This is a genomic window from Asanoa sp. NPDC049573, assembly GCF_040676615.1.
Classification (GTDB): Bacteria; Actinomycetota; Actinomycetes; order Mycobacteriales; family Micromonosporaceae; genus Asanoa.
On the sequence record NZ_JBFAPI010000009.1, the window covers coordinates 57,672 to 115,342 of the forward strand.

Annotated in this window: 39 protein-coding genes, 1 tRNA gene and 5 pseudogenes (1 of these 45 only partly in view); 30 read left to right on the forward strand and 15 right to left on the reverse strand. The window is 68.4% G+C overall.

Annotated features, from left to right (window positions below; genetic code table 11):
- Positions 1 to 185: 185 nt before the first annotated feature.
- The 3 genes from AB0J74_RS21045 (at position 186) to AB0J74_RS21055 (ending at position 1,768) form a co-directional block, all read left to right on the forward strand.
- Positions 186 to 779, forward strand: a complete 594-nt coding sequence (locus tag AB0J74_RS21045) for a dihydrofolate reductase family protein (RefSeq protein WP_363450330.1) — start codon at positions 186 to 188, stop codon at positions 777 to 779.
- Positions 780 to 1,461: 682 nt separating this feature from the next.
- Positions 1,462 to 1,617, forward strand: a complete 156-nt coding sequence (locus AB0J74_RS21050) for a hypothetical protein (protein WP_363450332.1) — start codon at positions 1,462 to 1,464, stop codon at positions 1,615 to 1,617.
- Positions 1,562 to 1,768 (forward strand): hypothetical protein, encoded by a 207-nt coding sequence (locus AB0J74_RS21055; RefSeq protein ID WP_363450334.1) that lies wholly within the window; start codon positions 1,562 to 1,564, stop codon positions 1,766 to 1,768. Before AB0J74_RS21050 ends, AB0J74_RS21055 begins: the two co-directional genes overlap by 56 nt.
- A 143-nt stretch (positions 1,769 to 1,911) precedes the next feature.
- On the opposite strand, the gene AB0J74_RS21060 is transcribed toward AB0J74_RS21055, so the two are convergent.
- The 4 genes from AB0J74_RS21060 to AB0J74_RS21075 all read right to left on the reverse strand — a co-directional run bounded on the left by AB0J74_RS21060 (position 1,912) and on the right by AB0J74_RS21075 (position 6,468).
- Positions 1,912 to 2,676: a glucose 1-dehydrogenase gene (locus AB0J74_RS21060; RefSeq protein WP_363450336.1), complete on the reverse strand. Its 765-nt coding sequence runs from the start codon at positions 2,674 to 2,676 to the stop codon at positions 1,912 to 1,914.
- A gap of 833 nt (positions 2,677 to 3,509) precedes the next feature.
- A complete protein-coding gene (locus AB0J74_RS21065) occupies positions 3,510 to 4,343 on the reverse strand; it encodes an ATP-binding cassette domain-containing protein (protein ID WP_363450338.1) in 834 nt (277 codons plus the stop codon).
- Positions 4,340 to 5,362 carry an ABC transporter permease gene (locus tag AB0J74_RS21070; protein ID WP_363450340.1) on the reverse strand — a complete coding sequence of 341 codons (1,023 nt, stop codon included), beginning with the start codon at positions 5,360 to 5,362 and terminating at the stop codon, positions 4,340 to 4,342. Before AB0J74_RS21070 ends, AB0J74_RS21065 begins: the two co-directional genes overlap by 4 nt.
- A gap of 2 nt (positions 5,363 to 5,364) precedes the next feature.
- Entirely contained in the window at positions 5,365 to 6,468 is a 1,104-nt protein-coding gene (locus tag AB0J74_RS21075) for a substrate-binding domain-containing protein (protein WP_363450342.1), read from the reverse strand.
- A 1,208-nt stretch (positions 6,469 to 7,676) separates the two neighbouring features.
- Here AB0J74_RS21075 and AB0J74_RS21080 point away from each other — a divergent pair.
- The 4 genes from AB0J74_RS21080 (at position 7,677) to AB0J74_RS21095 (ending at position 10,883) form a co-directional block, all read left to right on the forward strand.
- Positions 7,677 to 8,072, forward strand: coding sequence for a PadR family transcriptional regulator (locus AB0J74_RS21080; protein ID WP_363450344.1), 396 nt, complete (start codon positions 7,677 to 7,679; stop codon positions 8,070 to 8,072).
- Entirely contained in the window at positions 8,069 to 8,944 is an 876-nt protein-coding gene (locus tag AB0J74_RS21085; RefSeq protein ID WP_363450346.1) for a permease prefix domain 1-containing protein, read from the forward strand. Before AB0J74_RS21080 ends, AB0J74_RS21085 begins: the two co-directional genes overlap by 4 nt.
- 161 nt (positions 8,945 to 9,105) lie before the next feature.
- A complete protein-coding gene (locus tag AB0J74_RS21090; protein ID WP_363450348.1) occupies positions 9,106 to 10,110 on the forward strand; it encodes an ATP-binding cassette domain-containing protein in 1,005 nt (334 codons plus the stop codon).
- A complete protein-coding gene (locus AB0J74_RS21095) occupies positions 10,107 to 10,883 on the forward strand; it encodes an ABC transporter permease (protein ID WP_363450350.1) in 777 nt (258 codons plus the stop codon). The genes AB0J74_RS21090 and AB0J74_RS21095 overlap by 4 nt, the downstream gene beginning before the upstream one ends.
- Before the next feature lie 770 nt (positions 10,884 to 11,653).
- Here AB0J74_RS21095 and AB0J74_RS21100 read toward each other — a convergent pair.
- Both AB0J74_RS21100 and soxR read right to left on the reverse strand, forming a co-directional pair.
- Positions 11,654 to 12,907 carry an AAA family ATPase gene (locus AB0J74_RS21100; RefSeq protein WP_363450687.1) on the reverse strand — a complete coding sequence of 418 codons (1,254 nt, stop codon included), beginning with the start codon at positions 12,905 to 12,907 and terminating at the stop codon, positions 11,654 to 11,656.
- 57 nt (positions 12,908 to 12,964) lie between these two features.
- Positions 12,965 to 13,309, reverse strand: a pseudogene (soxR, locus tag AB0J74_RS21105) (redox-sensitive transcriptional activator SoxR); the annotation flags it as partial.
- Positions 13,310 to 13,394: 85 nt separating this feature from the next.
- On the opposite strand from soxR, the gene AB0J74_RS21110 reads away from it, so the two are divergent.
- On the forward strand, positions 13,395 to 14,282 hold the full coding sequence (locus AB0J74_RS21110) for an NmrA/HSCARG family protein (RefSeq protein ID WP_363450352.1): 888 nt from the start codon (positions 13,395 to 13,397) through the stop codon (positions 14,280 to 14,282).
- A 1,953-nt stretch (positions 14,283 to 16,235) separates the two neighbouring features.
- Here the strand turns inward: AB0J74_RS21110 and AB0J74_RS21115 are convergent.
- Positions 16,236 to 16,928, reverse strand: a complete 693-nt coding sequence (locus tag AB0J74_RS21115) for a serine hydrolase (RefSeq protein WP_363450689.1) — start codon at positions 16,926 to 16,928, stop codon at positions 16,236 to 16,238.
- Positions 16,929 to 17,902: 974 nt separating this feature from the next.
- Positions 17,903 to 18,862: a hypothetical protein gene (locus tag AB0J74_RS21120; RefSeq protein ID WP_363450354.1), complete on the reverse strand. Its 960-nt coding sequence runs from the start codon at positions 18,860 to 18,862 to the stop codon at positions 17,903 to 17,905.
- A gap of 327 nt (positions 18,863 to 19,189) precedes the next feature.
- Between AB0J74_RS21120 and AB0J74_RS21125 the strand changes: the two are divergent.
- Both AB0J74_RS21125 and AB0J74_RS21130 read left to right on the forward strand, forming a co-directional pair.
- Positions 19,190 to 19,381 (forward strand): annotated as a pseudogene (locus AB0J74_RS21125) (IS5/IS1182 family transposase); the annotation flags it as partial.
- Positions 19,377 to 19,557 (forward strand): annotated as a pseudogene (locus AB0J74_RS21130) (IS21 family transposase); the annotation flags it as partial. The pseudogenes AB0J74_RS21125 and AB0J74_RS21130, both read left to right, overlap by 5 nt.
- 272 nt (positions 19,558 to 19,829) lie before the next feature.
- Here AB0J74_RS21130 and AB0J74_RS21135 read toward each other — a convergent pair.
- On the reverse strand, positions 19,830 to 20,579 hold the full coding sequence (locus tag AB0J74_RS21135; RefSeq protein WP_363450356.1) for a helix-turn-helix transcriptional regulator: 750 nt from the start codon (positions 20,577 to 20,579) through the stop codon (positions 19,830 to 19,832).
- A 63-nt stretch (positions 20,580 to 20,642) separates the two neighbouring features.
- Here AB0J74_RS21135 and AB0J74_RS21140 point away from each other — a divergent pair.
- From AB0J74_RS21140 to AB0J74_RS21150, 3 genes and pseudogenes are all read left to right on the forward strand, one after another.
- Positions 20,643 to 21,845: pseudogene (locus AB0J74_RS21140) on the forward strand (MFS transporter); the annotation flags it as partial.
- Between the two features lie 159 nt (positions 21,846 to 22,004).
- Positions 22,005 to 22,328: pseudogene (locus tag AB0J74_RS21145) on the forward strand (leucine zipper domain-containing protein); the annotation flags it as partial.
- Positions 22,285 to 22,737 carry a hypothetical protein gene (locus tag AB0J74_RS21150; RefSeq protein ID WP_363450710.1) on the forward strand — a complete coding sequence of 151 codons (453 nt, stop codon included), beginning with the start codon at positions 22,285 to 22,287 and terminating at the stop codon, positions 22,735 to 22,737. The pseudogene AB0J74_RS21145 and the gene AB0J74_RS21150, both read left to right, overlap by 44 nt.
- A gap of 879 nt (positions 22,738 to 23,616) precedes the next feature.
- Here AB0J74_RS21150 and AB0J74_RS21155 read toward each other — a convergent pair.
- On the reverse strand, positions 23,617 to 25,212 hold the full coding sequence (locus AB0J74_RS21155) for a hypothetical protein (RefSeq protein WP_363450358.1): 1,596 nt from the start codon (positions 25,210 to 25,212) through the stop codon (positions 23,617 to 23,619).
- 121 nt (positions 25,213 to 25,333) lie between these two features.
- The gene (locus AB0J74_RS21160) at positions 25,334 to 25,870 is read right to left on the reverse strand and encodes a DUF4352 domain-containing protein (protein ID WP_363450360.1); all 537 of its coding nucleotides are present in this window, start codon (positions 25,868 to 25,870) and stop codon (positions 25,334 to 25,336) included.
- A 99-nt stretch (positions 25,871 to 25,969) separates the two neighbouring features.
- On the opposite strand from AB0J74_RS21160, the gene AB0J74_RS21165 reads away from it, so the two are divergent.
- The 10 genes from AB0J74_RS21165 (at position 25,970) to AB0J74_RS21210 (ending at position 47,283) form a co-directional block, all read left to right on the forward strand.
- Positions 25,970 to 27,919 (forward strand): N-6 DNA methylase, encoded by a 1,950-nt coding sequence (locus tag AB0J74_RS21165; RefSeq protein WP_363450362.1) that lies wholly within the window; start codon positions 25,970 to 25,972, stop codon positions 27,917 to 27,919.
- A 1-nt stretch (position 27,920) separates the two neighbouring features.
- On the forward strand, positions 27,921 to 28,694 hold the full coding sequence (locus AB0J74_RS21170) for a hypothetical protein (protein ID WP_363450365.1): 774 nt from the start codon (positions 27,921 to 27,923) through the stop codon (positions 28,692 to 28,694).
- A gap of 135 nt (positions 28,695 to 28,829) precedes the next feature.
- Positions 28,830 to 32,063, forward strand: a complete 3,234-nt coding sequence (gene drmD, locus AB0J74_RS21175; protein WP_363450367.1) for a DISARM system SNF2-like helicase DrmD — start codon at positions 28,830 to 28,832, stop codon at positions 32,061 to 32,063.
- Positions 32,060 to 36,040, forward strand: a complete 3,981-nt coding sequence (locus AB0J74_RS21180) for a type IIL restriction-modification enzyme MmeI (protein ID WP_363450369.1) — start codon at positions 32,060 to 32,062, stop codon at positions 36,038 to 36,040. The genes drmD and AB0J74_RS21180 overlap by 4 nt, the downstream gene beginning before the upstream one ends.
- The gene (drmA, locus tag AB0J74_RS21185; RefSeq protein ID WP_363450371.1) at positions 36,040 to 39,855 is read left to right on the forward strand and encodes a DISARM system helicase DrmA; all 3,816 of its coding nucleotides are present in this window, start codon (positions 36,040 to 36,042) and stop codon (positions 39,853 to 39,855) included. The genes AB0J74_RS21180 and drmA overlap by 1 nt, the downstream gene beginning before the upstream one ends.
- Positions 39,855 to 41,750: a DUF1998 domain-containing protein gene (locus AB0J74_RS21190; protein WP_363450373.1), complete on the forward strand. Its 1,896-nt coding sequence runs from the start codon at positions 39,855 to 39,857 to the stop codon at positions 41,748 to 41,750. The genes drmA and AB0J74_RS21190 overlap by 1 nt, the downstream gene beginning before the upstream one ends.
- Positions 41,747 to 42,529 (forward strand): DISARM system phospholipase D-like protein DrmC, encoded by a 783-nt coding sequence (gene drmC / locus AB0J74_RS21195; protein WP_363450375.1) that lies wholly within the window; start codon positions 41,747 to 41,749, stop codon positions 42,527 to 42,529. Before AB0J74_RS21190 ends, drmC begins: the two co-directional genes overlap by 4 nt.
- Positions 42,530 to 42,689: 160 nt before the next feature.
- Positions 42,690 to 44,495, forward strand: a complete 1,806-nt coding sequence (locus tag AB0J74_RS21200) for an N-6 DNA methylase (RefSeq protein ID WP_363450691.1) — start codon at positions 42,690 to 42,692, stop codon at positions 44,493 to 44,495.
- 27 nt (positions 44,496 to 44,522) lie between these two features.
- Positions 44,523 to 46,097 carry a protein kinase gene (locus tag AB0J74_RS21205; protein ID WP_363450377.1) on the forward strand — a complete coding sequence of 525 codons (1,575 nt, stop codon included), beginning with the start codon at positions 44,523 to 44,525 and terminating at the stop codon, positions 46,095 to 46,097.
- Between the two features lie 190 nt (positions 46,098 to 46,287).
- Positions 46,288 to 47,283 (forward strand): hypothetical protein, encoded by a 996-nt coding sequence (locus AB0J74_RS21210; RefSeq protein ID WP_363450379.1) that lies wholly within the window; start codon positions 46,288 to 46,290, stop codon positions 47,281 to 47,283.
- Positions 47,284 to 47,796: 513 nt separating this feature from the next.
- Here the strand turns inward: AB0J74_RS21210 and AB0J74_RS21215 are convergent.
- Positions 47,797 to 47,868, reverse strand: a tRNA-Arg gene (locus AB0J74_RS21215).
- A 327-nt stretch (positions 47,869 to 48,195) separates the two neighbouring features.
- Between AB0J74_RS21215 and AB0J74_RS21220 the strand changes: the two genes are divergently transcribed.
- Positions 48,196 to 48,780 carry a hypothetical protein gene (locus AB0J74_RS21220; RefSeq protein WP_363450381.1) on the forward strand — a complete coding sequence of 195 codons (585 nt, stop codon included), beginning with the start codon at positions 48,196 to 48,198 and terminating at the stop codon, positions 48,778 to 48,780.
- Here the strand turns inward: AB0J74_RS21220 and AB0J74_RS21225 are convergent.
- The 3 genes from AB0J74_RS21225 to AB0J74_RS21235 form a co-directional block, all read right to left on the reverse strand.
- Positions 48,777 to 49,103, reverse strand: coding sequence for a hypothetical protein (locus tag AB0J74_RS21225; RefSeq protein ID WP_363450383.1), 327 nt, complete (start codon positions 49,101 to 49,103; stop codon positions 48,777 to 48,779). The two genes, AB0J74_RS21220 and AB0J74_RS21225, sit on opposite strands and share 4 nt — an antisense overlap.
- A gap of 393 nt (positions 49,104 to 49,496) precedes the next feature.
- On the reverse strand, positions 49,497 to 50,159 hold the full coding sequence (locus AB0J74_RS21230) for a DUF305 domain-containing protein (protein WP_363450385.1): 663 nt from the start codon (positions 50,157 to 50,159) through the stop codon (positions 49,497 to 49,499).
- Between the two features lie 3 nt (positions 50,160 to 50,162).
- The gene (locus AB0J74_RS21235) at positions 50,163 to 50,963 is read right to left on the reverse strand and encodes a DUF3105 domain-containing protein (protein WP_363450387.1); all 801 of its coding nucleotides are present in this window, start codon (positions 50,961 to 50,963) and stop codon (positions 50,163 to 50,165) included.
- A 96-nt stretch (positions 50,964 to 51,059) separates the two neighbouring features.
- On the opposite strand from AB0J74_RS21235, the gene argS reads away from it, so the two are divergent.
- From argS to AB0J74_RS21265, 6 genes are all read left to right on the forward strand, one after another.
- Positions 51,060 to 52,724 carry an arginine--tRNA ligase gene (gene argS / locus AB0J74_RS21240; protein WP_363450389.1) on the forward strand — a complete coding sequence of 555 codons (1,665 nt, stop codon included), beginning with the start codon at positions 51,060 to 51,062 and terminating at the stop codon, positions 52,722 to 52,724.
- An 8-nt stretch (positions 52,725 to 52,732) separates the two neighbouring features.
- Positions 52,733 to 54,115 (forward strand): diaminopimelate decarboxylase, encoded by a 1,383-nt coding sequence (lysA, locus tag AB0J74_RS21245; RefSeq protein ID WP_363450391.1) that lies wholly within the window; start codon positions 52,733 to 52,735, stop codon positions 54,113 to 54,115.
- Positions 54,112 to 55,416, forward strand: a complete 1,305-nt coding sequence (locus AB0J74_RS21250; RefSeq protein ID WP_363450393.1) for a homoserine dehydrogenase — start codon at positions 54,112 to 54,114, stop codon at positions 55,414 to 55,416. Before lysA ends, AB0J74_RS21250 begins: the two co-directional genes overlap by 4 nt.
- Before the next feature lie 306 nt (positions 55,417 to 55,722).
- Positions 55,723 to 55,998, forward strand: a complete 276-nt coding sequence (locus tag AB0J74_RS21255) for a hypothetical protein (RefSeq protein ID WP_363450395.1) — start codon at positions 55,723 to 55,725, stop codon at positions 55,996 to 55,998.
- A gap of 99 nt (positions 55,999 to 56,097) precedes the next feature.
- Positions 56,098 to 57,147 (forward strand): threonine synthase, encoded by a 1,050-nt coding sequence (thrC, locus tag AB0J74_RS21260; RefSeq protein ID WP_363450397.1) that lies wholly within the window; start codon positions 56,098 to 56,100, stop codon positions 57,145 to 57,147.
- Between the two features lie 58 nt (positions 57,148 to 57,205).
- A protein-coding gene (locus tag AB0J74_RS21265) for an efflux RND transporter permease subunit (protein WP_363450399.1) crosses the window boundary here: on the forward strand, positions 57,206 to 57,671 show its 5' end (the start). The gene runs 2,801 nt beyond the window's last position; the window shows 466 of its 3,267 coding nt (coding positions 1–466); its start codon is at positions 57,206 to 57,208; its stop codon lies beyond the right edge, outside the window.

The window sequence follows — 57,671 nt, forward strand, 5'->3', positions numbered from 1 at the left end:
ATCAGCGACTCCGACTCGCCGACCCTCACAGACCCAGGGTCGTCCAGCGCGGTAAGGCGCCAACATCACGCGGTCGATGTCGTTGTGGATGGCACTGCGGCGACCGAGCTGCGGCGACCGAACCTCGTTGATCCCCTGTCGCTTCTATACAAGACCGGCCGCTGACGTCGCCGTAGCATGGGCTTTTGCGGTCGCTGCCCGATCAGGAGGCTGAAGTGTCCAGATCCGTGCTTGACATGTCGATGTCGCTGGACGGGTACATCGCCGACCCCGACGACTTCCTCGGCGGCGAGGACGGCGAGCGGCTGCATAAGTGGGCCAGCCAGGCGTCCGAGACGACCAAGGCCTTCGAGGAGGAGTGGAAGGCCGCCGGGGCCGTCGTGTCGGGACGTCGCACCGCCGAGTTGATGGACCACTGGGGTGGCTCCCACGGCGGCCTGCCTATCTTCGTGCCCAGCCATCGCCCGCCCGGTCCCGCCGCCCGATGGGGCTATCCCCTGGTGACGTACGTGAACGACGGGATCGAGAGCGCAATGAGGCAGGCCAAGGCCGCGGCGGGTGATCGGGATGTCCAGGTCCGCGGCGCCTATACAGGCCAGCGGGCCATCGAGGCCGGGGTGCTCGATGAGGTGCAGCTCCACGTGGTCCCAGTCCTGCTCGGTCGCGGCCGGCGGCTGTTCGACGTGCTGTCCGCGGAGACCGAGCTGGAGACTATCCGGGTAATCGATACCCCGGAAGCCACCCACCTCCGCTACCGGATCAGCACCACCGCCGGATAGCGCCTATCAGCCGCGCACGTCCCTGCAATCAGGTCACCTCAAGAAGCAGGTCAGCCGCGACGCGGATCGCCTCGCGAATGCTGCCGTCGTACCCACGCACGTACCGGGGACAGATCTGTCCCTGGTCGCGGCAAGGTAGCGAAGCGGGCCGAAGACGCAAGCGATCCGTCTGTCTTGAAGAGCGTTAAGAGGCACCCGCGGGCCGTGATCACCTTTGCGAAGGTGCGGCGCCCACCGTCTTCAAACCCGTACCCACCACTGCCGTCACTCCCCCACATAGACGTCGCCGACCAGGGACAACCGCCCAGACGAGGCGCAGTGGTGGGCTGTATCCCGCCATCGAGATCGACCTGCTCCTCCATCGCATCTTCCCAGCTCAAAGCATGTGTCTCGATGCGCGTAGGAGCGCGTCTCGGCCCGTCCAGGCGGGGCTCGAACCTGCGCACGCTTTGCCTGCAACACGACCGGGGCTCGCCAACAGTCACGACCGGTAGCCTCGGCCGTTGCGAGTTGGCTGCCTCAGGACTTCGTCCATCCCATCCTCGTGCCCGTGCCCAACACCGCCTTTCACCTGCGGCCGATCCGGGAGGCTGACACCGCGCTCGATTACCCCGCCGTGATGGGCTCCTAGGAGCGCCTGTGGGAGATCTGCGGGCCCGCCTGGGCATGGCCCAAGGAGACGATGACCTATGACGAGGACCGCATCGACCTTCTCCGGCACGAGAACGAGATAGCCGCCCATCGGTCGTTCAACTACGCCCTGTTGGACGAGGAGAAGACGGGTGTCTACATCGACCCGGCCGAGCGCATCGGCTCTGACGGCGAAGTCTGCTGGTGAGGTTGACGAGCTGGTCGGCGGCGAGCTCGAGCGCGCGCTCGACGCGCTGGTGCCGCAATGGATCGCCGCCGACTGGCCATTCGAGCAACCTCGCTACCTGGACCGCGCCATCAGCTGGCAGCAATGGTTCGCGCGGCCGCGCGCGTCGTGACAAGCCCGCGGCGGCAACCAGAGCCGTTAGACACGCTCGCGTGCAGCCCGAGCGCGCTCGGCGCCGACGAGGTCCACATAGCACCAAGCCGCCGTGACAGGTAAGCGGTACCGGAATCGAGTTAACAGCGTCACAGTTCCGGTTCAGACTGCGGTGTAGCCACCGTCGGCCACAAGAATCGAGCCGGTAATAAAGGATGCGGCGTCGCTGGCGAGGAAGACGACGCTGGGGGCGATCTCCTCGGGGAGCGCGAAGCGTTGCTGCGGGCAATCCTCGACCCAGTAGCGCTGGAACTCCGGCCGGTCAACGGGAGCCATCTCGGTTTTGACGTATCCCGGTGCGACCGCGTTGACGCGGATGCCGTAGGGCGCCCATTCGACGGCGAGTGACTTGGTGAGGTGGTGGACGGCAGCTTTCGACGCATTGTATGCGGGCTGCCATTGTGGGCGGTTGACGATGATGCCCGACATGCTACCGATGTTGATGATCGAGCCTGAGCGGCGATCGCGCATGCTGGCGCCTACGGCGAGGGAGGTCTTCCAGAGCGCGCGTACGTTAAGGTCGAATACCTCGGCCCACTGCTGGTCGGTCACGTCGAAGGCGTCGGCGTGGTAGCAGATGCCGGCGTTGTTGACGAGGATGTCGATGCGACCGTCGAAGGCGCTCATCGCCTGGTCTGTCATGGCGGAGATTTGGCTGTCGTCGGTGATCTCGGCGGTGATGGGAACAAGGTCGAAGCCGGCTTTCTTCGCTTCGGCCGCGGCGGAGAGGTTCGCTTCTTCCCGCCTGCCGGAGATGGCCACCCGCGCGCCGGCCTGTGCCAGTCCGAGGGCGAACGCCTTGCCGAGTCCTTGGTTGCCGCCGGTGACGAGGGCGGTCTTGCCGTCGAGACTGAACAGGGATGTCATGCGTGGAGAACCTTCCGCCGGAATTAGTCGAGCCGGGCCCGTCCGCGGTCGCCGCGCTGTGCCTATCAGCCCACCAGGCTGGGAAGCAAGGCACGACCTTACGGGAAGTGTTCCTACCCATACGCGGGTCGCCCCGAAGCGACCGCTACGACTCGCCTGGTGAACGACCGCAGAGGGCCAGCGACGAGCGTTGGGCTCGTTCAAGGCGTAGTCAACTCGGTGGATGCGTGTGTCCGCTCGAACGACATGGGCGCGATTGCCCGCCAGCGGGCTGGGGTGATGAGGGAGCGCATGGCGCGCGTCCATCGTGGCCACGGCCCCGCGCCGAGGGCGCCAAACTCCGCCGACAACCGCAGGCAACAAGCCAGGCCGCACCCGACGCGTGATTGAGCTTGCCTGTTTCCCGGACAAGCGGGTGTTAGCGGCGACTTCGTGTAGGCGGTCCTTGGCGACCCGGAACCGGTCGGGCTCCTGCAATCATGCCCCGCCAGCGGCCGCCCAAGTCGGACCAATAACGTGAGCCGACCCCAGATCAATTACCTGAGCGCCCACACTCGCCGGGAAAATTCCGCTAGCACGGTCGCGAAGGCCTCCGCCGCGTCGTCAACGATGCGGCCGTCGCGCGTCGCCGCCGTCAACTGAGCATCTGAGCCCGCCTGAGGCGCGGCCGGCTTGACTGGTAGGTCGGCATCACCTCGCTGATCGACGTCCACGTTGGCGAGTTCGAACGAAAGGGCGGCCGTCGGTTTCGCTCCTCACCGCGCCGGGGCTGCGTAAGCCCGTCGTCTTAGCCCTTGATCGGCAGGGAGCGGCCGCCCGCACGATGCTCTCAGTCACGCGGAGGGCGCCAACCGCTTGGCGCCCGTCATGATCGCCACGCCTTCACCCATGTCGTGTGACTGCGGAGTGATCACTCCCGCCAGAGCACCCAGCCGCTGGATGTGGATGCGGTCTGCGACTTCCCACACGTGCGGCATGTTGTGGCTGATGAGGATGATCGACAGGCCGCCGTCACGCAACTGCTTGATCATATCGAGGACCATGCCTGACTCCTTGACCCCAAGGGCTGCCGTCGGCTCGTCGAGGACGACGACCTTGCTTCCGAACGCCGCGGCGCGGGCTACCGCGACGGCTTGGCGCTGGCCGCCGGACAAGGTCTCGACGGCCTGACCCATGTTCTGGATGGTCTGAATGCCGAGGCGCTGTATCGCCTGGCCAGCGCGGCGTTCCATGCCCTTCTTGTCGAGCATGCGGAAGACCGAGCCGAGCGGACCCTTGCGACGCTCCTCGCGGGCGAGGTACAGATTGCTCGCGATGTCCAGGGCCGGGACGACGGCGAGTTGCTGGTACACCGTTTCGATACCCGCCATTCGGGCGTCTTGGGGCTTCCTGAAGTGGACCTGTCGCCCATTCATCAGGATCTCGCCGGAGTCGGGGATGTACGCCCCGGTGAGGCACTTGATGAGGGTGGACTTGCCGGCGCCGTTGTCACCGATGACGGCGAGGATCTCACCGGGGTAAAGGTCGAGGTCCACCCCGTCCAGGCCAACGACCCGACCGAAGGTGATGACGAGCTTGCGCGCTGACAGGATGGGCTGCTGGCTGTATATGCCCTCCTTGCCCACGGGAATGCCACCATGGGCGACCTCGAGATCTCGTGTGGTCATGACTTGACCTTCCTGATCCATTGGTCGGCAGCGACGGCCACGACGATGAGGATGCCGGTCGCGAGCACGCGCCACTGCTGGTCGACGCCCATCTGGGATAGTCCGAATTGGAGCGTCTGGACGATGAGGGCGCCGAGAAGGGTGCCGATCAGGACACCACGGCCGCCGAAGAGGCTCGTGCCTCCGATGACGACAGCCGTGATGGACTGCAGGTTCGCATCAGGAACGGCATTGGGCGTCGCGGCCCCAGCACGTCCGATGAGTTCCCAGGCAGCGACGGCGTAGATCAGCCCGGCGACCGTATATACGGCGAGCAGGATTCGCTTGCTGGGCACGCCGGAAAGGCGCGCAGACTCGGGGTCGTCGCCCACGGCATACACGTATCGGCCCCACGCCGTCTGCGACAGGGCGTAACCGACGACGGCGTAGATGATCACCATGACGACGATGCCCCAGGTCAACCGGAAGCCTCCGATGGCGAAGCCCTCGCCTAGGACGTTGAGCAACCCCGGCAGGTGAGAGGCCTGAATGCTCTCACCACCGGAGTACAGCAGGGCGATCGCTGTGTAGACGCTAAGCGTGCCGAGCGTGACGATGAACGGCGGCAGGTTGATCCGGGTGACGAGAAATCCGTTGAGCGCCCCGGCCGCCAGGGCGAGCACGAATCCGATCAGCAGCGCGAGAAGGCCCGGCATGCCCCCGTCCCTGGCGAGCGAGGCCATGACCATCATCGTCAGCACCATGATGGCCCCGACCGACAGGTCGATTCCCGCCGTGAGAATGACCAGCGTCTGGCCGACCGCAAGGGTCGCGACGACGGCGGTCTGCTGGAGCAGGATGCCCATCGAGTTGGCGGTGAGGAACGTGGGCGTGGCGATGAAGAACACCACGAAGGCCACGAAGAGCAGAAAGAGCGGACTCAACCACGGCCGAGCGTGCAGCTGGTGCTGGACGCGTTGAACGGGAGAATGCTGCCGCCGGGCGAACTCGGCGGCAGCAGACGTGACCGTATTACTCATGGTCAGTTACCCCAGCAGATCTTGGCGCCCTCGTCAGAGGAGATGCTGTCGACTCCATCCACCTTCTTGTCGGTCACCAGCGCAACGCCGGTGTTGTAGAAGTCGAGGCCGGGTGAGGTCTTCGGCTTCTCACCACCGCGGGCGATCTTGGCTATGGCCTCCATGCCGAGAGTCGCCATCTTGAGCGGATACTGCTGGGCGGTCGCGCCGATAACGCCACTCTCGACGCTCGCGACGCCGGCGCATCCACCATCCACGGAGACGATGATGGCCGACTTTCCGGCGGCCTTCAGGCTGGCGTTCGCCCCGACCGCCGTCGGCTCGTTGATCGTGTACACGAGGTTGATGTTGGGGTTCTTGGCGAGGCACCTCTCCATAGCGGACCGGCCACCGTCCTCGGCGCCCTGTCCGGCCTCGTTGCAGACGATGGTGTACGTGCCACCCTTGCCACCCGTGTACTTGCCGGTCTTCGCTTCGTCGCCGTTCTTCTTCGGGTCGGCGACGTCGATGCCCATCCCCTCGAGGAAGCCCTGGTCGCGGTTGTAGTCCACCGACACGATCTTGTCGTTGAACAGGTCGATCAGGGCGATGACCGCCGGCTTGCCGTCGAGCTGCGCGGCTGCCCACTGCCCGTCCAGCTTGCCAGCCTGACGATTGTCGGTGGCGAACGTGATGTCGACGGTGTCCGCCGGGTCCGGCGGGGTATCCAGCGCAATGACGTACAGGCCCGCATCCCGAGCCTTCGTCATGGAGGCGTTGACGCCGTTGCTCATCGGGGTGATGAGGATGCCCTTGTCGCCGCGGGCGATGGCGTCCTCGATCGCGGTGATCTGGCCCTGGTCGTCACCCTCCTCCTTGCCTGAGGCGACGGTCAGCTTCACGTTGTTCTTTGTGGCGTCCTGCTTCGCGCCTTTCTGCATGGCGACGAAGAACGGGTTGGTGGAGTCCTTGGTGATGAGGGTGACGCCGATGGCCGCCTCGCCGCCGGTACCCGAACTGGAGGATTCGCCGCGGTTGCAGGCTGCCACGGTCACGACGGTCGAGACTGCCGCGATGATGGCGATCGCCCGTCGGCAGGACGAGTTGTTGAAAGTCGTACGAGTCATGGGGGGTTGCTCCTCTCTCCTAGGCGGCCAGCAGGTCGCCGACTTGACCGGCGGCTAGCCCGGCCTGGGACCGTCCTGGCTGCGCAACCAGCAATGAAGGAGGAGGCCGGCTCCACTGCTGAACTGGTCGCTACTGCCAGGCTGACCGTAGCTGCCAGATGGTGATCTGGTCTAGTTACGCCCGCCGATGAAGAACACCTGGATCCCTTATCGTCGCGGTCGGACAAGATCTGGTCGGTGGTGGTCCGCTGGCTTGGATGTTGTCGGGTCGACCGAAGGTGTCAGGCGCGGCGTGGCTCGTCTGACGATCATCCATCGAGTGCTCCGGATTACCGGTTTGCAGAACTTCTTGGTCTACCGCCGAGCTATGGCGATTCGCCGGCCCGTCGAAACGGCCGACGGCCATCCGGCGGAGCGTGACAGGCTGGCAGCCACCGGCTCAGGGCGTTCCGTCATGCCGCCGCCCCTGGGCCGTCGACGCCCACCCGCGCCCGGACGGCCACGCTCGGTCTGACCCCCGCACAGGGCAACGCGCTGCGCGAGCTGACCCACCCGATGGCACTGCGCGACCTCGCCGGTCGGAGCGCGAACGCCTCCTCGCGCTGCTAGCCGAAGACTCCCCCTGGCCCCGCTGGCCCCCGAGGAGCAGGACGCCCTGCAGCAGCTACTCAGCCGAGCCCTCATCCGCTCACCCGCTTTGGATAACCCGGCCAGGAGGAAGACTCCGACCTGCCAAACCCTTCGGTCCACGTCGGCCCGGCGTACCTACGCGTGCGTCGCGTTTTCCCCGCTCATCGCGTACGCCTCGACGCGCTTGGGGTCAACGCGGAGCAAAACCCGGCCATCCTGACCGGCGCCGGCCCCGATGCGACGACCGCCGGGCGTCACCGCGCTCGGCAGCAAACATGGCCGCCGGGATCATGGACTACGGCGGCGATGATCTTCCGCCTCATTGGACACCCCACCATGTCCCTGGTCGAAGGGCTCAGCCAGTGAGCGTCACGTCTTCAGTGCCACCGGCGCCATCGGCCGATTCGTCGCCGACCTGCTCGCCGCCGGGCCGCGTCGACTCGGTCGCGGGCCGAGTGCCCGAAGCCGCAGACCCTCGTGCGGAAGCCCGCAACGACTGCCGGGGCGCGGACGAGGACAAGCCGACCTCGATTCGCCACTATACCGCGTCAGGTACTCAATCTGATACAGTAGTTTCCGTGATAGAGAAGGGGCAGGAGGATGTTCTCGCGGCGGATCTGCTGCGTGGCCATACCGAGACGATCGTGTTGGGGGTGCTGCGGAGCGAGGACCGCTATGGGTTCGAGATCTTCAAGCGGATCCGGGAGGCCACCGGCGGGCGGCACGAGATCAAAGAGGCGACTCTGTACGCCACGTACCGCCGACTGCTGAAGGACGGTCTCATCGAGGCCTACTGGGGCGACGAGAGCCAGGGCGGCCGACGCAAGTACTACCGAATCACCGACGCGGGCCGCGCCGTGTATCGGCGCAACGTCGCGGCCTGGGCGCTCACCCGCGATCTCATCGACACCCTGCTCGACGTGGACCGGAACGCCGGTCCTCGCGACTCGTCCTCCGGAAGGCGATCATCGTGACCAAGCCCAACGACACCGCGGACGTTCACCGCCTGCTCGACGAGGCATTCGCGGGCATCGAAATGACCCCTGAACGGCAAGACCTGAAGGAGGAGGTCCGTGCGAACCTGGTCGCCCGGACCGCCGAGCTGCAGGCCGAGGGCCTCTCCGGCGGCGCCGCGGCACGCCGGGCCGTCGAGGAGTTCGGCGACATCCACACGATCGTCGACGGCACAGAGCCTTCTGCATACGTGGCGAATGCGCTCCTCCGCGTCCGTCCCCGGCCGGCCTTCGTGCTCCGAACCGTGATCCTCTCGGTTGTCGGCGTCACCGGGCTCGCCGTGCTGGCGCTCGCCGCTACAGCCGGCGGCGTTCCGCTGGCCGGTGAGGCCGTGGCGGCGTTCGTCGTCGCGCTCGCCTCTGGTGCGATCACCGCCGACGCGTTGTGCCAGGAGACCACCAGCAACCACCCGATGCCCACCGGCCGTGCCGCCGGGTATGGCGCGGGGGCAGCGCTCACGCTGGCCGGGCTGGCATGCGGCTGGCTCTACCTGCGCGGAGCCGATCTCGCTTGGGTCTTCGCCGGCGCGGCGCCGGCGGTGTCGGGCATCGGGATCCTGAGTTACCTCGGAGCGACCCAGACGAACCGGCACAAGCAGTGGGTGATGCGCATGGCCGAGTCGCACGCCGCGGTCGGCGACCGTTTCACCGAGGATCCCTCGGCCGCCGCCCGATTCGGCATCTACACCCTGGTCATCTGGCTGGTCGCGATCGCCGTGTTCGTCCTGCTGACCCTGACGGTGGGCTGGCTGTGGTCGTGGCTCTCGATCGTCGGCGGCCTGGTGGCCATGATGATCCTGGTCGCACGCATGTTGTTCGTGACCGAGTCCTGAAGTTTTCAGAACCGTGGCCGCGGTGCGCCAACACCGCGGCCACGGAATGACACACCGGAGTCGTCGACCGAGACGGCCGAGGCTGCGTGCGTGCCCACAGCAACACGGTAGCCGATCGCCCCTCCCGGCCCCGCCGGCTCCTTCACCGGAAGGAGAGCACGATGCCCGCAGCGACACCCGCCATCGAGGCGATGGAGCTGGGCAAGACGTACGGGAAAGGCGCGAAAGCGGTCCATGCCCTGACGGGCCTGAGCTTCACCGTCGAACCCGGGACCGTCTTCGGACTGCTCGGCCCCAACGGCGCCGGCAAGTCGACCACGGTCCGGATCCTCACCACGTTGAGCCGGCCTGACACCGGCCGGGCCCGAGTCCACGGCATCGACGTGGTGCAGCACCCGGAACGGGTCCGGCAGCTCATCGGATACGTCTCCCAGAAGCCGGGCTTCGACCCGGTCGCGACCGGGCTCGAGAACCTGGTCCTCCAGGGGCGCATACACGGTGCGACCGCCCGGGACGCCCGGTCCCGCGCGGCCGCCCTGCTGGAGCGGTTCGGCCTGACCGCGCCCGGCCGCCGGCTTACCGGCACCTGGTCCGGCGGCATGCAGCGCAAGCTCGACGTGGCCATGGGTCTCATGCACCGGCCGCACATGCTGTTCCTGGACGAACCCACCACCGGCCTGGACCCGGAGGCGCGCATGGAGTTGTGGGCCGAGATCGCGCGGCTGGCCCGGCAGGACGGGCTGACCGTGCTGCTCACCACTCACTACCTGGAGGAGGCCGACCACCTGGCCGCGCGGCTGGCGATCGTCGACGCCGGCCGGGTGGTCGCGGCCGGCACCCCCGACCAGCTCAAGACCGCGCTGGGCGGGGACACGATCCGGGCGGCCCTGGCCCGGCAGGCCGACGCCGACCGGGCTCGCGCCGTGATCGGGGCGATCCCCGGCGTCAGCGCCGTCGTCGCAGGCGGCGGGGCATTGCAGGCTCGCGTCCCCAATGGAGCAGCCGTGCTGCCCGGCGTGCTGGCCGCGCTGGACGCCGCCGGGATCGAACTAGCTTCGGTCGGCGTCGCTCGGCCATCGCTGGACGACGTGTACCTGCACCACGCCGGCCGCAGCTTCGGTGAAGCCGACCGGCTCGGCAACGGCCGAGAGGCGGTGCTGCTGTGACCGTCGCATTGACCCACGCCCGGCTGCTGACCGGCCGCTCGCTGCGTACCCTGTCCCGCCAGCCCGCGTACCTGTTGTTCACGCTCGTCCAGCCGATGATCTGGCTGCTGCTGTTCGGCCAGCTCTTCCGCCGCGTCGCGGAGCTGCCCGGGTTCGGCGGTGGGAACTACCTGGACTACCTCACCCCCGGCGTTGTGATCATGACCGCGATGATGTCCGCCGGTTGGAGCGGCACGTCGATCGTGCAGGACATGGAGCGGGGGGCGATGGACCGTACGCTCACGTCCCCGATCCGCCGCTCCGCGATGGTCACCGCTGGGCTGACACACCAGGCGCTGGTCACCCTCGCCCAGTCACTGATCATGTTCGCCACCGGCCTGCTGGCCGGCGCCCGATACCCGGGCGGTGGCGCCGGGTTGCTGGTCGTGCTCGCCTGCGCGATCCTGATCGCCGTGGTGTTCGCCGCGCTGTCCAACGCGATCGCGTTGGTGGTCCACCAGCAGGAGGCGCTCATTGCCGTCTCCCAGTTCCTGGTCCTACCCCTGGCCTTCCTCTCCTCGATCATGATGGCGCCCGCCCTCATGCCCGACTGGGTGGCGCGGGCAACCCGCTTCAACCCGGTGGACTGGGCTGCGGTGGCCAGCCGCGAGGCGTTGGTGGCCACACCGGACTGGGGCATCGTGCTGGACCGCATGGCGCTGCTGTCGGCTCTGGCAATCCTGATGACCTGGCTGGCGGCCCGCGCGTACCGCTTCTACCAGCGTTCTCTGTAGAGCACGATGGCCCCGACCCGGACGGTCCAAACCAGGTCGGGGCCCGCTGGCCGCGTCTTCCATGCGCACCGCGGGTGACCGACACCTGCCGTCAAGGCCGGATCTTCCTCGTCAGGGCAACGGCCGCGTGGGCTGAGCAGCAGGCGGGACGACAACCGCATGGCGCACCAAGTGCGCGGTTGCGCGAGGTGCTATCGAGCTGCCGAGCCGCCACCAGCGTGGCCGATCCCCCGACGTCGACGTCCGTGGCCAGGGACAACCGCCCAGATGGTGCGCAGTTGTGGCCCGTATCCCGCCAGGGGTTCACGTTGCAACTGCGCTCAGTCACGGCCCGCTGGCCGACAGCGCGAAAACCCCTGTTGGCGACCGGCTATCTGAGCAAACGCCATGACGCGGTCACGATCGCCAGATCAGCAGTGATCAAATCCCGTTCCCATGATTGGCGTGACCCGCCCTCGATTCGAGCCTGCACCAACTCGATCGCGACCGGGGGGGCTGAGCTGCACTTTCTTACCGAGTCTGGCTGCGTCCAGGGGCGCGTCTGCTCCTGTCCGGGTGATTCGAACCTGCGCGGCGGTGCGGAGCAATCTCGAAGTCGTGGATCGGGATCGGGATCGGTGCGGTGTTTGTGCTGGTCGCTGCACTGACTTCATCACTCGCTGGCGGACAAGGGCCGACCAGCGTGACTCTTCTTGACCTGCCCGCCGCACGTCCCCGCCCCTGGAGTCACGGTCACCTGTACCTAGTCTGGGGTCGAACGACACGAACGATCAAACTTCTCGCGGTTCCGATGCTTGGCATATCGAGCACTCTGCGATGTCCTTAGGCCCGTGGGTAAGGCCAAGGTCATGAAGCAGCAGCCCCCACAGATCGGCGATCCGGTCCGGAACCGGGGTGCGGTTGGCGAACCGATATCCCAGAAGTGGCTTGTCTTTTCGCCCTGGGTCCTGGTTCAGTTCCGCCCAGAGAGTCGCGTCGACGCTTGAGAAGAACGCTTCGATCTCACCGTGTCCCTTGCGCTCGCCCGTACCGAACTCTGTGGCGAGTGTCAGTACGCGGTACGGTTCCCATCGGCTTGCGGCCTCGGAGAAGGACTCCGTGGTTGGATCGGCAGGGTCCGGAGCTGGGTCAGGCAGCTTGGACAGAGCTTTGCCCGAAGCGAACGCTGGGCCGTCGGCGACGATCGCATACGGGATGCCTAGAGCCTTCAGCAGGTACGCGTGCTTGGCGAACCGCTCGTCTCCGCCAACGCTGAGGAACACCACGTGCGCGTACTCGGGAGTGGGATGGCCCGGCCGATCGATGCGGGACAACCAGGTCTCGAAGGCGTCCACCTCGGTGGGACCCTCGACCAGCACCACGCCCGCTGCGAAAAGGAGCTCACGCAGTTGGGAGTGCCGCAGAAGTTCCTTGAGCTCATCGAAACGGCGTTGGTCGAGCCGCGGCCGGTGCGTCGTGGTCGCACCATACTGGCGGGTCAGTCGCGTGACGGCGGCAAGGTCGGACGGGTCCTGGACCGGCACGAGATCGGCGCTGTGGGTGATCATAATTGTCTGCTTGTTCCGGCGGAGATCCCGCACGACCCGCAATAAGCGGCGCTGCACGACGGCGCTCACGTTGCTGGCCGGCTCGTCGAGGACCAGAAGGTCGTGATCGTCAGTGAGGAGCGCCGCCAGCCATGCGCTCTCCTCCACACCGGCGCCAGCCAGGTGCAGTGGGAGGTCGACATCCCGACCGGTATCCGGGTCGACGTCGACCACCACCGGGGTGATGAGCAGATCGCGTCGCTCGGAGTCGGATGCCCGCTGATGCACGTCAAGCCGCCGATCGGTGATCTCCTGGAAAACGTTCTGCACGGCACGGAAACGGGCGCGATCAGCGGCGTCACCGGTCTTGAGGCGCAGCAGTTCGACAGCCAGGCCGCTGCCGTCGGTCAGGTTCGGTGCGGTGTTGATCTCCGCTGGGTCAATGATCGTCGTCGGACGGGCCCGTCGGTTGTCGGTGACGACGAGCGCCGATGACATCAGGTGGTCAAGCACATGAGCGAAGTTGAGGTGGTCGGGTGAGTGATCGCGGAAGGTGAGGTCGTCGCGCAATGCTTGCAGATGCGTGATGCGTGCGTCGAGTTCAGTTCGCCAGACGGCGGACAAGCGCGCCCAGTCGTCGTGGGTGGGGGTGCGTTCGCTCGGTAGCTGGTTCAGTGCGTCCCGGATCATCGCCAGCGAGATGCCCACGTACTGGGATGCCCGGATGAACGCGACCCGTCGAAGCGTGTCACGGCCGTATCGGCGCTGGTTGTTCGCCGTGCGGGTGCTGCGGATGAGCCCGTGGCGTTCGTAGAAGTGCAGCGCGGAGATAGCGACACCGCTGCGATCGGCGACCTGCCCGACTGTGAGCTCATGAAACGAGGTGCGCGGCCTTGGCATGGGTTGGAAAGTATCGCTTGACCTCAACCTTGGTTGGGGTCAGAGAATCGGCGGCGTCCACGCACTGCGATCGAGGAGTCCTTGTATGGCCACCGTTCTTGTCGTCGGCGCCACCGGAAAGCAGGGCGGTGCCGTCGCCGATCTGTTGCTCGACCACGGCCACGACGTCATCGCCTACGTGCGGTCGCCGGAGTCACCGTCCGCGGCGGCGTTGTCCGACGCGGGGATCCGGCTCGTCGTCGGCGACTTGGCCGATCCGGAGGCCCTCGCCGGTGCCGCCCGCGGCGTTGACGCAATTTTCGGTCTGTCTGTGCCTTTCGGCGCTGGCGGCAAGGTCGAGGAGATCGCTCAGGGCCGGTTGCTGGTCGATGTCGCGGTACGGTCCGAGGCCCATCTCATCTACTCCTCTGTGCGCGGCGCCGACCGGCTCGCGGCGACCGACATTGACCACGCCGGCAGCAAGCAACTGGTCGAGGCTTACCTGCGCGATCAGGAAGTGAGGGCGACCGTGCTCGGGCCGGTGTACTTCATGGAGAACGTGCTCAATGTTTCATTCAGCCGTTTGGGCGACGGCGTGCTCGCCAATCCCCTCTCTGCCGCCAAGCCGCTAGACCAGGTGACCGTGCGGGACATCGCAGGCCTCGCTGTGCAAGCCGTGGAGCACCCGGACAGGTTCGCGGGCGTTCGAATCGATGTCGTTTCCGATCGCGTGACCGGCGAACAGGCAGCCAGGGTGCTCAGCAGGGTCCTCGGCCGTGAGATTCCGTACTATCAGCTGCCAATGGACCAGGTTCGTCAGTGGGCCGGCGACGAGATCGCCGACACGTTCGAACGATTCGAGGAGAACACCAACTTCGTCGACGTCGACGAGCTACACGCCCGATACCCAGAGGTCGCCTGGCACAGCTACGCCGCCTGGGCCGAAACCGTCGACTGGGATCTCGTCTTGGGAAGCAGGACAACGGCGCAATAATCTGCGATGACGCGACGAGGGCGCTTAGTCCTTTGCGGGACGGAGCGGCGAGGTCTGGTGGCCGCTAGCAAAGCGGGACCCGCTCAAGACCTTGCCGGTCATCGGATCTCGAGACGGCGAGTGCTGGAATGGCCGCCAAGCGGGCGTCAGCCAAGATCGGGCGTGCTCTCATGCCGCCGACCGTGCGCGACCCATTCGCCGCAGGCATTGCATTGGACGAACGTGACGGCCGGCCGTGATCGGATCGTTCAGCTGGCGTGCGACTCTGGGCCGAGACGCCGCGAGCCATACGCAAGTACACGGCGCATCTGGTTCTCTTCGACGTGCTGGCCGCGTCCGACGGGTCGCTGGTTGCGGCACCGCTCGCCGAGCGTAGACGCATGCTTGAAGAGCCCCTGGCCCACCGACGAACCGGTGCCGTGCCCACGCTGCACCAGCCCGAACGCCGCATGCGAGAGGATCGACACCCGAATCACGACAGGGCGCCGGGCGTTCGCTGGCCTTGTCGAGATGGGCGAGTTGATCCGGAGTCAGGCTCCGGCCAACCGAGCCCAGGTTGTCGCGCGCTTGGCGTTCGTCGCGGACGCAGATGGTGACGGAGGACGGCATACCCCGCGAGCCAGAACGCGTTCGTCACGTTGATGTTCGTAGAAGGCATTACCACTGTGCTCATTTGCCGCATGCTCACGGCGTCGGGGCAGGCGCACCAGCGGATACCTTGATCATCGGGTCTCTGAGGCGGACGAATGTCCGCATGGGGTAGGCAGTATGACCCGCATGGGCGCTCTGCCCGTGGTGTCGATCCTGTAGTGCGGTCATCAGGCCGATCGATGAGGCCGATCGCCCGCGCTCTGGAGACTTCTTCCGCGCCGCCGACCGACCGACCGAACGGCTCGTCGCCGGCCCCCGGCAACGCCGTCTCGACTAGACGGCCGGAAACCGTGCGCGGCGGCTTCGCGAGCTTCGCCGACCACCTACTGCGCGCCCGGCAACACGCAGACTCACCCGCCCCGGCGGGCCTTGAGAACCGCCAGAACCGACCACGTTGAAACCAACCGCAACGGTCCGTAGAGCAGATCTTGAAAGGCGACCGTGTGACCTTCGGTGTGTTGTTCGATCGCCGCTCGACGGGTCTGCAACCGTTACTTGCACAGGGCGTGAGAGCTATTTGATTCGCTCAGCCGTCCGACGACCAAGTTCGCTCGGAGAGCCAGCCTTATCGATCGAAGGGATATTCAGCGTTGAGACCCGTTCTCCGCAGCGCACGCTGAGGAAATATGCGGTAGACGTCGGAATGCCCGGACGGCGAATTTCTCCGCGCACGGTAAGTGTCTCGTCGCAGACATTCGGCGTAGGCAAGACCGTGAACGAAATGCTGCCTCCCCAAGCGTCGTACCTCCCACATGCCCGCAACACTCTACGCACGTCGTTGACGGCTTGCGCCGCCCAGCCAGGCTCATAGGTTTCGACGACATGCAACGCCGACTGTCCCGTGGCGGCGTTGGCGTATGAACGCTGGCTCGCCTTGAGTCGATGCGATTGGGCAGCGTAGTCCGCATCCCGGTAGGTTGGGCAATCCTTTTGAACCCACGGCCACGGTGGGACGGCGCTCGATTCCGAGGCGACCCAGCCTCGGCCTACGACTTCCGCCGGAAGCAGCACGTCGACGGAGGCTCCTATGGACGGCATGGGATTTGGAGTCGAGAGACCGGAGACTCCTGGCGTCAAGAAAAAAGCAATCACCAACGCTAGGCAAATCAACAACTCTGCAACAAGCTTGACGGCATCAGATCTAGGCAGCGTCAAAATCGGTGACCCTTCGATCAACGAGGCTCGACTGAAGCGGGGTGCCCTCGACTCGGCGCACCCCTGCTGGATGAGTCATGCAGACATCCGATCACGAGCCGTTTTCACGGCGCCTTCACGTCGTCGGTCCGGTCGGCGTTCCCGTTGTCACGATGTCGTCGTTGGCAGCTCGCGGAGCTGGCCGAGGGTGCGTTTGGCAACCGCCTCGACCATTCGTACGCCCGCTGTCTGTGTCTTGTGGTGGTTGGAGAGCACGGCCACAAGCCAGTCATGCCCCGGCTCGACGAGCCGTCCGATCGAGTTGACCTGCCACAGCCCGTCATCGTTGGCGACCGTGTCCCAGCCGTTCTTGACGTAGACACCAGTGGTCTCGGAGGTTGCAGCTGCGGGGACCCCCCAGCCTTGGGCCTCCTCGACTTCGCCCATCAGTCCGAAAAGGTACGTCCGGTCCTCGTGGTCCAACGGACCTTCCTCATCCGCGAGCGTGGTGAGCAGGCGGATCTGGTCGGCTGCGGTTGTCGTGGTCATCCCCCAGGACGTGTTGGGCGTGGTCTCCTTCAGTCCGAGGGTCCGGTTAACGGCAATCAGCCCCGACTTGCCACCGATGCGCCGGTACAACGCGGTCGCGGCGGCGTTGTCGCTCTCGGTGATCATCGTCCTGGCGCTGCGACGGTCGCGGTTGGAGATCGCCTGTTTGCTCTGCCGCGCGTGCAGCAGTAGTGCGGCCAAAATGTCGACCTTGACGATGCTGGCCGTTTGGAAGCGAGTGTTGCCGACGCAGAGCGCAACGTCGGTTTCCCTATCCCTCACCGACACCGTGACATGGCCTTTCCCGACCATCTTCACGTAGGCTGCGACCTTCGTTCGAGCCGCAGCAACATAATCCGGGGTCGGACTGGGTGTTGGCGAGGCGGCCGCGGCTCGATCGGCAGCCCGGGCTGGCGTCTCGCGCTCATGGGATAGACGCCAGATAGCACCCGCCTCGGCTGCACCGGCGGCGGCAAGGGCCAAGACCGACGCGGCCAGCACGGCACGCCGGGACGGCCTGCGCCCGCTCATGTGGCTCGCCCGATCGATCCTTCGTCGCGCGTGTTCACTGTCGGTTGCCCAGCGGCCGGCTTCGGGGCGTCTTCATCAAAGTCCTTCTCGCGTGAGGTTTTCGCTCGACGTCATAGACCGTGGCGGGAGCATTCGCTGCCGAATGCACCGACGTTCTGCGCTGAAGGCGAGGCCGGGCTCGCACCATGATGGAGCGGTGCCTTCCTACGACCGGCCGACCCGAGCCGGCCGCTTACGCCGTGCGGTGAGGATGGCAGATGGCGGCTTCAGGTCGCCTTCACATCGAAGAGGACCAGTGAAGCGGAGCCGTCTGCGTCCTCGAGTCTTGACGCCACACAAGGCCAGTGACGCGGCCGCTCAACCAGCTCACGGGGCACTACCGACGCCCGTCGCGGCGACAGCCGAGCTGGCCTTCGCCCACAAGGGCCCATCAATCAGGCCCGTCGGAGGTGAGCACCGCCACGCCGGGCTTGGCATGCGTCTCGTGGGCCATTGACCAGCAACGAGCTGCGAGCCGACGAAGAAGACAAGTTGAGGGGCCGCGCCCGTACGACTGGGCCTGGCTCAACTAGGTCACTACGGACGCTGATCCAGTCGACTGCGGCCACCACAGCCCAGTGAGCGATTCCGCGCAACGGGTCCATCACTGGATGTGATCCCGGGTGATGCCACGGTGATTGCGACTGGGGCCGGAGCCGCAGGCCAATGATCAGACTATGGCCATTACGAGCCTGCCTGCCCGAAGGGTCACTTGCTCAGTCGTAGATGGGGTCGTGCGGATTGGCTAATACGAACCGCATGTCCACAGTGGACGGCTGTTTGCCGGACCGCACGTCAGCGCATAGGCGGTAGGGGTTGGCCATCCAGGCCGCCGGCCGGCACTCAATGTGGGGGTCGGAGTCGAAGCCATACCAGGTCACCCGCCAGCCCTTGGTCCGCTCCAGGTGCTGGCCGAGCCCCCGGGTCAGATCCTGGACCGGCGCGTTGTCAGTGGCCGCGACCGTGAGCCGGCGCCAGCAAGTGCGTGGAGGGAACTGTTTGGGCGTGGCGCAGCCGGCCTCCTCGTGAGCCACGGTCATCGCCGGAGGCAGCGGTAGGATGGCGTCACGCGGCGGCAACTGCTCGTCGCCGACGACCGATATCGCGAAGATGGCAGCCACGCCGACTATCCACACGAGCACGCCGGCCGCCCGGCGCTTGCTCAACTGTTGCCGCAGTCCGCGCCGCGAGGCCTCGATCACGGTTGCGGACGCGACGATGACGCCGGTTCCCACCAGATGCCAGCGCAGTCCGTCGTCGACGTTGGGTCGGGTGCCGTAGCTGCCGAAGGTGCTGGTCCACAGCGACCATCCGGCACACGCGGCGAGCACGCCAGCGGCGCGCCCGGCATACGGCCTGCACCAGCCGAGCAGGGCCCACGCAGCCGGAACACAAGGACCACAGGGACGATCAGCGACCTCGGCGGGCTCCAACGTCTCGTCCGCGAAGGGATCTCCCGGTTGGATGATCGGCCACACCGGCGCCGTGGTGGCGAGTGCACCCACCACGGACAGCAGCCGTGACCACCAACGCCACGGTCCCGACGGGCGAACCACGGCCATAGGGAAACGGCCGCCCCACCGGCGAATCCGCTCACCTGGCGGGAAGCCTTGCCCCGTGAGATATCCGTGCAGCGCCACCGCAAGAAACATAAGCATGTCCAGAAGCGTGTCCACGTGCCTTCGACGCTGCGAGACGGTCGCCGGTTCGCGCAAGTTTCCTTGACGTCGCAGACCCGGACATCGATCCGGCATCGGTCCTTGTCGAGCTGGTCGAGGGACCCGACCACGCCGCCAGCGAACAACGCCAACGCTTTTCCTGGGCGCAGCTGGCCGAACAAACTCAACGCACAGTGTTCATCTCGCGCAAAGATAGCGGTGACTGTCGGCGGCTAACAGGCGATGCCATCCGACACGCCGAAACCGTAGGTGTGCACCAAGACGCGGAACCCGGTATGGAGAGGTCCTTCCAAAGATCAACTTCATAGAAGTTCAGCGTCGCTGATGAATGTCACATACACCGCCACCTTGAACGTGCGCGAGGAGATCGTGCTGTTCGTCTCGGGCCTGCTAAGGGCCGAACGCCAGCGGCGAGGTACCCGCGCTGGCACCCGCGCGTTGGGCTGTTTCGAGCAGGCCGCGCTGGTCATCCGCTGGTTCCTGGACGGCACCCGCCTGACGCAACTGGCCCGCGACCCGGTTGCCTCGGGATCATTACGTGCGTCTGGACAGTAACGACTACTCCGTGCATCCCCTGGGTCGTCGGGCGTCGTGTCGAGGCCACCGCTGACGCCGCTCAGGTGGAGGTGTTCTGCGACGGCCGTCTGGTGGCCCGCCATGCCCGGTGCTGGGCGAAACATCAGAGCCTGACCCACAGCGCGGACACCGGAAGTTCCGCCGAGGCCGCTGCGCGACCCAACCACCCCAGCGTCAAGGACGTCGGCGAGCTGGTCGACACCCACTACCTCCGGCCCATCCCCGCCCAGTCGAAGTACCTCGACACCGCGGCCAGCCCAGTGCGATAACCCATCCGCGCCGAAACCCGGCAGCCCCCGAGGCGGGCGACCCATGCTCGGCGCCGAGAAGCGGCTAGCTGCTGGCCAGTACGTTGTTGACGTCGTGCAGTTCGCTTTTCGATGAGGTTTCACGCGGGTGGCGCGAGCGACGCGAGCCCGGCTTCTCCTTCGTCTGTGACGCCGACGCTGCGGGGAACCTTGTTCCGTACGATCCAGCCGAGTTCGAAAAGTCGGTGGGTGACTGCTGTGCCAAGTGGACCAGCGAGGTGGTGGGCTTGTTCCGTCCAGTCGATGCAGTAGCGCAGCGGTCGCGTGGTCGAGAGCAGTCTGGGCTCGATGCCCCATGCCGCAAGCGATTCGGCTCCGGCCAGCGAGAGCCGGTATTGATCACCTTTCCCGGAGGAAGACAGCCTCTCGCCGACAAGGTCGGGACGATGGAGCCCGTCGCCGCCGGTGACCCAGCTGGCCCGGATGAACCGCTGGAACAGCTCCACGCCCGCCTGCCCAGCCAGGTGGCGATAGCAGGTGCGGGCAGCGCGTATCGCGTGCGCACGGGTATGCGCGCGTAGTGACGTGATCGGGGTCCGTGGCGCGAGCCTGGCGAGGGCTTCGAGGACCCCTTCGACTTCGCTGGTTGCGAGGCGGTAGTAGCGGTGCCGGCCCTGCTGCTCGACGGCCACCAGATCGTGGTTCAGCAGCACCGTCAGGTGGTTGCTGATCGTAGACGCGGACACGCCTGCCTCCTCGGCGAGCCGCCCAGCAGGTAGGGCGCGGCCGTCGACCAACGCCATCAGCACCCGCGCACGCCGGGGGTCCGCGAATGCCGAGGCGAGCCCCGCGATATCCGGCTCGCCCTGTGCGGTCGGGTTCTGGCTCATGCTTCGAGGCTAGTACGGAATGCTTCGACGCCGGCTGAAACGTCCCGTGCTGAGAATCGGGGTATGGCACCGACTCGTTCTCGCTGGCCGCTGATCTTTGCACTGTGCGGCGGTTACTTCCTCGTCCTGCTCGACGTGACCGTCGTCAACATCGCGCTTCCGCAGATCGGCGCGCAGCTGCACGCGGGTAGCAGTGGACTGGCGTGGACGGTAGACGCGTACTCGGTGCCCCTAGCTGCGCTTCTGCTGGCATCCGGGGCGATCGGTGACCTCATCGGCCACCGTCGAGTTGTGCTGCTCGGCATGGTCGGCTTCGGGACGGCTTCCGTGGCGTGCGCGCTGGCCCCGACGATCGGCGTTCTGGTCGCGGCCCGTGCGGTTCAGGGCATTGGCGCGGCTTTGATGTTGCCGGGCACGTTGGCTCTCCTCGTCGATAGCAGCCCGGATGAGACATCGAGGAACCGTCTAGTCGGGGCATGGGCCGCGATCGGCGGCGCGGCACTTCCCGCAGGCCCCGTCGTCGGCGGACTCCTGGTCCAGGCCGCAGGGTGGCGAGCCGTGTTCTGGCTGGCGGTGCCGGTCATCGCCGTGGCGTTGGTGCCCGTCATCCGGCTGCAGCGGCCCGTCCCAGGGGCAAGGCCGGAGCGGAGCGTGGACTGGACGGGCGCCGCACTGCTCGTGATCGCACTGATCTGCCTGGTCACCGGCATCATCCAGGCCCCGATCTCGCCCATCCTCACCGTGATCCTCGCGGCCACGGCGGCCTGCGCTCTGTTCGGATTCCTCGCCGTCGAGCGCCGGGCGGCGCACCCGTTGCTGCCCGTGCCGCAGTCTGCGCGCCGCCCGCTCGGGCTGGCATCCCTGGTAGCGGGGCTGATGAACCTGTGCGCCCTTGGCGGGCTGTTCTTGCTGACTCAGGTCTTCCAGGACGTGCACCGGCTCAACCCACTGGAGGCAGGCCTGCTGACACTGCCAGCAATGCTGCCACTACCTTTGCTCGGAGCACCGGCCGGGCGACTCGCCACCCGCATCGGCGTATGGCGGGCCAGCGCGTTCGGCGCGGTCATCGCGGCTGCCGGGATGACAGGGATCGCAGCCACGCTCACGAACACCGGGACGGGCTACGTCGCTCTGGCCTTCTTCCTCGCCCTGTGGGGCACCGGGCTCGGCATGCTCACTCCCGCGATCGTCGCAGCTGCACTGAAAGCGACACCCGGCACGCCAGGCCTGGCCTCCGGCGCGAGCAACACGGCCCGCCAGACCGGCGGCGCGCTCGGGATCGCACTGTTCACCGCCATCGCCGGATCGGCGGCCTCCCTGGGCTTCGCCTCGCAGTCGGCCGCGCTGTTCATCGGTGCTGCTGCCGTACTCGTGCTCGCCGGTGCACTCTGCTTCGGAGTCGCGCTCGGCCAGCGCCCTCGACTCGTGACTCATCGCAACAGCCCGCTGACTCCGGAAGGCCGGAAGCGACTGGTCCAACGTGGCCGGACCGGCCGATCGCGCACGTAGCGGCTGAGACGGGAAGCCCGCGCGGCACCGCGTCGAAATGGGTTCAACCGTTACCGCAGTTCGGAGAGATCGGTCTCGTCGACCGCTCATCCGCTCCAGCACGCAAGCCGACCGCAACCCCCGGCCACCCTCTGCAACGGGATCGAATCAATGCGGCGCGAGCACAATTGGTCGGCATCGCGCATCGCCTTCGAGCTTGCCCAAGAAGGCACACCCGTCAGCGGCCGCACCATTACTCGGGCTGCTCGCGCAGCTCGGTCTCATGGCCGACCGGGTCGACGCGCTCAGCCTGCACGGGCGCGCGCCGGTAACCTGGCCAGTGCGGGTCGGGGCGGTCCCACCACTGGCCGACCGGCGGGTCGAGCGGCCCGCCGACCGTTCCCTCGCCGAGGCCATCGCCGCGACCGACGGGCAGGCCGTGGTGCTGGGTCAGGTGTTGTCTGGGCTGGGCGGGGTCGGCAAGACCCAGATCGCCGCCGCGCTCGCCCACCAGCAGTGGACGGCCGGCCGGGTGGACCTGCTGGTGTGGGTGCCGGTCACCTCCCGCACCGCGATCACAACCGCCTACGCCGACGCCCACGCCCCGGTCACCGGCATCGACGAGCCCGGGCCGGCCACCATCGTCAGAGATCGACCTAGCCGTTCTTGACATAGACGCCAGGGGTCTGCGGTGTCTGCGAAGTGGCCGCAGCAGCGACGCCTCAATCTTGGGTCTCTTCGACCTGACCCATCGAGTCGAAGAGTTACTTAGGGTGGCCAGGACCGCACGCCGGGACGACCCACGCCAGCTATTCAGCCTTCCTCGCTGATCGTTCGTCGGGCGGGTCACCGCCGGTTCTGCACCGGGACGAGGTCAGGCCCGCACATGGAAAAGAGGGCCTGACCTCCTTCGACCAGACGACCCGAGTCGGCCGGTCGCACCCTCGGGATCAGGATGCCGGACGGCGGTTTCAGTACGTCTTCACGTCAACGTGACGAATGAAGCAGCGCCCTCGGTGTCTCAGAATGTTGACGTCACGTATGACATTAAGGACGGCGCCACCGTCAACGGGGAGTACGGCCAATGATACCAGCAACCACAGTGGAGTGTTCGTCGACGAGCTCAGGCACCGCTCGGAGAAGGGTTCTGACGATGACCCGAGCGGCACGCCTGGCGTCGGGACTTCGAGGCCCTCGACCGCTTGGACGCGTCTTCGGCCATCACAGGTCAGAAGCGAAGGCGCGGCTTCGAACATGTGCTCAGCGCCGCGGTGTTGCCGAAGCTGACTGCTTGGTCGATCCGGTTTCACCTCGTTTGCCGCAGAGGCTTTAACCATGCGCGATCCATTGTTGAAGAGTGGGTGTAGCGAGCGGTGCTCGTCTGTTGCATGAACTAAGCGAGACACGGCGGGCGATCCTTCAAGAAGTTGGCATGAAACCGTGGCACCGTAACATTTGGTACGCCAAGGCTCAGGGTTGGCATTGCGGGCAACGCTCATATAGAGCCAATTCACAGGGGTCCGCTGCGCACCTCCGAGGTCTCGGTTCCTCAATGGAGAAGCGGATGCCGCTGGCTGTCGCCGTTCCCCCCGTCGGCGGCGGTGACGTCGACCAGGACGTGGCGCGCCTTGGTCAGCAGAGCCAGCTTGTCCGCCTCGGCCCGGACCACCGTGGCGTCCTCCACCCAGCGGCGGATCGCCGCACCGGGCTCCAGCCATGCGTCGTGCCGACGGGCAAGCCACTCGGCCGCCGCCGCGACGAGCTCGTCACGCGCCGCCGTGACGGTTTCCCAGGGGCCCTCATCGACCGCCATAGAAGCCAGCGCCGTACGCACCGCGGCGGTCTGCCGCGGCAGCGGTGCGGCGAGCGCCGCCACGACCGGTTCCAACATCCGGCGGACGTCGTTGAGCTGCCCTTCCACCTCCCGGTGCAACTCCTGCTGCCGACGGGTCGCCGCACGGACCGTCTCGGTGGCCGCACGCAGCCGCTCGACCTCCTGTTCGGCACTTTCCCGCCAGGACGCGTTGAGAACGCCGACCCCGCACACGGGGCACGACTGATCGCCGAGGTCGCGGTGCACCTCCAGGGCGCCCCACAGCAGGTCCGCCACCCGATGCCCGATGGCCATCTCCGTACTGGCGAGGTTCTGTACCGTCGTGGTGGCTTCGGCCAGTTCGCGTAGCGCGTGGGCGGTGTCGGGCATCTCCTGCTCGGCGAGTCGCCGCGCGGCTGCCGCCGCACGCGCGTCATCGCCAACGGTCTCGCCGCCGGCCAGCGCGGCGAGTGCCGGGAGGTTCGCCCTTCCCGCCTGCCGATCGAGCAGGCGTACGGCTTCCGCCGCTCGCGGGTCGTCCATGGCGTCAAGTCGCGTACGCAGATCGTTGAACGCGGCGCGGACCGCCACGACCCGGTCCTCGCGCTCCTTGCGCAGAGCCTGCAGCCGGCCGCTGGCGGCGACCAGTGGCGCCAGGCCCAGGATCGGCGCGATCGAGTCGTACAGCTCGGTGGGCTTGGAAGCGATCACCCGTTCCAGATCTCTGGCCGACAGGAACGGCCGGAATCGGTCGGCTGAGCGCAGCCACTCGGGCAGGTCCTCGGACGGCGTCATCGCGCCGTTCCCCGTCACGCTGACCGTCGCGGCGGCCAGGTCCGTTTCGCCGGCTGCCCAAGCCTGGCGGACCATCACCGGCGGGCCGCCGGAGCCGGGCCGTAGCTTCACCGTGATCGCGCGTTCGCCGTCGTAGTGCAGGTTGCGCCAGCCCTCGCGGAAGACCGCCGGCCGCTGCGACCAGCGCGGCGAGTCTTCGGTAAGGACGTACTCGGCTGCCTCGGCAAGACTCGACTTGGCGGAGCCGTTCCGGCCGGCGACCACGGTCAAGCCAGGCCCGGGCTTGAGCCGCAGCGCGGCCTGTGGACCGATCCCGCGGAAGCCGGTGACCTCCACCGACTCGAGGAAGACCTGCGGCTGCTCCGCCGTGGTCGTCTCGTTGGTGGGCGCGGCGGGCAATGGCTCGCCACGCATGACAGCCGCCAGAGTTTCGTCGCCCCGGAAGGCGGCGAGGACCAGGTCGACCACCGGGTCGGCGGTTCCGAGAGCACGCAACCGGTCGGTCAGTTCGTGATAGAGCGTGAGTGCGTCGTCCATGGCGGACCCCCTGTTTGCAGCCTGTTGGGCTCTGTTCGCGGCAGAGCGGTGTTCTGGGTCAGCGGCGTGGTAAGGCCACGGAAGGGGCGGGCGTAGCGCCCGCCCCGGGACGAGCGGTGGATCAGGTGAGGGCGACCGTCACGCCGCCAGAGAACGGCGAGTCGTGCAGTTCGAGCTTGCTGAGCTTGACGTTCTTCGGGATGTCGAAGACGACCACGCCGGTCACCTGGTTGCCCGGGTTGATGTCGTTGAGGAACGTGTCGGCGTTCTTGTTCGCGTAGAGCGCGGCCTCGCTGTCGGCCGAGTACTCGGTGCCGTTCGCGGCGTACGCCTTCTGGCTGCTGCCGTCGAACATCTGCGCCTCCTTGCCGATGTTCTTGACGTTGACGGTGATGAGGCAGAACTGGCCCTGTGCTTCGGCGCCGAGCATCGACGTGCCGACCTTCCTGACACCGCACTTCGACGTCTTGACGGTGAACTCGAACTTCCCGTCCCGGGCCGGCTCGCCGATCTTCGCGGTCTTGGGCTTGTCGTCGCCCTTGGCTGCGGCCGCGCCGGTGTCGGCGCCGCTGGCGGTGTCCTTGTCGGTGCTTCCCGCGCCGCAGCCCAGCGTGACGAGGCCGGTGACGATCAGGGCGAAGGTGGCGGTCTTGCGCATCGTGTTCCTCCCGTTGTCAATGTGACGGCGTCAATGAGAGCATCATCTGTGAACGGTGTCAACAGACGAGATGCTTGACGCATGTGCCACACTGCAAAAGTGCAGGAGACACTGACTATCACCGCCGCAGAGATCGCCCGACTCGCCGGAGTCGGTCGGGCCGCGGTCAGCAACTGGCGCAAGCGGTTCGCCGACTTCCCGTCGCCGGTTGGCGGCACCGCGTCCAGCCCGGAGTTCGACCTGGCGCAGGTCGAGCAGTGGCTGCGCAGACAGGGCAAGCTCGGCGAGATCGCCCGGGCCGACCGGCTCTGGCGACACCTGGCGGCCGCGAAGGAAGGGCCCGCCGCGGCGCTAGCCGACGTCGGCGCCTACCTGCTGGCCGGACAACGCGAAAAGCAACCAGCCCGCAAGCAGCTGGCGAGGCGGCTCGCCGATCTGCTTCCTGAGGTCGACGCCTTGGCTGACGAGCTCGGCCCGCAACCCGCTTTCGATGAGTTGTGGCAGCGCTTTTCGGCGCCCGGGCCGGGCCGGCCGTTCGCCACGCCGGATGATCTCGCCGACCTCATGGTGGACATCGCCGGCGTTGGCGGCGGCTCGGTGCTCGACCCGGCGACCGGCACCGGCGCGACGCTCCGGGCCGCCGTACGTGCGGGGTCCGTGGCCACGTACGGACAGGAATTGGACGAGGACCTGGCCAGGCTTGCCGAGTTGTGGCTGGCCCTGCGCGACGTGGCGGGGGAGGTCGCTGGCGGCGACTCGCTGCGCAGCGACGCGTACGCCGGCCGCACCTTCGACGCCGTCGTCTGTCACCCGCCGTTCGGCATCGCCAACTGGGGCCTCGAGGAGTTGGGCTACGACGCGCGCTGGGAGTACGGCGTGCCGCCGCGCACGGAGCCGGAGCTGGCCTGGGTACAACACTCGTTGGCCCACTTGCGGTCCGGCGGGCACGCGGTCCTCCTGATGCCGCCGACCGTCGCCGGCCGTCGGGGGGCCCGGCGCATCCGAGGGCAACTGCTACGAGCCGGCGCCCTGCGCGCCATCATCGCCCTTCCGGGTGGGGCAGCCGCACCACACGGCGTACCACTGCACCTGTGGGTGTTGCAACGGCCGTTGGTGGACGAGCCGACGCCCGCGCGAGCGTTGTTGATCGACGCCGCCAACGGCCAGCATGGCGACCTGTACGGGCGGGTGCTTGCGGCCTGGCAAGCCTTCGCCGATGCACCGGAAACCGACCTCGATGAGGCTGGTTTCGCCCGCGCCGTACCGGTGATCGACCTGCTTGACGAGGAGATCGACCTGACGCCCGCGCGCCGACAAGCGGCCGGCCCAGGGCAGCCGACCGGAACAGATCTGGCACGAGTCAAAGACCGACTAGCCGCCGTCGTCAAAGACTTGCCCGCGCTGATGCCCGAGACCATCTCGGAGCCTGATGGCGCGACAGCACCGACGGTCTCGGTCGCCGAGCTGGCTCGGACCGGCGCGCTGCAGCTGATCGGCCCGATCCGCTCCACCGGTTCGCCCGACGAGGAGCCGTCAGGGGTGACCGCGGGGCCGCGGGTGCTCACCGGTCCGGACGTGGCCTCGGGTGGCGAGGCGTCCGGATGGGGCGATGGCCAGCTCGGGCAGCAGATCAGCCTGGTCCGCGGGGATGTGGTCGTGCCGACGGTCGCTCCTAGGCTCATCGCCCGCGTCATCGCCACCGATGGGACGTTGCTCGGCCCCAATCTGTACCTACTGCGCCCGAATGCCGCCGCGCTGGATCCGTGGTTCCTGGCCGGACAGGTACGCGCCAGCGCCAACGAGAAGCAGACATCGAGCCTGTCCGGCATCACCCGGTACGACGTCCGGCGTGCTCAGGTGCGGCGGCTGCCGCTGCCGGACCAACGGGAGCATGGACAGGCGTACCAGCGACTGGAAGCCTTCGAGTCGGCACTCCAACAGGCGTCGGAACTCGGCGCCGAGTTAATTCGGCTTACCGCCGATGGTCTCGCCGGCGGCTCCTTGCGTCCTGCTGAGCCATCCGTTCGTAGGGCGAGGAAGAAGGCGTGAAGTGCACCTTCCCGAAAATGCGTCGAAGTACGACGCCGGAGTTGTCAACGGCGGACTCCGGGATGACGAACACGACTGGCTGACCCGGCAGCGGCGAGGCATGGCAGCCGAGCATGGCGAGGAGTCACCGGAGGTCCTGGTCGGGCGACATGCAGTGAACGTGGAGCCGGCGCAGTGGTGGCAGAGCGACCTCCTGTTGCCGTTCGCCGAAGATGACTTCTCCATGCGTCCGCTGAGCCGGGACGACGTGACGGCCGAGGCGCGGCGCTGCCGTGAGACAGGTAACTGGTTGCCGCTGCTGGTCGTCTCGTTCGCCTGGGGTTGGGGCAAGCGCGGATTCGGCCCGACGCGGCTCTCCTGGGTGACGGGCAACCTTTGGAAGCGCGTGCCGCTGTCGCGCGACGAGGTGGGCTCCCGGTTGGCCGCAGCGGTCGACGTGCTGGACCGAAAAGGACCGGTATGCGCATATCATCTGCTGCTCAAGCAAAGGCGTATCCCGGCCCTCGGTCCCGCCTTTCTCACCAAGTTCCTGTACTTCGCTAGTAGGAGCAGCGAAGCACACTGTCCGGCGATGATTTTGGACGCCCGCCTGGCGGATCGGATGCGATTCTTCTGGGCCCGGCGTGCCGACGAGGCCCTACGCGCTCGGAGCGGGCTCCGCTCGCTGGGTCTGGCGCGGTCCTCGCTGGTCGGCCTATCGCTACCACGTATACCAGGCCTTCCTCGGTCAGGCCGCAGCTCAGTTGTCCGAGGCGGGGGAGCGGTGGACGCCTGACCTGGTGGAGCTACTGCTGTTCAGTCATGACCCTGGCGACGGGCTCAAATGAGCAGCCGCGTTCTGACAGCAGGCTGACCATCAAGCCATCGTGCGGATGGCGTTGACGTGTGAATCGAACAAACAAGCCCTTCGGTGGACTTCGCCCGCGTCAGTGACGGGCGTACGTTGCTCACGCGGTGTGACGGCAAGCAGTGGACAGGGGGACGGATGCCGAGCGCGACGACGGCGGAGAAGCCGACGATCGGTGACCTGGTGGCGGTACGCGGCCAGCGGTGGGTGGTCAGCGACGTCCAGGACGGCGAGCACAGCAGCCTGGTCAGCCTGCAGAGTGTCGAGGACGGCCGCTACGGTCACACCCTCGATGTGATCTGGGACGTGGAGCCGGGTCGCCAGGTCTTGCCCAGTGGCGCGCTGCCGAGCGTCGACGAAGGCAAGTTCGACTCCCCGCAGCGCCTGGCCGCCTTCCTCGACGCGGTGCGCTGGTCGGCCGTCACTTCCGCCGACGTGAAGACGCTGCAGGCGCCGTACCGCTCCGGTGTCGCGATCGAGGATTACCAGCTCGAGCCCGTGGCCCGCGCAGTGGACGCGCCGCGCGTCAACCTGCTGCTCGCCGACGACGTGGGCCTTGGCAAGACCATCGAGGCCGGCCTCGTCGCCCAGGAGTTGCTGCTGCGCCACCGCGCCCGGCGCATCATGATTGTCTGCCCGGCCGGCTTGACGCTGAAGTGGCAGGACGAGATGGCCGAGAAATTCGGCCTCGACTTCACCATCATCGACTCGGAACGGTGCGCGGCCGTACGTCGCACGCACGGTTCGGCGGCCAACCCCTTCGAGGTCTACCCGCTGAGCATCGTCAGCCTGCCCTGGCTGCGCGGCCCGAAGGCGCAGCGGCTGCTCGACGAGGTGCTGCCCGCCGACGGGCCGACCTATCCGCGCACGTTTGACCTGCTCGTCCTCGACGAGGCGCACCATGTCGCGCCCGCGGCGCCCAAGCAGGTCTACGCGGTCGACTCGCAGCAGACGAAGCTGATCCGGCGGCTGGCGCCGCACTTCACCCACCGGTTGTTCCTGTCGGCCACCCCGCACAACGGCTACCAGGCGTCCTTCACGGCGCTATTGGAGATCCTCGACAACCAGCGGTTCGCCCGCGGTGTCCGGCCCGACCAGACCGCGGTCAAGGAGACCGTCGTACGCCGGTTGAAGCGTGACATCGAGAACCCGGACGGGAGTCCGCGCTTCGTCGAGCGGACGGCGTCAGCGATCCCGGTCGCGTACCCGGACGACGAACGGCAGATTCACGCGCTGCTCACCGAGTTCGCCGAGTTGCGGCGCAAGCGGCTGCACTCGCAGCGGGGCCGCAAGGCCACCGACCTGGTCACACTGCTGCTCAAGAAGCGGCTGTTCTCCAGCCCGGCCGCGTTCGCGCACACCGTTCGGGTCTACCTCGACACGCTGGCCAGCCGGAAGGGCTCGGCCAGCCTGGCCGCCGGCGACGACGTGCCGGAGTGGCTCGACGACTTCATGGACGACGTCGCCACCTACGACGACGAGCAGCTGGCCGAGGCCGAGGACGACGCGCTCAACCGGGCTCGGCCGATGCAGCCCGACGCGACCTCCGACGAGACGGCCCTGCTGCAGAAGATGCTTGAGTGGGCGGAGGCCAAGGAGGCGCAGCCCGACGCCAAGGCTCGCGAGCTGATCACGTATCTGGCCGCGATCTGCCGACCGGACGGCCTGCATTGGACCAATGAGCGCGTCGTCGTGTTCACGGAATACCGTGACACGCACATGTGGCTCGCCGACCTGCTGCGGCAGGAGGGTCTCGGTGGCGACGGGCTCGCGCTGCTGCACGGTGGCACGCCGCCCGACGAGCGGGAGCAGATCCGCCTCGCCTTCCAGGCCGACCCCACCGAGCGGCCGGTGCGCATCCTGCTCGCCACGGACGCGGCCAGCGAGGGCATCGACCTGCAGAACCATTGCCACCGGCTGGTCAACTACGACATCCCGTTCAACCCCAACAAGCTGGAGCAGCGGATCGGCCGCATCGACCGGTACGGGCAGACGGTCACCCCCGAAATCCAGCACTTCGTCGGTACGGGTTTCGGCAAGCCGGTCGACTCGTTCGAGGCGGACCTGGAGTTCCTGTCCCGGGTCGCCACGAAGGTAGCCCGGATGGAGGAGGACCTCGGCGCCGTCAACGCCGTGCTCTCCGACGCCGTCCAGCGGCGCATGCTCGGCGAGCAGGTCGGCGTCGACATCGACAAGGCCGGCAAGGGCCGGGCGGGTCGACTGCCCACCGAGGCCAACGTGCGGGAGCAGGTGCGCCGGCTCCGCGCCGACCTCGACAAGACGGTCGAGGAACTCGGCATCACGCCACCGGCCGTCAAGCGGGTCGTCGACACCGCATTGGAACTGGCCCGCCAGCAGCGACTGGAACGCCACACCGACGACAAGCATCTGGTCGACGGCCTCTACCGGGTGCCGCCGCTGACCGGCTCGTGGCAGCGCGCCGGTGCCGGCCTCACCGCCAAGCTCCAGGACGACGGCGAGCCACCCCGTCAGCTTCCGGTCACCTTCGACCCGCAGGTGGCCAAGGTTGACCGCGACGGCATCGTCCTCGCCCACCTCAACCACCCGCTGGTCGCCATGTCGACCCGGCTGCTGCGGGCCGCCGTCTCCAACCCGGACATCGGCCTTCACCGGGTGGCCGCGGTCGTCAGCGACGACCCCGCGCTGGAGGACGTGCTGGTCGGCGCGTACTCCCGGTTCGTCCTCGTCGGCGCCGACGGTGTCCGCCTGCACGAGGAGGTGCTCTACGCCGGAGGTTGGGCGCCCGAGCAGGGCCGCTTCCGCCGCTTGGAGAACCTCGGCACCCTCGGCGGCATCCTCGACCGGGCGCTGTCCGCCGGCACGGCCGCCTCGCCGTTCGTGCAGGCCAAACTCGCCGAACGCTGGCCACGGATCGCCGACGGCCTGCTCGCCGCCGTCGACTGGCGCACCAACACGCGGCAGGAGGCGCTCGAGCGCAAGCTCGTGCAGCGAGAGGAGGCAGAGCAACAGCGCATCATCCACAACCTCGACCAGTTTGCCGCCACCCTGCGCGGCGCGCTGGCGACGCCGGAGGAAGGCGTCGACGGGCAGGACTCCCTGTTTACATCCGCGCAGCTCGTCGCGATGAGCAAGAGCAAGGAAGAGCTCGCCCAGTACCGCAAGGACCGCCAATCCTGGGAGGAACGCTTGTCGGCCCTCGAAGCCGAGCGCGACCGCGAACTCGCGGCCGTCGCCGCCCGCTACCGCGACCCGAAGCCACACCGGTTCCCGGTCGCCGTGGTCTTCGTCGTGCCGACCCGGGAGGCCACCCGATGAGCCGCACGTTCCGCCGCCCCGCCCCCGACGGCGCCGAACAGCACCGCAACTGGCTCAGCCTGGTCGACGTCAACGGCCCGTTCCTCAGCCTGCCGGTGCTGCGCCGCACCTGGCCCACCCTCGACGCCCTCGACAAGAAGACCCGCGAGCGGCTGCGCCAGGAGCACACCACGTGGCAGGCCGACACCGCCGCCGGCCAGGAGACCTGGATCGGGTACGTGCTCGGCGAGCTGCTCGGCTGGGCCGACGCGCTGCACGCCGATGGCCTGGACCCGCTCGCCTACGTCGTCGCCGAGCACGACACCGAGCTGCGGCCGTCGTTCGTGCTGGCCGAGCCGGGGGAGGAGGTCAAGCCCGACAGCGTACGACTGCTCGGCTTCGTCTGCCCGCCCGGCCAACAGCCGACCGCCCGTATCGCTGGCGAGACGTGGGCCGCGACGCCGACCGACCGGCTCGCCCACCTGTGCCGGCACCACAACATCGAGCTCGGCCTGGCCACCGACGGTCGCTTGTGGACGCTGGTGTGGGCGCCGCGCGGCGGCGTGACCACCACCGCCACCTTCGACACCATCGCCTGGCCCGAGGCGGCCGAACGCGACGTGGTGCGGGCGTTCGTCTCGCTGCTGTCCCGCCGCCGGTTCTTCGGCGTCCCGGACGCGGAGCGGTTGGTGCCGCTGCTGCGCGACAGCCTGGGTAGCCAGGAGGAGATCACCGAGGCGCTCGGCGTGCAGGTGCGCCGGGCCGTCGAACTGCTCGTCGCCGCGATCGGCCGCATCGACGTGCGTGAGCGTGAACTGGGTGCGCGCGGCCTCGCCGAGGTCGACGCCCACGAGGTCTACCGCGGCGCGGTCTCGGTGATGATGCGGATCGTCTTCCTGCTCTTCGCCGAGGAACGCAAGCTACTGCCCGCCGACAACGAGCTGTACGCGACGGCGTACTCGGCCGGGCGGCTCTGCGCCGAGTTGGAACAGCGGGCCAACGAGGGCAGCGAGGAGGACCTGGAGCACAGCTCCGCGGCCTGGCACCGGCTGCGGGCGCTGTTCAACGCCGTCTACCACGGCATCGACCACCCGCGGCTCAAGCTGCACGGCCACGACGGGTCGCTCTTCGACCCGGAGGCGACCCCGTGGCTGCCGCTGTCGGTCGACGACCGGACCGTGCTGCACATGCTGCGCGCGGTCCAGTACGTCGAGGTCGGCACCGGCCGCTCCCGCGAACGCCGCACGGTCAGCTTCCGCAGCCTTGACGTCGAGCAGATCGGGTACGTCTACGAGGGCCTGCTCTCCTTCGAAGGCTTCCGGGCGCAGGACGTGACCGTCGGGCTGATCGGCAAGGAGGGGCTCGAGGAGGAGGTCGCGCTCGCCGACCTGGAGTCGCTGCGGGAGCGGTCCGACGACCTGGCCAAGGCGCTCGCGGAGAAGTACAAGGACTCGAACATCGGGTCGGTCGCGGCGCTGACGAAGAAGCTCGCACCGCTCGACGGGGTGGAGCGGGAGGAGGCACGGAAGAAGCTGCTCGCGGTGACCGGCGGCGACTTCCCGCTCTCCGAGCGGCTCCTGCCGTTTATCGGAATCGTCCGCGAGGACCTGCGCGGTTTGCCGGTGGTGATCCTGCCGGGGGCGCTCTACGTCACCGAGTCGGCACTACGCCGCAACACCGGCACCCACTACACGCCGCGCTTCCTCGCCGAGGAGGTGGTCGAGGGGGCGCTAGAGCCGCTCGTGTATGAGCCGGGGCCTCTGCAGACCGCGGACAAGTCACAGTGGAAATCGAAGTCCAGCAAGGACATCCTCGCCCTGAAGGTGGCTGATATCGCGATGGGCTCGGCGGCGTTCCTCGTCGCGGCCGCGCGCTACCTGGCCGGCCACCTGATCGAGGCGTGGTTGCGGGAGGGCGACGATAGAGCGCTCGCCCATCGCGAGCATAGCGTCGGTCGCGTGGTGGAGGCCGACGACGACCCGCTGGTCATCGAGGCGCGGCGGCAAATCATCGAGCACTGCCTGTACGGGGTGGACATCAACCCGATGGCCGTGGAGATGGCAAAGCTGTCCCTGTGGCTGGTATCCATGGACCCACAGCGCCCCTTCACCTTCCTCGACGACCGCCTCGTCGCCGGCGACTCGCTGCTGGGCATCGGAAACCGGACGACGCTGGCGGAAGGTGGCGCGACTGACCTGAGGCTGGATCGGGATCTGTCCGAGGTGCTTAATCTGCGACAGCAAGTAGCCGCCCTGCCTGACGACCAGGCCGGTCTGGGCGAGAAGCGTCAGTTGCTTGAAGAGGTCCAGACGGTGCGTCGGCGGGCCGACGCATATGCGGATTTAGTCATAGGAGCCTCACTCGCCTCGCTGAAGCGCGGTCAGGATTCGGTCGCCATCGCCGAGCGGGTCGGGGCGCTGGCCCAGCGTCTCAGCCGAGAAGACGAGGTGGATCCGCTGGTCGAACAGGCACGGTCGTGGTTGGCTCTCGACCGGCCGCCTGGGGGGCTCGACCGAAAGCCGCTGCATTGGCCGCTGGAATTCCCTGAGGTCTTCGAGCAGGGCGGCTTCGACGCCATCATTGGCAACCCGCCGTTCCTCGGCGGCCAAAAGGTCACCGGCACCCTCGGCCCGGCCTATCGCGAACTGCTTATCAGCGTGATCGGTCATGGTTCACGAGGCAGCGCCGACTTGGTCGCCTACTTCCTGCTTCGGGTGCACGGCCTGCTCAACTCCGACGGGCAGACTGGACTGATCGCCACCAATACCCTTGCGCAGGGCGACACGCGCGAGGTGGGCCTGGATCAGCTCATCGCACATGGGGCGACCATCCGGCAAGCCGTTAAGAGCAGGCCTTGGCCGTCGCAGTCCGCGGCGCTTGAGTTTTGCGCAGTTTGGACGAGCCGGGCACCACTCGATGCCGCGGCCGAGCGGCGCGCCGACGGACTGGTCGTCCCAGGTATCACTTCTTCCCTAAACGCCGAGTCGCATGTCTCGGGCAATCCACACCGCTTACAAAGCAATGTCGGCCTTTCTTTCCAGGGCTCGAACATTCTGGGGGTTGGCTTCACGATGGAACCGGGCGAGGCGGTCGCGCTCATCGCCAAGAATGACCGCAATCATGAGGTGCTGTTCCCTTACCTGAACGGGCAGGACCTAAGCTCCCGCTCAGACAGTTCGGCGAGCAGATGGGTCATCAACTTCCACGACTGGAGCGAAGATCAGGCAAAGAGATATCCCGAGTGCTACGGCCAGGTAAGACGGCTCGTCAAGCCGGAGCGAGACGGAAATAGCCGCAAGGCCAGGCGTGAGCGATGGTGGCAGTTTGCTGAGCGTGCCCCGAACTTGTATCAGGCAATGGGGCGCCTAGAGCGCGTCCTTGTGATCACCCTGCACACGAAAGTTGTAATGCCGTATTTGGTGTCTGCAAGGCAGGTCTTTTCACACGGTCTCGCTGTCTTTGCGACGGAAGACCCGGCGATTTTGGGGCTCCTCTCGAGTTCGCTGCACTATTGGTGGGCGGTCAGCCGCGCGTCGACATTGGAGACTAGAGTTCGTTACACCCCTTCGGACGTTTTTGAAACGTTTGCGATGCCTGAATTAACCGTCGAACTGCGAGATCAAGGAGACCGGCTGCACACGTACAGGCGGGACGTGATGCTCAGCCGCCGAGCTGGGCTGACCGCGACTTACAACCTGGCCTTTGATTCAGCCTGTCAGGACGAGGACATCGTGGAGCTCCGGCGAATACACCGCAACATCGATGAGGCAACGTGCCGTGCCTATGGCTGGGACGACCTGGTCGACCGAGGGCTCGACCATGGCTTCCACAAGGCCGGCGCATACACGCGCTACACAGTTGGTCCGGCCGTGCAGCGCGAGATCCTCGACCGGCTGCTGGAGTTGAATCACCAGCGCTACGCCGAAGAGGTCGCCCAAGGCCTGCACGACAAGAAGGCCGGGCGTAAGGCGAAGGCTGCCACAGAGGGGCTGTGGTGATGGTTGACGTGCAGGGCGGGCTCTTCCCGCACCCCCGCGGAGAGCAGCAGGCGCTGTCCCTCCCCGAAGAGGCCGCCGCGATCCCGCCGCTCGACGTGCCGCAGACCTTTACCGAGGCCACCTCCTACCACGTCCGTGACGAGTTGGAGGAGTTGATCGGGCGAGACCTGCTCGGTCCCTGGGATGGCGACCGCGAGGAGTTCCGGCCTGGTGCGATGGGTCCGCGCGAGCGCTACCTCGTCGGCATGCTGGGCCCGAAGCAGCGCCCGCGCGCCGACAACCGCGACTCGTCCGAGGTGCACGACGTGGACGCCGCCGTGCAGGGTGACGGCAGCGAGGCCGAACTGCCCGAGGTGGTCACGCCGCAGAACCTCGGCAAGATGTGGGCGTCCTCGATGGGGCTGTCCTTCTCGGTCGCCGACGACACCGACGTGCTGGCGGTGACCGCCGAGTGGGGCCGCTACGACCTCCGGGAGTCCGAAGAGGACGACAATGGCAAGCGGCGCCGCGTCTGGTACCGGGAGCCGGTCTCCTACAAGAAGGAAGTCCGGCTCGACGGCAGAACCTCGTACCGGGTCCCGCTGAGCGTGCCCGAAGAGGACGACCCGGGCGTGCACCTCTCCGTCGAGGTGCGGCCGCGGGACGGCCGGCGGGTCGTGCAGCTCGCGCTGATCAACACGCAGCTCGAACCGGAGAGCAACGCCGATACAGCATGGCTGTTCCAGTCGGCGCTGACCGTGACCGCGCTCGGCGGCCACTCCGGCGTGTTCCTGCCGATCGACGACCCGCTCGACGGCGTCAAGGCCGAGGGCGAAGATCTGGAGGAGACCCACCTCCGCCTGCTCTACCGGGCGCAGCGCCGCTACGCGGCGGGCCGGAACGTGGCCGTACACCCGTGGGTCCGCGACGGCGACCGCCGCGCACACAAGCTGTTCACCACCTGGCTGCCCACCTACGACGTGCCGGCCACGGTCGCGCCCGTCGGCAAGGGCACGCCGCTGGCCGGTGTCGAGCTGTCCATGGACGCCCTCGCCGCCGCCGAGATCGACCAGTTGCGAGCCGGCCTGGCGCCGCTCGCCGACGGGTACGAGGCCTGGCTCGGCGACCAGGCCCCGACGATCAAAAGCCTGCCCGAGGCGCTGCGCGGGGCCGCGGAGACGGCGGTGGTGAACGCCCGGAAGGCCGCGAAGCGGATCCGCGCCGGCATCGCGCTGCTCACCGACCCGGCCCAGGCACGGCACGCCGAGGCGCTGGCCGCGTTCCGGTTCGCCAACGAGGCGATGGCGTTGCAGCGGCGCCACAGCGAGGTCGCCCGGCTCCGCGACGAGCAGGGTCTCTCGTACGCCGAGGCTAAGGCCGCCATCGACGAGCGTGGCGTCGCGGCCGCCTCCTGGCGTCCGTTCCAGCTCGCGTTCGTGCTCCTGAATCTGCCGTCGGTGACCGACCCGGGGCACCCGGAGCGGGCCGCCGACCGGGACGCCACCGTCGACCTGCTGTTCTTCCCGACCGGTGGTGGCAAGACCGAGGCGTACCTGGGGCTGACCGCGTTCACCTTCGCGATCCGGCGGCTGCAGGGCGTGGTCGGCGCGGGCGCGGACGCTCGCAGCGGCGAGGCCGGCGTCGCCGTGCTGATGCGCTACACGCTGCGGCTGTTGACCGCGCAGCAGTTCCAGCGGGCCGCCGCGCTGATCTGCGCGGCCGAGGTGCTGCGCCGGCGCGACGAGCAGACGTGGGGCGCCGAGCCGTTCCGCATCGGGCTGTGGGTCGGTGGCGGTGTCTCGCCGAACTGGTTCGACGAGGCGGCCGAGCAGATCGCCGAGGCGCGGGAGGCGGGGCACGGCAAGTACACCAACGTCCTGCAGACGTTGAGCTGTCCGTGGTGCGGCGCGAAGCTGCACGCGGAGCGGGACCTCGAGCCGAAGGAGGACCTGCGCCGCGTCCTGCTCTTCTGCGCCGAAGGGGAGGGCCTCGACGCTTGCCCGTTCTCCCGTACCCGCAGCAGCGAGGGCCTGCCGATCCTCACCGTCGACGAGGAGATCTACCGGTACGCGCCCAGCCTGGTCATCGCCACCGTCGACAAGCTCGCCCAGCTCCCGTGGCGCGGTTTCGCCGGCCTGCTCTTCGGCCGGGTCCGGGAACGCTGCCCGCGGCACGGCTACCGGCACGACGACCTCGACGGGCGCACCGGCTGCGGCAACCGGCACAACAAGAAGGGCAGCCTCGAGGCGGTCACCAGCCAGCCGGTCATCCGGTTGCGGCCACCCGACCTGATCATCCAGGACGAGCTGCACCTGATCTCCGGCGCACTCGGCACCGTGGTCGGCCTCTTCGAGGCGGCCGTCGACGAGCTCTGCACCTGGCCGCTGCCGGGCGGTGTCCAGGCCGGGCCGAAGATCGTCGCCTCCACGGCCACCACCAAGCGGGCCCGGGAGCAGGTGCTCGGCGTCTTCGGCCGGGACCTGGCGGTGTTCCCGCCACCGGTCGTCGACATCACCGACACCTTCTTCAGCCAGCAGGTGCCGGTCACCGCCGCTAACCCAGGTCGTCGGTATCTGGGTGTCTGCGCCCACGGCGTACGCATGAAGTCAGCCGAGATCCGGGTCGCGGAAATCTTGCTGCTAGCCGGCCAGACCCTCTTCGACAGGTACGGCGCGCCGGCAGACCCGTACATGACCACCGTCGGCTACTTCAGCGCCACCCGGGAGCTGGCCGGCATGCGCCGGCTCCTCGACGACCAAGTCGCCACGCGCGTCCGCACCCATGGTCGTCGCAAAGACCTGTCCGACCGGCTGGTCGGCACCCAGATGCTCAACGTGCAGGAGCTGACCTCCCGAATCTCCTCCGGCGACATCAGCGACGTGCTGAAACGGCTGGAGATCGGCTTCGACCCGGAACTCGACACGACGGCCCGGCGAAAGGCGATCGTCGAGGACATGCGGGAGGCCATCAAGGCCGCCTCGAACCCCCGGCTCAACCTGCACCCGGTCACCGACCGGTTCTACCGCCGGCAGAACGACGGCGACGTACCGGTCGACTCGGTGCTCGCCACCTCGATGCTCCAGGTCGGCGTCGACGTGTCCCGGTTCGGCCTCATGGTGGTCACCGGCCAGCCGAAGAACACCGCCGAATACATCCAGGCGTCCTCGCGGGTCGGCCGGGACGCCCGGCGTCCAGGTCTGGTGATCACCCTCTACAACTGGACCCGGCCCCGGGACCTCGCACACTACGAGGACTTCGAGTACTACCACGCCACGTTCTACCGCCAGGTGGAGGCGCTTTCCGTCACCCCGTACACCCGGCGAGCGCTCGACCGCGGGACCACCGCGACCCTCGTCGCCGCCGTGCGCAACGCGGAGGAGGGCTTTTCTCGCAACACCGACGCACAGGACGTGCCGCTCGACGGCCCCGAGGTGGAACGGATCGTCGGTCGGTTCCTCGACCGGGCCGAGGCTATCGCCGGCGACCGTGGTCGCGACTACCTCCTCGAGCGGATCAACCGCCTGCGGGACCTGTGGAACGAGCGGAAGAACGGCTCGACGCGGCTCGGCTACGACAAGGGCTCGTTCAAGCAGCAGCAGCTTGCCGGCCTGCTGACCAAGGCCGGCGGCGAGCGCTGGACCGACCTGACGGTCGGGCAGTCGATGCGCGAGACGGAGAACGAGATCAACCTGGTGCTGCCCGCGGACCGGATCTTCGATGCGCAGTACGGTGCGCCGGACTGGTCGTTCGGGCCGGAGAGCGACGACGCCCGGGACGAGGACTTGCCTGACGGGGACGAGCTGGGCGAGTCGACGCTGGCGGGGAAGGGGAACTGATGGCGGGCTATTTCCGGCGGGTCGGCTCGGTCCGCCCCAGCCATCTGATGTTCACCACCGGGGTCGGCGCGATCGTCGACCTGCCGAACATCTCGGTCCTGGTGCGCGGCCTGGACGACTGGAACCACGCCGCGGTGCCCGACAGCGAGCCGATCGCCGAGCCCAGACTGCTCGCCGCGGTGCGCAAGCTGCTCAACAGGAAGTCCATCAAGGAGCTGCGCCCGGCGCCGTGGATGGAGGGCACCGACCAGCAGCCGAACGGCCCGGCGGCGAAGGTCGGTGTGCCGATCACGCCGTTCCCCGGCTGGCTGCGCTGCACCGTCTGCGACGAACTCGCCCCGCTCGACCGCGGCGTCTTCGACTTCGAGAACGCGAAGCCGCGCAAGCCGCACGAAGCGCGCTTCTTCCACAAGTCCTGCGCGCGCAAGAAGTCTGGCAAGCCGATGGCCGTGGCCGCCCGGTTCGTCCTCGCCTGCAGCGCCGGTCACCTCGACGACTTCCCGTACGCGGCCTTCGTCCACCACGGCGGCGCATGCCCGAACGCCAGCCATCCCCGCCTGCGCATGGACGACCGGGGCGGCAACCTCGGCGCCAACGTCGAGATCAGGTGTGTACCGTGCGGGGCTCGCCGCAACATGAAGGAGGTGCTCGGCCCACGCGGCGCGGAGAAACTGCCGCGCTGTCGGGGCCGGTGGGCGCACCTGAGCGACTTCGACCGGGACGCCTGCAAGGGCCAACTCAAGCTGCTGGTGCTCGGCGCCTCGAACCAGTGGTTCGCCCAGACGCTGTCCGCGCTGGCTGTGCCGCCCACCGGGGCCAGCGAATTGCAGGCGAAGGTGGAGCAGCACTGGTCGACCTTCGAGGGGATGGAGAACCCGGCGTTCCTGAAATTCGCCCGCCAGGCCGTACCCGTGGTGAAGCGCGAATTCGAGCGGTGGTCCGACGAGCAGATCTGGGCAGCGGTGGAGCGGCACCGCGCGGGCCCGAAGGGTGACGACGACGAGAAAGGCTATCCCGACCTGCACACGCCGGAGTGGGAGATCTTCTCGGCCGGCGAGCTGCCCCCGGCCACCGACGACTTCACACTGCGGCGGGATCCGAACGGCGTGCCGGGCGAACTGAAAGAGGTTTACGCCGACGTCATCCAGGCCGAGCGGCTGCGCGAGGTGCGCGCGCTGGTCGGCTTCACCCGTCTCGACGCTCCCGACCCGATGGACCCCGACCTCGTCAAGCGGGCGCCCCTGTCCAAGGCGAACCCGGACTGGGTGCCGGCCAGCGAGGTGCGTGGCGAGGGTATCTTCCTCCGGCTGCCGCAGGACCTGCTCGCCGACTGGGAGCGACGGGTCGACGACACGGAGTGCATGGTGGCGCACCGGGAGGCCTACGGTCGGTTCCGGCGCAGCCGCTACTCCGGCCGGATCCCGGGCGGCTTCGATGCGATGAAGCACTGGCCCGGAGCGCGCTACCTCGCCCTGCACACGCTGTCACATCTGCTGATCCGCACCATCGCGCTGGAATGCGGCTACAGCTCCGCCAGCCTGTCGGAGCGGATCTACGCCGGGAACGACACCGACCCGAGGCGGGCCGGCATCCTCATCTACACCGCCGTGCCCGATGCCGAGGGCACGCTGGGGGGACTGGTCTCGCTTGCCGAGCACGACCATCTGGTCCGGCTCACGCGGCGGGCGCTCACCGATGCGATGCACTGCTCCTCCGATCCGCTCTGCGCCGAGCGGCTACCACATGATCCCGAGGAGTTCCTGCACGGAGCGGCCTGTCACGTCTGCCTGTTCGTCTCCGAGACGACGTGTGAGCGCGGCAACCGGTTCCTCGACCGGCGGTTCGTGGTGCCGATCGGCGACCCTGACCTGGCGCTCTTTCGCGAGCTGCCATGACCTGGAACGCCGCGTTCGAGGCGGCGGCCGAGGCGGCGGTGAGCCGGCTCGGCCCGGCACATCTGGGGCTGCTGGCCGACCGGCTCGGCGAAGGCTGGCCGGAGCAGGCGCTACGGCACGCCGTGCCGGTGCCGGGCTTCGCCGAGGCGGCCGAGGTCGTGCTCGCCGCGCGGCAGGACTCGGGGCTGTCCCGGGCGGAAGCGTCGGCGTACCTGCGTGGGTTGGCCGCCGGCCACGCCCAACGGTCGGCGGCCGTGCGGATCGAGTCGGTGTGGAGCGGGCCGAGCACGCATCCGGTCCCGGTCCGCGCCACCGCCCAGGTGTTGGTCGACTTGGTCGCGGACGCGCACAGTGAGCTCCTGCTGATGACGTACTCGGCGACCAGGTACCAGCCACTGCTGGACGCGCTGGCGGCGGCTGTCGACCGGGGGGTCGCGGTGGCTGTCGTCGTCGAGACGCTGCGCGGAGCGGGCGGGGCGCTCAACGGTAGCGAGCCGGCCGCCGCGTTCGCCGAGGTGCGCGGCGTTCAACTGTGGCATTGGCCGGTCGAAGCGCGGGCCGAGGACCGGGCCAAGATGCACGCCAAGGTCGCGGTGGCGGACCGGCGGGCGTTGCTGGTGTCCAGCGCCAACCTGACCCAGTCGGGCGTGCACCGCAACATCGAGGCCGGCCTGCTGGTACGGGGCGGGACAGCGCCGCAGCGCGCGGCGGAGCACATCACCGAACTCCAGAGCCGAGGGGTGCTGACCCGCCTCGAGGTGGCGAGCCGGGGAAGGTGAGCCGATGCCAGGTGAGGGCGGTGCGACCGTCGCCAGCGGAGACATCGCGCGGTTGGCGGGTGTCGGCCGGGCAGCGGTCAGCAACTGGAGACGCCGATTCAGGGACTTCCCGCAGCCCGTCGGCGGCAGCTCGGCGAGCCCGCTGTACGCGTTGACCGACGTGGAGAACTGGCTGCGCAAGCACGGCAAACCGTACGCCGTCACCACCCTGGATCAGGTGTGGCAGTCGCTGCGCGGCGCTGCGGCCGACCGGGAGCTGAGCGACCGGATCGGCCACGTCGGCGCGTTCCTCGTCGCTGTGAAGCGAGAACCGCAGCGGTGGAAGGCCCTGGCCGACCAACCCGACTCCGTGCTGATCGCGCACCTCCTCGGCCTGGTGCGCACCGGCGTCCCGGAGCTCGACGGCCTCCTCAACGCACCTGACCGGGACAGCGTCACCATCGTGCGGCTCGCCGCCGAAGCCGCCGAACGGGAAGGCGGCGCGGCCGTTCTCGACTTCCTCTGGGAGCGGTACCTGGAGGTGCACTCCCGTCGACACACGGTCACGCCCGCGTGGGTGGCGGACCTCATGATCACCCTTACCGGCGCCGCGGGCGGGCGGCTGCTTGACCCGGCGTGCGGCTTCGGCACCCTGCTGCTCGCCGGGCAGCGGGCCGGCGCCACCGAACTGTGGGGACAGGAGATCAACCCGACGGCCGCCCGCCTGGCGATGTCCCGGGTCCTTCTGCGGGCCGACGGCGCCAAGCTGGTCAGCGGCGACACCCTGCACCAAGACGGCTTCGTTGGCGAGCAGTTCGACGCCGTGGTGTGCAACCCGCCGTTCGGACAGCGCTCCTGGGAAGGGGACGATCTCACCAACGACCCCCGCTGGGCGCACGGGATGCCACCGCGCGGTGAGCCGGAGCTGGCCTGGCTCCAGCACGCCCTCGCCCACGTCCGGCCCGGCGGACACGTCGCGATCCTGATGCCGGCCGGTGCCGCCAGCCGCCGCGCCGGCCGGCGCATCCGGGCTAACCTGCTCCGGTCAGGCGCGCTCCGCGCAGTTATCCGCCTTCCCGCATGGGGTACGACGGCGTCGTCCGGCCCTGACCTTTGGTTGCTGCGTCGCCCAGACGGTACGGACCACGCGTACATGCTGCTGCTCGATGCCACCGTCGACCGCGACGGGATCGAGGACAGGTGGCGGTCGTTCCTCGCCGATCCCGCCCGCGTGGACGGTGCCGGCCGCGCGATGCGCATCATCGACCTGCTCGACGAGGAGGTCGATCTCACGCCGGCGCGACACCTCACCACGAAACCCGTCACCGGTGTGGGGAAGTTCCGGCTCTTCCGGACCGAACTGCATCACGCTCTCCGGACCCTTGCCGATATCCTGCCGGACCTGACCCGTCTGGACGCGGCCGAAACTCCGCCGGCGACCACCATCGGGGAACTGGCCAAGGCCGGCGCGGTCGTCATCCGTCAGGCGCCGATGGCGATGCCGACGGACGGCGGGGACCAACCGGTCCTCACCGCTAAGGACGTTCGCCTCGGTCGCCCCGCCTCCGGCGCGGGCAGCGCCGGCCCCGGCGTGATAGAGCTGCGGCGCGACGATGTCGTCGCCCTGCCACCGGGACGGCATCCGACGGTCCGGGTCATCAGCGAGGATGGGGGGCTGCTCGGCCCTCAACTGCTGCTCTTCCGGGTGGACCCCAACAGGCTTGACCCACACTTCTTGGCCGGGTTCATGCGCACCGCGCAAACGGCCCGCGCGTCAACCGGTTCGAACCGCGCCGACCTCTACCGCGCGCCACTGCTCCGGTTAACCATCGAAGCGCAACGCGAATACGGCAAGGCGTTCCGGACGCTGTCGGCGTTCGAGCAGTCGGTGCGGGACGCGGCGGAACTCGCAGAGTCACTCGTGGCACTAGGATTCACGGGTCTTGCTGACGGCCGTCTGGGACCGGCTGGAGCGGCGCATGAGTAGCGTGCCCAGCGCCGTGTGGGAGGGACAGTGTCGGGGCGGATCCTGAACAACGGGCGGTACGAGCTGGAGAAGCTCCCGCTCGCCCGCGGCGGCATGGGCGAGGTCTGGCTCGGCCGGGACACGAAACTCGACCGTGAGGTCGCCGTCAAGTTCATCCGGTTCCCGGACGGCGCCCGCGACGACGAGCACATCCGGAGGTTCGTACGCGAATCCCGGATCACCGCCCGCCTCGAACATCCCGGCGTGCCGGCCGTCTACGACGTGGGTGTCGGTGACGACGGCCGCCCGTTCCTGGTGATGCAGCGCGTCCGCGGCATCAGCGTCGCCGATCTCGTCGCCGAGCAGGGTCCCCTACCCATCGGCTGGGCGGTGGCGATCGCCGCCCAGGTCTGTGCTGTGCTTGCCGCCGCCCACCGCGCGTCGCTGGTGCATCGCGATCTGAAGCCGAGCAACCTCATGCTCGAACCGGACGGGAGGGTGAAGGTCCTCGACTTCGGTCTCGCCGTTGCGCCGACCCTTGCCGACTTCTCGAAGATCACTCATACGGGACAGCCCCTGGGCACACCGGCTTACATGGCGCCGGAGCAGGTGGAGGCGAACCTGAGCAGCCCTGCGACCGACCTCTACGCGCTCGGGTGCACGCTGCACGAGATGTTGGCCGGCGAGCACCTCTTCAGTGGGTCGACGTCGTACTCGGTGATGAGTAAGCAGGTCAAGGAGGAGCCGCCCCGCCTTCGCTCTCTCCGTCCGGACGCGCCGCCGGCCCTCGAACGGCTGCTGCTCGACCTGCTGAAGAAAGAACCTCAATCCAGACCCGCGAGTGCGGAGGTCGTCTTCGGCCGGCTGCTGCCATTCACCACCAACCTGCGCCCGCTACCCGGCGCGCTGGACTCGCCCGCGACGACGAGCCCTGCCCGGATGTACGCGGCGGTGCTGAGCCGGGTGTTCGCGGAGGCGAAGAGCCCAGCGCCCGCCGGCGTTCATTTGCCAAGGCGGCGCGTCGAACCCGTACCCGTCGCCCGGCCCGCGCCGGCTCTGCGTCGCAGCGACCTGGAGCGGGCCCGCAGCGAAGCCCACGAACTCGTCGAGCAGTCGCGCTACAGCCAAGCCGCGGAAATCCTTGCGGAGGCGGCAGGCCCCGCCGGCCGCTCCTTCGGTCCAACCGACCGCGACGTGGTGGACCTGCGTTTCGAGCTCGCGAACGTGCTTTTCGAAGGCGGGGACTACCGCCGTGCCGCGCCGGCGTACCAAGACCTCGCCAAGGACCTGGCCGCGGACGGCACGCAGAGGGAACTGGTGCTGCGCTGCCGCCTGCAGGAGGCGACCTGTCACGCGTTGACCGGCCAGACCAGCCAGGCGCTGCGCCAGCTTCACGACGTGCTGCGCGCCCATCGCGATGCGTACGGTGACGGCGATCACCGCACCTTCGAACTCCGTCGCCAGATCGGGTTGTTGGAACTCGGCACGGGGCAGCGCGATGCCGCGGAACAGACACTGTCGGCGCTGCTCGCCGACCTCGAACGTGCTCACAACCCGGCCAACCCGAGCACCACCGAGATCGCCGACCTGCTCGCATCGCTTCGCCGGTCGCGCCGACAGTGACCAGCGGCTCACAACCGGTGCCCTGGGGAAGCTGGGCGCCCGGCAAGGAAGGTGGTCATATGCTGCGCCACACGTGCGTGACGCCGGCGTCAGCCTGCGATGCTGAGGAAGCGCGTGGCGCGGTGATCTGGTGACGACGTACCGACGTCGCGGGCATTGGCGAACGCGTTTGGGAGGCGCCCGGCACTGGGTGACCACCCACAACGTGACCCGCTCGCCTGCCGGGTCCTCCGCTTCGCTTCAGCGGAGCTACGCGAGATCGTCTGCGGCCAGCAGCGCGGTGGGGTGGATCAGCCCGAACGCCAGCTGCCCTGTTTGCGGCGCGGCTGTCTATTTCTACGCCAATCAGTACGGCAGCCGCGTCTTCTTTGATGATCTGGGACCGCCGTGGCCCAAGCATCCGTGCACTGACAACCCCACGCGGCACGTGACCACGGTGGGCGGTCGCCAGGCACCTAGCCTCCGCGACTTCAGTGTCACGCAGCGGGCGAGCGAAGCGCGCGATCGTCGGTGGAAGCCGTACGCGGTCAAGGGCATCACGATCGAGGACGGACAGTCGCGAATCACACTTCAGCCGCTCAATGGGACTGGGCGAGGGCCATCGTGGACAGTCTTGAGTCCGTTGCACCTGCGAGCCGACGACCTTGTCTTTGTGCGGGCACAGCAGATGTCCTATTTCGACGCCGACGCGTGTGAACCGGCGGTCGCCGAGGATTCCAGGCGCGCCGCTCAGATCGCTCGAAAGTTGATCACCGAACGGGACAAGGAGCACGTCCTTTCGACGCTCGCCGCGCGAGTCGCCGCCCGGGAGATGATGCCCGACGACTTGGCGGACGTAACGGTCGCCCTCCTGGCCGCGCGAACTCGCGGCGAGCTCGCCGAGGCTCTCAAGATCAGAGTCACGGACCTGAAGGTCGCGCCGCCTCGCCGCAGCGACCTATGGCTGCTCGCGACCGCGTTCGTGCTGATGGTCGGGGCGACCAGCACCGCCGAAGGCGGACGCTCCTTCCTGATGATGCTTCCTGGATTGCTGCTCATGGCGACGGCGGTCTACCGTCTCAACCCGGATATGGAGCCTGGACCTAGATTCCTCCTTGCGGTGATGACAGCCTTGGTAACGATCTGTCCCGCCGGCGTGCTCGGCGGTGCGATCCAGGTCGAGATCCTCCATCGCTTACCGCGGTAATAAACGACTTCAGAACATGCGCCTGCGGACGGGAAGGGTGGGCTGACCGGCCGCAAGAGGACGTTCGCTCATGGAGGGCATGGGCAAGCAAGGGTTGGCCCATCGGGCGTTCAGGTTGGGGCTCAAGGCGCAGATCCAGGTGTTGGCAGGGAGACCGGATGATCGGTTACGTAACGCGGCATGTTCTTGCTGTCAACGACCGAGATCGCGGTGCGGAATGACTGCGGCGGGTCCGGACGGCGGCACTTCTGGCGAGGATCGAGCTGGCTGACTACCACGCCGCAGCCCGGCCCCACCCAACGACCATGTTCGTTGCTGAACCCTGCTGCGGCCGCTGGTCCAGATCGACCTTCACCTACTGGCGGCGGGCTGCCGGGCGATTGCTCGACGCATTCCGCGTGGATATCCACTACGACCACCGCACACGTCGGGACCGCTAGTGAGCGCTAACCCGGTCCGGTACGGAGAGAAGATGCGGCGGCCGACGAATCGGACTTGCACAGTTTTATTATGTGCCCCCGGCAGGATTCGAACCTGCGCCCCCGCCTCCGGAGGGCGGTGCTCTATCCCCTGAGCTACGGGGGCTCAGCGACCGAGAAAGAGTACCAGGGATCCGACCGGTGGCGCGCGGAGGCACCCGTCAGGTGCCGTATCCGGGGTCCGAGCTGCGGTGGAAGCTGTCTCTTCAGTGGATGCGCCGGATGTCAGCCGCCGAGAAGCATGTGTCGTCCGGGCAACTACGGAGGCTGGGGGATCATGCGTTGGCGGCCCGCGCTTGCACTCGCTGCTGCGGCGGTGGTTGCCGCCCTCATGGGCGGTGTGTGGCCGGCCTGGGCTGATCAACCAGCCGGCGTCCCGGTGCCAAGCGCGGCCCAGACAGACACGGCGCCGGGTCCCGCCCAGCCGCCAAGGGTGCAGCCGGGCGCCACCCCGCCGACCACGCTGACGCTGGTCGCGGCCCAGCCAGCCACGGTGGCGCTGAGCGCGGCCCGGCCAACCACGGCGGCGGCCGAGCCACGGCCGACGCGGGTCCCGCCGCCCCCGAGCCGGTCGGCCGGCGCGCCGTTGCCGGCCAGGACCGCCAGCGTGGTGATCCCACGGCCCGACCCAGAGGGGTCGTTGACGGTCGAAAGGCAGACCCTCCGCACCGCACCACCGCAGAAGCCGCAGCTCGCGCCGGCGCCGACCGGGCCCGCGGTGATCCACGACGCCATCGTCGGCGTCGCCGTCAAGGCGGCGGTCGTCGGAGCCGAGCGGTCAGCCATGCATCACGCGGCCCGCCAAGGGGCACGGCGGGACGATCCGATGGTGCTGCCGACCGCCACCGCCATCGTGCCCAGCGCCGGATCGTCAGTACCCGGCACCGGCGGAGGCAACGGCGGCACCGACCCACCGGCAACCGGCATGGCCGTCGGTAGCGTGCTGCTGATCGGCGTCGGGCTGATCGCCGCGGGCGTCGCCCTTGTCGGCCTCCGAAACCGCCGCGACCCCGTCTAAGGCCGCTCGCAGTTGGGCATCGGATGGATCACCACCCGGTGGATCAATCGGCGCGGTAGCTGCCAGGTGGCCCAGGAGCCGTCGACGATCGCGTGGACGGTGCGGCCGCGGCTCAGGCGTGAGAGGAACTCGCGCGGGAGCATCGCCATCGGACCGCCGGGAGCGATCATGAAGCTGATCCGGACCCGGCCCGGTGGGCCCGCGACCGAGGTGATGACGTCGGCGGCGGGGGTGACGCCGCACAACCGGGTACGGCCGATCCAGTGCAGGTCGGCGCGGTGGGCGGCCGCTGTTTCGGCGATCACCGGGTAGGCCGTCGTCATCCAGCGGGCCACCGCGCCCGCGCACATTGGGCAGGCACGCTCCGCCGGGTCACGCGAAACCGCGCCCCAGGCGGACAGCAGGCGATTCACCCGGGCGTGTGACAGGGGAGACCCGGACAGGCCCGCCGCCAGAGAGGCAACGGAGCGGCGGGTCCAGAGATCACCGGGCAGGTTGTGATCGGCGGGAAAACGGCTGCGGATCGTATCGATCAGGTTAAGTTCTTGCAGGCGGGTGAGTGTGACCACCCGCCCTGCGCGTGGGCCGGCGGCCAGTGCGCCGTCGCCACCGATGCGCTCGCGTCGGCACCAACTCAGCGCCGAGCTGCGCGGGTCGAGAAGTGCCCCCATGTGCAGTCAACGACGACCGGCACAGGGAGTAACGGACAAATTACGCTAAGCGCCGATCTTGGTGAGGATCTGCTGGATGAACTCGAGTTCGGCGCGCTGGTTGTTGGCCATCGCCTGGGCCAGCCAGGTGACGTCGTCGTCGTGGGAGACACCGACGACGCCCTCGACCATGTGGATGCCGCCCAGGTGGTGCTGTTGCATCAGGTGCAGGTAGAGCTGGTCGAACTCGGCGCCGGTCGCGTTGCGCAGCTTCGTCATGTCTTCCGGGCTGGCCATGCCGGGCATGAGCCCGTTCTTCATCAGGCTGGCGCCGTCTTTCATCCAGCTCATCCGCGGCTGGTGCCCGGTCGGCTCGAGCCCCCACTCGCGCAGCCAGGTCTGCATCATGCCGATCTGGGCCTGCTGCGCCTGGACGATCTCGCCGGCCAGCAGGCGCAGGTCGGGCTGGGTGCTCTTGTCGAGCGCCAGCATCGACATCTCCACCGCCTGGGCGTGGTGGGTCGACATGTCGCGGGCGAAGCCGGCCTCGACCGAGTCGTCGCCGGGGTGGCTGCGCGAATGCGCGAACCACCCCGCGCCGAAGACCGCGACGAGCACGAGCACGGCGGCGACGACGGCGGCCGCGATGGTCAGCGGCCGCCGGCCCCGTGGCGCGGTCGGTTGGGACTCGACACCATCAACCACGGGATCGTCGTACGTCGTGCTCATTGGTCACTGTCCTTGAGGCTGCTGGAGCTCCCGGGGGGTCGTCCCGGTCGCGGTCACGCCGCCCGAGCAGCCGACGCCGGGTTCCATGGTGGCGTTGGTCCGCAGAGCGCGGATGAACTCGTCGATCCGCTTGTCGCTCGCGTTGTCGACCTTGAGCTGGTAGCCCCAGGCCTGGAGCGAGATCGGCTTGTCGAGCCCCGGGAAGGGGCTCATCATGGTGAACTCCTGACCCTGGACCTTGGATGCGAGCGCCGCGACCTGATCCTTGGGCAGGTCAGGCCGATAGGTGACCCAGACCGCGCCGTGCTCGAGGCTGTGCACCGCGTTCTCGTTGGCGATCTGCGCGTCGTAGACGTCGCCCATGCAGTTCTGCCAGCTCACGTTGTGGTCACCGGCGACCGGCGGCGACTGCGGGTATTGGATCGAGCCGCTCTTGTGCGAACGGGTGTCGACCAGCTTGGGGTCGGACTTGCGGAAGTTGGCGATGCCGGAGATCCCGTCGGCCTTGTCCTGCCAGGTCTTCGGGCCGACGGTGACGGCGTAGACGCCGTACCCGATGATCGCGACGGCGATCACGCCGACGGCCGCGAACAGCGCGATCGGGCCCCAGCTGCGGCCCTGGCTGACCTTGACCGGAGTGACCGGCTTGCGGGGACGGCCACCGCCACCCGGGCGGGCCCCACCGCTGGGACGGCCGCCACCACCACGCGCGGACGGGGGTCGCCCCGCGCCGGCCGTGGCCTTCTTGGCTGCGGGTGGCGCGGTCTGACGGCTCGAGTCGCCGGCCGGAGTGCTGATGCTCATGGTGCCTCGTCAGGTCGGTCGGTGATGGGGGGATGCATCATCGGGCGCGCAGGGTCGCCACCGAGTGACAGAGTCTACCCCCGCTAGCATGGATCAGTGACTCCCGCCAAGCTCGCCGAGGTCGTGCTCGCCGCCGCCCGCACCGTGTTCTCCGCCCGCGGACTCGATCAGTCCGCGCTGCCCGAGACGGTGACGGTCGAGCGACCCCGCAACCCCGAGCACGGCGACTATGCCGCCACGCTGGCACTACAGCTCGCGAAGAAGATCGGCGTGCCGCCGCGGGAGCTGGCCGCGGAGCTCGCCGAGCAGCTCGGCCGCGCGTCAGGTATCAAATCGGTAGAGATCGCCGGGCCCGGCTTCCTCAACATCCGACTCGACGCCGCCGCCGCCGGCCAGTTGGCCCGCGAGGTTGTCGAGGCGGGAGAGGCCTACGGGCACAGTGAGCGCTCTGCGGGCCAGCGGGTCAACCTGGAGTTCGTCTCGGCCAACCCGACCGGGCCGGTGCACATCGGCGGCGTCCGCTGGGCCGCGGTCGGCGACGCGCTGAGCCGGCTGCTGCGGGCCACCGGCGCCGAGGTGACCACCGAGTACTACTTCAACGACGCCGGCTCGCAGATCGACCGGTTCGCCCGGTCGTTGCGGGCCGCGGCGAAGGGGGAGCCGGCGCCGGAAGACGGTTACCGGGGCGCCTACATCGGTGAGATCGCCGGCACCGTTGTCGAGTTGCACCCGGAGGCGCTGACCGCGCTCGAGCCGGAGAGCCTGGAGACGTTCCGGGTCGCCGGCGTCGCCATCATGTTCGACGAGATCAAGAGTTCGCTCGCCGATTTCGGCGTGCACTTCGACGTCTACTTCAACGAGAAGCAGATGCACGACAAGGGCGAGCTCGACCTGGCGCTGGAGCGGCTGCGGGCCGAGGGGCACGTCTTCGAGGCCGACGGCGCGGTCTGGCTGCGCACCACCGACTTCGGCGACGACAAAGACCGGGTGCTGCGCAAGTCCGACGGCGACTGGACCTATTTCGCTGGTGACTGCGCCTACTACCTCGACAAGCGTGAGCGTGGCTTCGACCGGGTGGTCATCATGCTCGGCGCCGACCACCACGGCTACGTCGGCCGGATGCGGGCCATGTCGGCGTGTTTCGGTGACGACCCCGACAGCAACCTGGAAATCCTCATCGGACAGTTGGTCAACCTGCTCGAAAACGGCGAGGCGCTGCGCATGTCCAAGCGCGCCGGCACCACGCTGACCCTCGAAGACCTGGTCGAGAAGATCGGTGTCGACGCCGCGCGTTACGCGCTGGCCCGGTTCTCCATCGACTCGCCGATCGACATCGACGTCGACCTCTGGACGCGGTCCACAAGGGACAACCCCGTCTACTACGTGCAGTACGTGGCCGCCCGCACCGCGAGCGTGGCCCGCAACGCCGCCGACGTCGGGCTGACCCGCGGCTCCGGCGAGGCCTTCCACCCCGAGCTGCTCGACCACGAGAAGGAACTCGACCTGCTCAAGTCGCTGGGTGACTACCCGGCGGTGGTCGCCACCGCGGCCGAGCTGCGCGAGCCACACCGGGTGGCGCGCTACCTCGAGGACCTGGCCGGTGCCTACCACCGGTTCTACGACAACTGCCGGGTTCTGCCCCGGGGCGACGAGGAGATCACCGACACGCACCGCGCGCGGCTGTGGCTCAACGACGCCACCCGCACAGTGATCGCCAATGGGCTCGGCCTGCTCGGCGTGACCGCACCAGAACGGATGTAACACCGGATATGAGGGCGCACGAAGCTGGCGCGCTGCACGGGGACTTCGGCCAAGGCCCTGCCTGGCTGCGTACCCCCGATGATGTCAACGCCTTGGTTCCGCAACTGTGGCCGCGCGGGGTGACCCGCGACGCCGAGGGCGTGTTGACCGTCGGGGGCCTCGGCGTCGAGCGGCTCCGGGCCGAATTCGGCACGCCGGCCTACGTACTCGATGAAGATGATCTTAGGTCCCGGGCCCGCGACTTCAGGGCCGCGTTCGCCGGGCACGACATCTACTACGCCGGCAAGGCGTTCCTCTGCCGGGCGGTGGTGCGCGCGATCAACGAGGAGGGCCTGTTCCTCGACGTCTGCACCGGCGGCGAACTGGCCACCGCGCTCTCGGCCGGGATGCCGCCCGAGCGGATCGGCTTCCACGGCAACAACAAATCGGTGTCCGAGCTGTCGCGGGCGCTCGACGCCGGCGTGGGGCGGATCATCGTCGACTCGTTCGACGAGATCGACCGGCTGACGGCGCTCGCGCGCGAGAAGAACATTCGCCAACCCGTTCTGGTACGGGTGACCGTCGGCGTCGAGGCGCACACCCACGAGTTCATCGCCACCGCGCACGAGGACCAGAAGTTCGGCTTCTCGGTCGGCGGTGGAGCGGCGTTCAAAGCGGTGAGCAAGATCCTCGACGACGACGTGCTCGACCTGCGGGGGTTGCACTCGCACATCGGCTCGCAGATCTTCGACGCCAGCGGGTTCGAGGTCTCCGCCCGGCGGGTGCTCGCGCTGCAGGCGCAGATCCGCGACGCGCGCGGCGTCGAGTTGCCCGAGATCGACCTCGGTGGCGGCTTCGGCATCGCCTACACCACCCAGGACGACCCGTCGTCGCCCGCCGACCTGGCCGAGCGAATGATCAAGATCGTCGACGACGAGTGCGCGGCGCTCGACCTGGCCACGCCGAAGCTGTCGATCGAGCCCGGCCGGGCCATCGTCGGTCCCGCGATGTTCACGCTCTACGAGGTCGGCACCGTCAAAGACGTCGACGGCTTGCGCACCTACGTCAGCGTCGACGGGGGGATGAGCGACAACATCCGGACCGCGTTGTACGACGCGTCCTACTCAGCCACGCTCGCCGGGCGGGCGTCGACCGCCGACCCGATCCTTGCCCGGGTGGTGGGAAAACATTGTGAGTCCGGGGACATCGTGGTGAAGGATGAATTCCTGCCCGCTGACGTGCAGCCCGGAGATCTTCTCGCCGTGCCCGGCACCGGCGCCTACTGCCGGAGCATGGCCAGCAACTACAACCACGTGCCCCGGCCACCGGTGGTCGCCGTCCGCGGCGGCGAGGCACGGGTGATCGTCCGGCGGGAGACCGAAGCCGACCTCCTCGCATTGGATGTGGGATGAGTAAGAGTGTTCGTGTCGCGTTGCTCGGTTGCGGCACCGTCGGTGCCGAGGTCGTGCGCCTGCTGCACGAGCAGGCCGCTGACCTGACCGCGCGGATCGGCGCGCCGATCGAGATCGTCGGCATCGCCGTGCGGCGGCCCGGGCGCGACCGCGGTGACCTGCCGGTCGACCCGGCGCTGTTCACGACCGACGCGCTCGGCCTGGTCAAGCGCGAAGACGTCGACGTGGTGGTCGAGGTCGTCGGCGGCATCGAGCCGGCCCGCACCTGGCTGGTCGAGGCGCTGCGCGCCGGCAAGAGCGTGGTCACCGCCAACAAGGCGCTGCTCGCCGAAGACGGCGGCACGCTGCACGACGCGGCGACCGAGGGCGCGGCCGACCTCTACTACGAGGCGGCCGTCGCGGGCGCGATCCCGCTGCTGCGTCCGCTGCGCGAGTCGTTGCACGGCGACACGATCACCCGGGTCACCGGCATCGTCAACGGCACCACCAACTTCATCCTCTCGGCGATGGACGAGACCGGCGCCGGCTTCGAGGAGGCGCTCGAAGAGGCGACCGAGCTTGGCTACGCCGAAGCCGACCCGACGGCCGACGTCGAGGGCTTCGACGCGGCCGCGAAGGCGTCGATCCTGGCGTCGTTGGCGTTCCACACCCGGGTCGGCGCGGCCGACGTCTACCGGGAGGGGATCACCGCGGTCAGCGCCCGCGACGTGGCCAGCGCCAAGCAGATGGGCTGCACGATCAAGCTGCTCTGCATCGCCACCCGGGCCCTCGACAACGACGGCCGCCCGTCGGTCAGCGTGCGGGTGCACCCCGCGATGATCCCGCGCAGCCACCCGCTGGCCAGCGTCGGCGACGCCTTCAACGCGGTCTTCGTCGAGGCCGAGGCGGCCGGCCAACTGATGTTCTACGGCCGCGGCGCCGGCGGCGCGCCAACTGCCAGCGCGGTGCTCGGCGACCTGGTCGCGGTGGCCCGCAACCATTTGGCCGGCACCCGGGCGGCCAGTGAGTCGGCCTACGCGGCGCTGCCGATCCGCCCGATGGGTGAGGCCGTCACCCGCTACCACGTCAGCCTCGACGTAGCCGACCGCGCCGGCGTCCTGGCCACGGTGGCCGGCATCTTCGCCAAACACGACGTCTCGATCGCCACGGTCCGCCAATCCGGCCGCGGCGACGATGCCGTGCTGGTGATCGTCACCCACGGCGCCCCCGACGCGGCCCTGGCCGCGACCGTGGAGGAGTTGCGCGGCCTCGAGTTCGTCCGCGCCATCGCCAGCGTCCTGCGCGTCGAGGGCGGCGCCTGACCCGTCGGCCCAGCGAACATCGCGGGTTGACCTGCGCCTTGGGTGGCGCCTGACCGCGGCCCGGTGGGTCGCTGTTGGGGCGTCCTCGGCGTTCTGGCGCCCGCTCCCGATGGAGGGCTTCGCGCGAGGCGCGGCTTGGGTTGGTGGAGGCTGCGTCTGGCGTGTCGCTCCCGACACGCCGGGTGTCGGCTCGCCTCGCGAGATCTAGGTAAAGAAGTGCGGCTATAGCAGCAATTTTACTAGATTTACCCGCGCAGGGGCATGGGGCGGGTGCGGGGGTGGCCCGGGAGCGCGACCGTGGTCCTCGTGTCCGGCGCAGCCGGCCGTGTCGGCCCGCTCGCCGGCCAGATCGCCGCTGCCGCCGCGCGGTCACCGTCATCGGCAGCGCCGCGAGCCGGGCGAAGGTCGACTTCGTGGTCGAGGAGCTCGGCAACCGCCTACCACGACGGTCGGCCGGACTTCGCCGAGGGCCGCTTCACCTACCCGCACACCATCGTGGACGGCGGGCTGCGAAGCGTGCCGGCCGCATTCGTCGACCTGCTCGCCGGCAAGCACCGCGGCAACGTCACCGTGCGGCTCTGAGCAGGGCGTCCCGACCGCTGGAACGGACCTATCCGGTTGCGGAGATCACTAAGCGTGTGCCTACGCTGGCCGCAACGCTTCAGAGCCAGGGAGATCGCCATGTGGCGGGGACTGATCGACGCCTACCGGGACCGGCTGCCGGTCACCGACGCCACCCCGGTCGTCACGCTCCACGAGGGCAACACGCCGCTGCTGCCGGCACCGGTGCTCTCCTCGCGTACCGGTGCCGAGGTGTTCCTCAAGGTCGAGGGCGCCAACCCGACCGGCTCCTTCAAGGACCGCGGCATGACGGTGGCCGTCTCCCGGGCGGTCGAGGCCGGCAACAAGGCGATCATCTGCGCCTCCACCGGCAACACCAGCGCGTCCGCGGCGGCGTACGCCGCCCGGGCGGGGCTGACCTGCGCGGTGCTGGTCCCGCAGGGCAAGATCGCGCTCGGCAAGCTCGCACAGGCCCTGGTCCACGGCGCCAAGCTCCTGCAGGTCAGCGGCAACTTCGACGACTGCCTCGGGCTCGCCTCCAAGCTGGCGGTGGAATACCCGGTCGCGCTGGTCAACTCGGTCAACGTCGACCGGCTGCACGGCCAGAAGACGGCCGCGTTCGAGATCGTCGAGGCGCTCGGCGACGCCCCGGAGATCCATTGCCTGCCGGTCGGCAACGCCGGCAACATCGCCGCCTACTGGATGGGCTACGGGGAAGACGCGGCGGCCGGGCGGGCCACCCGTACACCCAGGATGTTCGGTTTTCAGGCTTCTGGAGCCGCACCGATCGTGACCGGCAGCGTGGTCCGTGAGCCGTCGACGATCGCCACCGCGATCCGGATCGGCAACCCGGCGAGCTGGACCAAGGCCGTCGACGCCCGCGACGAGTCGGGCGGGCGGATCGACGCGGTGACCGACCGGGAGATCCTGGCCGCCTACCGGATGCTGGCCCGCGAGGTCGGCGTGTTCGTCGAGTTGGGCAGCGCCGCCAGCGTCGCCGGCCTGCTGCAGAGCGCCGCCGCCGGGCTGATCCCGCGCGGCGCGACGGTGGTCTGCACGGTCACCGGGCACGGCCTCAAAGACCCCGAATGGGCCATTTCCACCGCACCTTCCCCCATCACCATCCGAAACGACGTGTTGCTCGCAGCCCGTGCGTTAGATCTCGCCTGAGGCTTTCCCTCGCACCCCGCGCGGAGGGCGCACAGAGGGCTACGCCAAAATCTTCCGCATGTCGCTACTCGCCCGGCTCAGTCTTGCCAACCGGGGTCTCGTGGCGCTGATCGCGGTGGTCATCACGCTGTTCGGCGTCTTCACCCTGCCCCAGCTCAAGCAGCAGCTCCTGCCCTCGCTGGAGTTCCCGGGCGCGTTCATCATCGCGACCTATCCCGGCGCCTCGCCGGAGGTGGTCGAGCAGCAGGTCACCGAGCCGCTGGAAAACAGCATCCAGGGCATCGACGGGCTCGACAAGGTCAACTCGACCAGCCGCGAGGGCTCGGCGACCGTCCAGGTCTCCTACGAGTTCGGCACCGACCTCGACAACGCCGTCAACCAGATGCAGACGGCGATCAACCGGATCCGCCCGCAGCTGCCCGACAACGTCGACCCGACGGTGTTCGCCGGCAGCACCGACGACCTGCCGGTGCTGGTGCTCGCCGCGACCATCCGCGACGACGAGCGCGCGCTGGCCGACCGGC

Coding starts and splice junctions, on each gene's coding strand:
- AB0J74_RS21230 (WP_363450385.1), bottom strand. CDS start 50,159: ATGAGCACGACGTACGACGATCCCGTGGTTGATGGTGTCGAGTCCCAA.
- AB0J74_RS21155 (WP_363450358.1), bottom strand. CDS start 25,212: ATGGACGACGCACTCACGCTCTATCACGAACTGACCGACCGGTTGCGT.
- AB0J74_RS21235 (WP_363450387.1), bottom strand. CDS start 50,963: ATGAGCATCAGCACTCCGGCCGGCGACTCGAGCCGTCAGACCGCGCCA.
- AB0J74_RS21225 (WP_363450383.1), bottom strand. CDS start 49,103: ATGACGACGGCCTACCCGGTGATCGCCGAAACAGCGGCCGCCCACCGC.
- AB0J74_RS21090 (WP_363450348.1), top strand. CDS start 9,106: ATGCCCGCAGCGACACCCGCCATCGAGGCGATGGAGCTGGGCAAGACG.
- drmA (WP_363450371.1), top strand. CDS start 36,040: ATGGTTGACGTGCAGGGCGGGCTCTTCCCGCACCCCCGCGGAGAGCAG.
- thrC (WP_363450397.1), top strand. CDS start 56,098: ATGTGGCGGGGACTGATCGACGCCTACCGGGACCGGCTGCCGGTCACC.
- AB0J74_RS21250 (WP_363450393.1), top strand. CDS start 54,112: ATGAGTAAGAGTGTTCGTGTCGCGTTGCTCGGTTGCGGCACCGTCGGT.
- AB0J74_RS21060 (WP_363450336.1), bottom strand. CDS start 2,676: ATGACATCCCTGTTCAGTCTCGACGGCAAGACCGCCCTCGTCACCGGC.
- AB0J74_RS21135 (WP_363450356.1), bottom strand. CDS start 20,579: ATGAGCCAGAACCCGACCGCACAGGGCGAGCCGGATATCGCGGGGCTC.
- lysA (WP_363450391.1), top strand. CDS start 52,733: ATGAGGGCGCACGAAGCTGGCGCGCTGCACGGGGACTTCGGCCAAGGC.
- AB0J74_RS21100 (WP_363450687.1), bottom strand. CDS start 12,907: ATGTCATCGGCGCTCGTCGTCACCGACAACCGACGGGCCCGTCCGACG.
- AB0J74_RS21110 (WP_363450352.1), top strand. CDS start 13,395: ATGGCCACCGTTCTTGTCGTCGGCGCCACCGGAAAGCAGGGCGGTGCC.
- AB0J74_RS21190 (WP_363450373.1), top strand. CDS start 39,855: ATGGCGGGCTATTTCCGGCGGGTCGGCTCGGTCCGCCCCAGCCATCTG.
- AB0J74_RS21115 (WP_363450689.1), bottom strand. CDS start 16,928: ATGGTCGGGAAAGGCCATGTCACGGTGTCGGTGAGGGATAGGGAAACC.
- AB0J74_RS21070 (WP_363450340.1), bottom strand. CDS start 5,362: ATGAGTAATACGGTCACGTCTGCTGCCGCCGAGTTCGCCCGGCGGCAG.
- AB0J74_RS21180 (WP_363450369.1), top strand. CDS start 32,060: ATGAGCCGCACGTTCCGCCGCCCCGCCCCCGACGGCGCCGAACAGCAC.
- drmC (WP_363450375.1), top strand. CDS start 41,747: ATGACCTGGAACGCCGCGTTCGAGGCGGCGGCCGAGGCGGCGGTGAGC.
- AB0J74_RS21050 (WP_363450332.1), top strand. CDS start 1,462: ATGACCTATGACGAGGACCGCATCGACCTTCTCCGGCACGAGAACGAG.
- AB0J74_RS21075 (WP_363450342.1), bottom strand. CDS start 6,468: ATGACTCGTACGACTTTCAACAACTCGTCCTGCCGACGGGCGATCGCC.
- AB0J74_RS21065 (WP_363450338.1), bottom strand. CDS start 4,343: ATGACCACACGAGATCTCGAGGTCGCCCATGGTGGCATTCCCGTGGGC.
- AB0J74_RS21160 (WP_363450360.1), bottom strand. CDS start 25,870: ATGCGCAAGACCGCCACCTTCGCCCTGATCGTCACCGGCCTCGTCACG.